The organism is Saccharopolyspora sp. NPDC045839 (assembly GCF_056431645.1).
This window is the reverse complement of the sequence record NZ_JBWKKH010000015.1, coordinates 161,284-203,343: the sequence shown is the minus strand read 5'-3', so window position 1 is coordinate 203,343 and position 42,060 is coordinate 161,284. Positions and strand designations below refer to the sequence as shown.

At 69.7% G+C, this 42,060-nt stretch carries 41 protein-coding genes; 22 read left to right on the top strand and 19 right to left on the bottom strand.

What is annotated here, in order from left to right; translation table 11 throughout:
• A partial coding sequence (locus AC07EQ_RS22210) for a hypothetical protein (protein ID WP_478389828.1) occupies positions 1-394 on the top strand: 394 nt, incomplete at its 5' end.
• Positions 395-678: 284 nt separating this feature from the next.
• Here the strand turns inward: AC07EQ_RS22210 and AC07EQ_RS22205 are convergent.
• The 3 genes from AC07EQ_RS22205 to AC07EQ_RS22195 form a co-directional block, all read right to left on the bottom strand.
• Positions 679-2,535: a dynamin family protein gene (locus AC07EQ_RS22205; RefSeq protein WP_478389827.1), complete on the bottom strand. Its 1,857-nt coding sequence runs from the start codon at positions 2,533-2,535 to the stop codon at positions 679-681.
• Positions 2,536-2,662: 127 nt separating this feature from the next.
• The gene (grpE, locus tag AC07EQ_RS22200; RefSeq protein ID WP_478389826.1) at positions 2,663-3,001 is read right to left on the bottom strand and encodes a nucleotide exchange factor GrpE; all 339 of its coding nucleotides are present in this window, start codon (positions 2,999-3,001) and stop codon (positions 2,663-2,665) included.
• A 125-nt stretch (positions 3,002-3,126) separates the two neighbouring features.
• Positions 3,127-4,683 (bottom strand): dynamin family protein, encoded by a 1,557-nt coding sequence (locus AC07EQ_RS22195; protein WP_478389825.1) that lies wholly within the window; start codon positions 4,681-4,683, stop codon positions 3,127-3,129.
• 217 nt (positions 4,684-4,900) lie between these two features.
• Between AC07EQ_RS22195 and AC07EQ_RS22190 the strand changes: the two genes are divergently transcribed.
• The 5 genes from AC07EQ_RS22190 to AC07EQ_RS22170 all read left to right on the top strand — a co-directional run bounded on the left by AC07EQ_RS22190 (position 4,901) and on the right by AC07EQ_RS22170 (position 9,508).
• A complete protein-coding gene (locus AC07EQ_RS22190) occupies positions 4,901-6,124 on the top strand; it encodes a sensor histidine kinase (RefSeq protein WP_478389824.1) in 1,224 nt (407 codons plus the stop codon).
• A 36-nt stretch (positions 6,125-6,160) separates the two neighbouring features.
• Positions 6,161-6,817, top strand: a complete 657-nt coding sequence (locus AC07EQ_RS22185) for a response regulator (protein ID WP_478389823.1) — start codon at positions 6,161-6,163, stop codon at positions 6,815-6,817.
• 52 nt (positions 6,818-6,869) lie between these two features.
• Complete coding sequence (locus tag AC07EQ_RS22180; protein WP_478389822.1) at positions 6,870-7,670, top strand: HAD hydrolase family protein; 801 nt, start codon at positions 6,870-6,872, stop codon at positions 7,668-7,670.
• Between the two features lie 168 nt (positions 7,671-7,838).
• Positions 7,839-8,786 carry an ABC transporter ATP-binding protein gene (locus AC07EQ_RS22175; RefSeq protein ID WP_478389821.1) on the top strand — a complete coding sequence of 316 codons (948 nt, stop codon included), beginning with the start codon at positions 7,839-7,841 and terminating at the stop codon, positions 8,784-8,786.
• Entirely contained in the window at positions 8,783-9,508 is a 726-nt protein-coding gene (locus AC07EQ_RS22170) for a hypothetical protein (RefSeq protein ID WP_478389820.1), read from the top strand. The genes AC07EQ_RS22175 and AC07EQ_RS22170 overlap by 4 nt, the downstream gene beginning before the upstream one ends.
• Positions 9,509-9,878: 370 nt before the next feature.
• On the opposite strand, the gene AC07EQ_RS22165 is transcribed toward AC07EQ_RS22170, so the two are convergent.
• Positions 9,879-10,346 carry a universal stress protein gene (locus AC07EQ_RS22165; RefSeq protein WP_235883813.1) on the bottom strand — a complete coding sequence of 156 codons (468 nt, stop codon included), beginning with the start codon at positions 10,344-10,346 and terminating at the stop codon, positions 9,879-9,881.
• A 233-nt stretch (positions 10,347-10,579) separates the two neighbouring features.
• Between AC07EQ_RS22165 and AC07EQ_RS22160 the strand changes: the two genes are divergently transcribed.
• From AC07EQ_RS22160 to AC07EQ_RS22150, 3 genes are all read left to right on the top strand, one after another.
• On the top strand, positions 10,580-11,152 hold the full coding sequence (locus tag AC07EQ_RS22160; RefSeq protein WP_478389819.1) for a hypothetical protein: 573 nt from the start codon (positions 10,580-10,582) through the stop codon (positions 11,150-11,152).
• A gap of 143 nt (positions 11,153-11,295) precedes the next feature.
• Entirely contained in the window at positions 11,296-11,940 is a 645-nt protein-coding gene (gene trmB / locus AC07EQ_RS22155) for a tRNA (guanosine(46)-N7)-methyltransferase TrmB (RefSeq protein ID WP_478389833.1), read from the top strand.
• Between the two features lie 115 nt (positions 11,941-12,055).
• Positions 12,056-12,409 carry a YybH family protein gene (locus tag AC07EQ_RS22150; RefSeq protein ID WP_478389818.1) on the top strand — a complete coding sequence of 118 codons (354 nt, stop codon included), beginning with the start codon at positions 12,056-12,058 and terminating at the stop codon, positions 12,407-12,409.
• Here AC07EQ_RS22150 and AC07EQ_RS22145 read toward each other — a convergent pair.
• Both AC07EQ_RS22145 and AC07EQ_RS22140 read right to left on the bottom strand, forming a co-directional pair.
• A complete protein-coding gene (locus AC07EQ_RS22145; protein ID WP_478389817.1) occupies positions 12,406-12,996 on the bottom strand; it encodes a GNAT family N-acetyltransferase in 591 nt (196 codons plus the stop codon). The two genes, AC07EQ_RS22150 and AC07EQ_RS22145, sit on opposite strands and share 4 nt — an antisense overlap.
• Positions 12,997-13,083: 87 nt before the next feature.
• Complete coding sequence (locus tag AC07EQ_RS22140; protein WP_478389832.1) at positions 13,084-13,515, bottom strand: nuclear transport factor 2 family protein; 432 nt, start codon at positions 13,513-13,515, stop codon at positions 13,084-13,086.
• Between the two features lie 250 nt (positions 13,516-13,765).
• Between AC07EQ_RS22140 and AC07EQ_RS22135 the strand changes: the two genes are divergently transcribed.
• Entirely contained in the window at positions 13,766-14,986 is a 1,221-nt protein-coding gene (locus AC07EQ_RS22135; RefSeq protein ID WP_478389816.1) for a nitric oxide synthase oxygenase, read from the top strand.
• A 291-nt stretch (positions 14,987-15,277) separates the two neighbouring features.
• Here AC07EQ_RS22135 and AC07EQ_RS22130 read toward each other — a convergent pair whose 3' ends face one another.
• Positions 15,278-17,503, bottom strand: a complete 2,226-nt coding sequence (locus AC07EQ_RS22130; RefSeq protein WP_478389815.1) for an FtsX-like permease family protein — start codon at positions 17,501-17,503, stop codon at positions 15,278-15,280.
• Positions 17,500-18,207 (bottom strand): ABC transporter ATP-binding protein, encoded by a 708-nt coding sequence (locus AC07EQ_RS22125; RefSeq protein WP_478389814.1) that lies wholly within the window; start codon positions 18,205-18,207, stop codon positions 17,500-17,502. Before AC07EQ_RS22125 ends, AC07EQ_RS22130 begins: the two co-directional genes overlap by 4 nt.
• A 273-nt stretch (positions 18,208-18,480) precedes the next feature.
• Here AC07EQ_RS22125 and AC07EQ_RS22120 point away from each other — a divergent pair, with 273 nt between their 5' ends.
• From AC07EQ_RS22120 to AC07EQ_RS22110, 3 genes are all read left to right on the top strand, one after another.
• Positions 18,481-20,280, top strand: a complete 1,800-nt coding sequence (locus tag AC07EQ_RS22120; RefSeq protein WP_478389813.1) for a sensor histidine kinase — start codon at positions 18,481-18,483, stop codon at positions 20,278-20,280.
• Positions 20,277-20,933: a response regulator transcription factor gene (locus tag AC07EQ_RS22115; RefSeq protein WP_478389812.1), complete on the top strand. Its 657-nt coding sequence runs from the start codon at positions 20,277-20,279 to the stop codon at positions 20,931-20,933. Before AC07EQ_RS22120 ends, AC07EQ_RS22115 begins: the two co-directional genes overlap by 4 nt.
• Positions 20,934-21,336: 403 nt before the next feature.
• On the top strand, positions 21,337-22,668 hold the full coding sequence (locus AC07EQ_RS22110) for an amidohydrolase family protein (protein ID WP_478389811.1): 1,332 nt from the start codon (positions 21,337-21,339) through the stop codon (positions 22,666-22,668).
• A gap of 251 nt (positions 22,669-22,919) precedes the next feature.
• Here the strand turns inward: AC07EQ_RS22110 and AC07EQ_RS22105 are convergent, their stop codons facing one another.
• The gene (locus AC07EQ_RS22105) at positions 22,920-23,603 is read right to left on the bottom strand and encodes an SDR family oxidoreductase (RefSeq protein ID WP_478389810.1); all 684 of its coding nucleotides are present in this window, start codon (positions 23,601-23,603) and stop codon (positions 22,920-22,922) included.
• Between the two features lie 170 nt (positions 23,604-23,773).
• Between AC07EQ_RS22105 and AC07EQ_RS22100 the strand changes: the two genes are divergently transcribed.
• Complete coding sequence (locus AC07EQ_RS22100; RefSeq protein WP_478389831.1) at positions 23,774-25,054, top strand: MFS transporter; 1,281 nt, start codon at positions 23,774-23,776, stop codon at positions 25,052-25,054.
• A 34-nt stretch (positions 25,055-25,088) separates the two neighbouring features.
• Here the strand turns inward: AC07EQ_RS22100 and AC07EQ_RS22095 are convergent, their stop codons facing one another.
• From AC07EQ_RS22095 to AC07EQ_RS22070, 6 genes are all read right to left on the bottom strand, one after another.
• Complete coding sequence (locus AC07EQ_RS22095) at positions 25,089-25,718, bottom strand: TetR/AcrR family transcriptional regulator (protein WP_478389809.1); 630 nt, start codon at positions 25,716-25,718, stop codon at positions 25,089-25,091.
• A 51-nt stretch (positions 25,719-25,769) separates the two neighbouring features.
• Positions 25,770-26,309: a cupin domain-containing protein gene (locus tag AC07EQ_RS22090; protein ID WP_478389808.1), complete on the bottom strand. Its 540-nt coding sequence runs from the start codon at positions 26,307-26,309 to the stop codon at positions 25,770-25,772.
• 401 nt (positions 26,310-26,710) lie between these two features.
• Positions 26,711-27,349, bottom strand: a complete 639-nt coding sequence (locus tag AC07EQ_RS22085) for a hypothetical protein (RefSeq protein WP_478389807.1) — start codon at positions 27,347-27,349, stop codon at positions 26,711-26,713.
• Positions 27,350-27,453: 104 nt separating this feature from the next.
• Positions 27,454-29,517 carry a PhoX family protein gene (locus AC07EQ_RS22080; protein WP_478389806.1) on the bottom strand — a complete coding sequence of 688 codons (2,064 nt, stop codon included), beginning with the start codon at positions 29,515-29,517 and terminating at the stop codon, positions 27,454-27,456.
• Positions 29,518-29,684: 167 nt separating this feature from the next.
• Positions 29,685-30,515 carry a M55 family metallopeptidase gene (locus AC07EQ_RS22075; protein ID WP_478389805.1) on the bottom strand — a complete coding sequence of 277 codons (831 nt, stop codon included), beginning with the start codon at positions 30,513-30,515 and terminating at the stop codon, positions 29,685-29,687.
• Positions 30,516-30,560: 45 nt separating this feature from the next.
• Complete coding sequence (locus AC07EQ_RS22070; RefSeq protein ID WP_478389804.1) at positions 30,561-31,511, bottom strand: redoxin family protein; 951 nt, start codon at positions 31,509-31,511, stop codon at positions 30,561-30,563.
• Between the two features lie 299 nt (positions 31,512-31,810).
• Here AC07EQ_RS22070 and erm point away from each other — a divergent pair, with 299 nt between their 5' ends.
• A complete protein-coding gene (gene erm / locus AC07EQ_RS22065; protein ID WP_478389803.1) occupies positions 31,811-32,548 on the top strand; it encodes a 23S ribosomal RNA methyltransferase Erm in 738 nt (245 codons plus the stop codon).
• A gap of 60 nt (positions 32,549-32,608) precedes the next feature.
• Here the strand turns inward: erm and AC07EQ_RS22060 are convergent, their stop codons facing one another.
• From AC07EQ_RS22060 to AC07EQ_RS22050, 3 genes are all read right to left on the bottom strand, one after another.
• Positions 32,609-32,851: an NmrA family NAD(P)-binding protein gene (locus tag AC07EQ_RS22060; RefSeq protein WP_478389802.1), complete on the bottom strand. Its 243-nt coding sequence runs from the start codon at positions 32,849-32,851 to the stop codon at positions 32,609-32,611.
• A 194-nt stretch (positions 32,852-33,045) separates the two neighbouring features.
• Entirely contained in the window at positions 33,046-33,264 is a 219-nt protein-coding gene (locus AC07EQ_RS22055; RefSeq protein WP_478389801.1) for a hypothetical protein, read from the bottom strand.
• 94 nt (positions 33,265-33,358) lie between these two features.
• Positions 33,359-33,592 (bottom strand): hypothetical protein, encoded by a 234-nt coding sequence (locus tag AC07EQ_RS22050; protein ID WP_478389800.1) that lies wholly within the window; start codon positions 33,590-33,592, stop codon positions 33,359-33,361.
• A 113-nt stretch (positions 33,593-33,705) separates the two neighbouring features.
• Here AC07EQ_RS22050 and AC07EQ_RS22045 point away from each other — a divergent pair, with 113 nt between their 5' ends.
• The 5 genes from AC07EQ_RS22045 (at position 33,706) to AC07EQ_RS22025 (ending at position 38,346) form a co-directional block, all read left to right on the top strand.
• Positions 33,706-34,554 carry a helix-turn-helix domain-containing protein gene (locus AC07EQ_RS22045; protein WP_478389799.1) on the top strand — a complete coding sequence of 283 codons (849 nt, stop codon included), beginning with the start codon at positions 33,706-33,708 and terminating at the stop codon, positions 34,552-34,554.
• Positions 34,551-34,745, top strand: coding sequence for a DUF397 domain-containing protein (locus AC07EQ_RS22040; RefSeq protein ID WP_478389798.1), 195 nt, complete (start codon positions 34,551-34,553; stop codon positions 34,743-34,745). Before AC07EQ_RS22045 ends, AC07EQ_RS22040 begins: the two co-directional genes overlap by 4 nt.
• Before the next feature lie 172 nt (positions 34,746-34,917).
• A complete protein-coding gene (locus tag AC07EQ_RS22035; RefSeq protein ID WP_478389797.1) occupies positions 34,918-35,688 on the top strand; it encodes a DUF6802 family protein in 771 nt (256 codons plus the stop codon).
• Positions 35,689-36,084: 396 nt separating this feature from the next.
• Entirely contained in the window at positions 36,085-37,899 is a 1,815-nt protein-coding gene (locus AC07EQ_RS22030; RefSeq protein ID WP_478389796.1) for a phosphoenolpyruvate carboxykinase (GTP), read from the top strand.
• Positions 37,900-38,181: 282 nt separating this feature from the next.
• Positions 38,182-38,346 carry a hypothetical protein gene (locus AC07EQ_RS22025; RefSeq protein ID WP_165968264.1) on the top strand — a complete coding sequence of 55 codons (165 nt, stop codon included), beginning with the start codon at positions 38,182-38,184 and terminating at the stop codon, positions 38,344-38,346.
• Positions 38,347-38,440: 94 nt separating this feature from the next.
• On the opposite strand, the gene AC07EQ_RS22020 is transcribed toward AC07EQ_RS22025, so the two are convergent.
• On the bottom strand, positions 38,441-40,069 hold the full coding sequence (locus AC07EQ_RS22020) for an alpha/beta hydrolase (RefSeq protein WP_478389795.1): 1,629 nt from the start codon (positions 40,067-40,069) through the stop codon (positions 38,441-38,443).
• A 251-nt stretch (positions 40,070-40,320) separates the two neighbouring features.
• On the opposite strand from AC07EQ_RS22020, the gene AC07EQ_RS22015 reads away from it, so the two are divergent.
• Complete coding sequence (locus AC07EQ_RS22015) at positions 40,321-40,956, top strand: RNA polymerase sigma factor (RefSeq protein WP_478389794.1); 636 nt, start codon at positions 40,321-40,323, stop codon at positions 40,954-40,956.
• Positions 40,953-41,924 carry a CU044_5270 family protein gene (locus tag AC07EQ_RS22010; protein WP_478389793.1) on the top strand — a complete coding sequence of 324 codons (972 nt, stop codon included), beginning with the start codon at positions 40,953-40,955 and terminating at the stop codon, positions 41,922-41,924. The genes AC07EQ_RS22015 and AC07EQ_RS22010 overlap by 4 nt, the downstream gene beginning before the upstream one ends.
• Positions 41,925-42,060: the final 136 nt, after the last annotated feature.

The following is a 42,060-nucleotide window of genomic DNA, read 5'->3' as shown; positions in this document are numbered from 1 at the left end:
GGTTGTAGGAAAAAACAGAACAGACACACACAACGACATCTTCCCCCCCCCCCAAAACACCCCCACCTTCCAAACCATGAAAGGAACCCAACCGATGTTCTGGATTCAGCTCAGCACATTCATTCTGTTCAACCTGCTGATCCTCGCCATGCTCACCACCCAGATCCCCGCACGCGCCATCGCCTTCGCGACAACGGGGCAGCACGCGGGAGGTGGGGAAGGTGCTTACACGGTGTGGCATCTCATCGCCGACATCGAAGCCGAAAGCCGAAAAGAAGAGCACAGGTGGGAACACGAACATCCCCGCATACCACCGGAATTCCCCAACACCGACCCCGACGACGAGCCCACCTCGGTCGACGAACCCACCGGGCGGCACCACCTGCGGGCCTAAAACGCTCGTGAGTGGTTTGGGCCGCTATGCAGTCCAAGCCACTTACGAGACCCGAGCAGGGCCGGTGCGGAGACCTCCCCCAACCCCCACCCGCACCGGCCCACCCCGGTGACCGGGCGCGATACCCCCGACCCCACGCGCCCGGTCACCGGCTCCCGGCAACGACGTTTCAGACTCGGAGATTCGTTCGTGGTTCTTGCCCGTCTCCGCAGGCCGCGCTACGGCCCGTGCGTACTTTTTGCTGCCATAGCGACAAGAAGTGCGCACGGGTGGTGAGCCCCGGCTCAGGACGCGGTGTCGCGGAGGTTCCGGATGCTGCCCAGGAGGTTCTCGGCTCGTTCCCGCCCGGCGGTCGCCTCGGTGAGGCGCCGGTTGACCGTCTGCAGCTGCCGGCTGCGCTCCGCGGCGTCCATCTTCAGCGCCTTGTCCACTTCCCGCAGCTCGCCCTCGATGGCCTCGATGCGCCTGGTCAGAGCGTCGTCCAGGGCCAGCGACAGCTGTTGCTCCGCCTCGATCAGCTGCTCCGCCACGAGCTGGTCCAGTGCCGAGCGGGCATCCGCGATGGCCTCGGTCAACCACTGCTTCAGGTGCTGCTTGTCCGCCGCGTGCTTGCGGGTCCGCGCCATCCACCAGCCGACCCCGAGCCCGAGCACGATCGTCACCGGCAGCACCACCGGGTTCAGCGCCGCGATGCCCAGGCCGCCCGCCAGCGGCATCGCGGCCGCCCGGCCGACGCCGAGCCCGCCGGAGACGCCCATGAACACCAGGAGCTTGTCCTCCGCGGTCGGCGGCCGCTTGTCCGGCGGCCGCAACGCGATCGGCGCCTGCGCTCCGCGCGCGAACTGCGAGCGGATCACGTCGAGCTCCTCGGCGGAGAACAGCTCCTTCAACGACTGCTCGGCGACCGCGGCCAGCCGCGCCGACAGCGTCGCCGCCACCCGGGTCGACGCCATCTGCAACGCCGCGTCGACGTGGCGGGGCAGCTCGGCCAGCTGGTTGCGGTCGGCGCTGTCGATGGCCCGGCGGAACCAGTTCTGCACCTCCCGCACCTGGCGGGCCACCTCGTGGCTGGTCTCGACGCGGGTCCGCTGGATCTCGCCGCGCAGCTTCACCTGCCAGCCGCGCGTCGACGACCGCCGCGCGGTGGACAGCTCGTCGCGCCGCGCGCGCAGCGACTCCGCCTCGTCCTCGCCGACGGTCAGCGCGCGCTTCTCCGCCGACAGCTTCGCGACCAGCTCACCGAGCACAGTGGACAGTGCCCGCATCGTGTTGGCCTCGCCGAGCATTGCGGCCCGCCCGCCGATCAGCCGCTCCAGCTCGGTGCGCAGCTCGACGATGCCGGACTTCTCGCGCAGCATGTCCGCGGCCTGCTCGCTGGGCGCCTTCTCGGCCAGCTCCTGCATCCGGGCGGACACCGGGAAGATCGGCATGTCGGCGAACCGCGGCGCGTGTTCCGCCAGCAGCTTCCGGTCCGCTTCCAAGACCTGCCGCCAGCCTCGGTGCTGATCGGTCTTGGCCAGCGCGAACACGACGGTCTCGACGCGCTCGGCGATCTTCTGCAGGAATTCCAGCTCGCCCCGGGTGAACGGGGCCGACGCGTCGACGACGAACAGCAGCGCCGTCGCCGAGGCCGCCGCCTCCATCGCGAGCTCGCCGTGCAGGGCGTCCAGCCCGCCGACTCCCGGCGTGTCCACCACGGTCACCCTGGCCAGCGCGTCGAGCGGCGCGGTGATCTGCACGTAGCGCGGCGGCAGCTGGCCTTCGGGCAGTTCGCGGCCCGCGCTGGCCCAGTTCGGCAGCTCCGCAAGGTCGAACGGCACCGGCTCCTGCTGACCGGGGTAGCAGGCGTGCGCCGCCCATTGCTCGCCGTGGGTGAACTCCAGGTACGTGGTGGTGGCCACCTGTGCGTCCACAGGGGACAGTCCCGGGTGCTCCAGCAGGGCGTTGACCAGCGAGCTCTTGCCGCGGTTGGTCTCCCCGACCACCACGACGCTGGGCGTCTTCTGGCGGCCGCGCCGAACCTGCTCGACCCACTCCGCGGTGGTCGGGTCGGCCTCCCGCAGGAACGCGTGCAGCTTCTCCCTGGCCTGCTTGACCTGCTGCGGCAGGCCCACGGTGACCGCGACGCCCGGTGCAGTCATGCGCCTCGCTCCTCTCGAACCCCGACGTGGTCGCCCTCGACCGGCCCGCCGTTTTCGCGCGAAACCGTCGGACTCCCCTCACGAGAGGCGCCGTTTTCGCGCGAAAACGGCGCGGTTCCCGCGGCGGTCACTGCTGCCGCAGCTGGTAGACGGTCACCACCGGGGCGCGCAGCACGCGGTCCCGATCGGCGAAGCCCAGCACCTCGGTCTCGGCGATCACGCCGTCCAGGGCCGGGTCGTCGGTGGGCGTGATGCCACCGGCCTCGTGGTGCGCCGGGTCGAAGCGGGTGCCGTCCGGCCGCAGCGCCGAAACGCCGATGCCCCTGAGCCCCTCGGACAGCCGCTCCACCACTCCCGCGCTGCGCGCCCGGTCCATCGCGTACATGCACAGCTGGATCAGCGTCGCCCGCTCGGTCAGCGCGCGATCCAGCTGATCAATGACGACATCGCTGGTCACGGCGGTCATGTCGGTTCCCACCTCTGCGTCGGCGTCCGGGGCAACTGCCGTGCCCTCGTCCGGATCGGACGCGTCGGGAACACCACCGGTTCCACTTTCAGGTGAATTCTTGCGCCGCCAGCCACGCATCGCCATCACCCGGACCGCAACTGCTGCCAGATCAGGAAGTACGCCCGGTGCACCACGTGCGCGATGCGGCTCTGCGCGGGCGTGGCGCCGAACGACGAGAACGAGCGCCACCAGTTCGCCCGCTCCAGCGCGTAGTCGGTCAGCTCGTTGCGGGGCCGACCGGGCAGGCCGAGCTGCTCGCCGACGTCGTTGCTGCTGCCGACCCGCATCACTTCCTCGGCCAGGTCCACAGGCATCGCCACCGCACCGGCCGCGACCAGCGTCAACGACTCCAGCACCCGGAGCTGGTGCGCCTCCGGCTTGGCCAGCAGCACCTCGATCGCGTCGTGCACCCGCTGCCGCTCGCCCTGGTCGCCGGAGGCGTGCGCGAGCGCGGTCACCGAGGCCAGCGCTGCCGCGGCCTTGATCCCGTCGGCCCGCGCCCGGAACACCGTGTCCAGCCGGTTCAGCACCGAAGCCAGCCCGGAGGAATCCAGCAACCGGCGCCGCAGCGCGCCCGCGGTGATCTCCGGGTCGGCGTCGATCGCCTCCAGCGCGCTCCGGATCCCGAAGAGGTCCATCCGCTCCAGCAACCGGTTGCGGGTGCCGGCCGGCACGTCGCACTCCCAGCTGGTGAACAGGTCCGCGGACAGCAGCAGCGTTTCGCGGGTCGCCTCGTCCAGCTTGGCGAGGCCGCGCAGCGCCTCCGCGTCGGCGGCGGTGAACTCGCCGGATTCGGCGGTCTCCGCGAGCAGGCCGATCACCGGCAGCACGTCGGCGACCTTGGGCTTGAGCAGCTCGGCCTGCTTCTCCGCGAGCAGCGACGCGGCCTTCCACACCTCGCCGCCCGAGTCCTCGACCGAGCTCGGCTCGATGGTGTCGGCCTTGTTCAGCACCGCGATCGCGTTGACCGGCCCGGCCTCGCGGCTGGCGGTGGCGGCGGTGAACGCGGCCAGGGCCTGCTCGTCGTCGGCCCGGACGCCCTGCGTCACGACGTAGAGGACTGCCTCGGCGCCCGCGACCGCGTTGCGCGACACCGGATCGAGATCGGAGTCGGCGTCGGCATCGTCGCCGTCCTCCTTGCGAGTGCCCAGCAGTTCTTCGGTGCGCGCCACGGACGCGGCGTCCAGCGAACCGAGACCGGGGGTGTCGATCACCGTCAGGTCGCGCAGCACCGCGTTGGTCAGGTAGGCCTCCAGGTGCGAGACCTCGTCGATGTCCACGCCCAGGTCGGCCGGGATGCCGCCGTCGGCGTCGAAGGGCACGGCCTGCTTGTTGCCGTCGTGGAAGACGACCTCGACGCGGTCCACGGTGCCGTACTGGAAGCGGGTGACCAACCGGGTGCACTCGCCCACGTCGGTGGGCGCGACCCGGCGCCCGATCAGCGCGTTGACCAGCGTGGACTTGCCGGACTTGATCCGGCCCGCGACGGCCACCTGCAGCGGCGCGGAGAGCCTGCGCAGCACCTCGGCGAAGCCGGCCGCGGTCCGCTCGGACACCTGCGGCTGCAACCCGGTGCACAGCCGGGCGACCGCCGCGGATAACGGGCCAGGCCAGTGCTGCTGCTCGGTTGCCGTACTCAAGTCCGACCTTCCCGATCGTGCGATCTCGCTGCGCGCTACATCCTGCCACGCACCCCCACCGAACCGGACCAAGTGCGCGCGATCACCGGGTCGCCCAGCAGGCCGCCGTCGGATCCCCGCCTACGACGAGGCACCTCCGCGCGTGCGACCTGAGGTTGACCCGGGTCGAGCCCGTGGGATGACGCCTGACCACGGATCCTGCGCCTAACCTCGCTAAGTGCGGAAACTGAGCCTCTGGTTGCGGGCGCGCCCGTTGGTCGGCGACAGCGGGATCGCCACCTTCATGCTGCTCGTGCACCTGGGAGAGCTCGACGGCGAGAGCAAGCCGACGATCGGCATGCCCGCCTGGCTGTACGTCGTGGCCGGCGTGCTGCTGACCGTGCCGCTGGCGGTGCGGCGCATCTGGCCGGTGCAGTCGGCGTACGTCGCGCTGCTCGGCATGGCGATCATGTCGGTGGTCAACACCGGCCCGGGCTCGACCGTGGCCCTCATCGCGCCGTGCATGATGATCTACACCCTGGTCGCCTGCGAGGGACGCCGGATCGCGGCCCTCTACACCGCGCTGACCGGCGCTTTCTACCTGGCGCGGCTGTTCACGGGCGGCCAGCGGGAAGGGAACCTGGCCGAGCTGATCTTCGTCCAGGTGCTCTTCTTCGTCATGCTTGCCGGCTTCTGCTGGGTGCTGGGCGAGTTCATCGGCGCCCGCCGCGCGTACCACGCCGAGGTGGAGAGACGGCTGCGCAACCTGGAGTTCGAACGCGATCAGCAGGCGCGCATCGCGGTCGCCGAGGAGCGCAACCGGATCGCCCGGGAAATCCACGACGTGCTGGCGCATTCGGTCAGCGTGATGGTGACGCAGGCCGACGGCGCCGGATACGCCCTGCGCAGCAACCCGGATCTCGCCGAGCGCGCGTTGCAGGCGATCGGCAGCACCGGCCGCGAGGCCCTCGGCGAACTGCGGAGCCTGCTCGGCGTGCTGCGCGACAGCGACGAGCAGGACCCCGGCCGCATCCCGCAGCCCACCGCCGCGGACCTCAGCGACCTGGTGAACCGGGTGCGCGGCCTCGGGCTCGCCGTGTCGATGGAGCTGACCGGCGACTTCGCCGGGCTGCCGACCAGGATCGGGCTCAGCGTCTACCGGATCGTGCAGGAGTCGCTGACCAACGTGGTCAAGCACGGCGGCACGGGCACCACTACCTCGGTCCGGGTGGACAACGACGGGCAGCGCATCGAGATCGAGGTGCTGGACGACGGCATCCGGAAGGAGCCGTCCGGGCTGGCCCCCGGCGGCAACGGGCTCATCGGCATGCGGGAACGCGCCGCGGTCTACGGCGGCACGCTGGAGGCCGGTCCGCGGCCCGAGGGCGGCTGGCGGGTGCACGCGGTGCTGCCGCTCGATCCGGGCGCGCAGCCTGGGGAATCGGCCGTGAAAGGTCGCTGAGAAATCCGAAACCCCAGCTCGGATAGGGTGTACGGCATGGTGCGGGTGCTGCTGGTGGACGACCAGGAACTGATGCGCATGGGCTTCCGGATGGTGCTCGACGCGCAGGATGATCTGGAGGTCGTCGGCGAGGCGGGCAACGGCGAGGAGGCGATCGGGCTCGCCGAGCGGCTGCGGCCGGACGTGGTGCTGATGGACGTCCGGATGCCGGTGCTCGACGGCGTCGAGGCGACCCGCCGGATCGTCGCGGCGGACAGCGCGAAGGTCCTGGTGATGACCACCTTCGACCTGGACGAGTACGCGCTTTCCGCGCTGCGCAACGGAGCCAGCGGATTCCTGCTCAAGGACGCCCCGCCGGAGAGCCTGGTCACAGCGGTGCGCTCGGTGGCCAGCGGCGACGCGGTGGTCGCGCCCAGCGTCACCAAGCGGCTGCTCGACCGGTTCCTCGGCGAGCGCGGCGGCCGGCTGCGGGACGCGTCGGTGCTCGACGTGCTGACCGAGCGGGAGCGCGAGGTGCTGGTGCTGGTCGCGAAAGGACTGTCGAACGCCGAGATCGCGGGCACGCTGTTCCTGTCCGAGGCCACCGTGAAGACCCACCTCGGCCGCATTCTGTCCAAATTGGACGTGCGGGACCGGGTGCAGGCCGTGGTGCTCGCCTACGAAACCGGTCTGGTCAAACCGGGTGAGGCGTGAATTGCGCCTCCAGCCACCCACGAACGCGCTGGTGGACGGCTAGCCTGCGGTGGTGAGCGACGCCGCGTGGAAACCCCGACTCATCGCCCTCGACATCGACGGAACCCTGCTCGACCCCGCCACCCAAGCGATTTCCGCCGAGGTCAAGGCCGCGGTGCGCCGCGTGGTCGAAGCGGGCACCCAGGTCGTGGTGTCGACCGGCCGGAGCACGCTCGGCACCCTGCCGATCCTGGACGTGCTGGAGCTGACCAGCGGATTCGCGTTGTGCTCCAACGGAGCGGTGCGGGTCGACGTGGCGGCGCGGGAACCCGTGTCGATCGAGACGTTCGAACCGGGGCCGGTGCTCGCCGAACTGACCAGGCGGCTGCCCGGGGCGATCTTCGCGAGCGAGGACATCGGCGCCGGCAGCCTGGTGACCAGCAAGTTCTCCGAGGACGAGCTGCACGGACCGCAGCAGCTGGCCACCTTGGACGAACTCGTCGACCACCCGGTGCCGCGGCTGATCGCGAACTGGGTGGATCACGAGCCCACCGAACTCATCGCGGCGATGGCCGGGGTCCGGCTGCCCAACTGCACCTACACCGTGGACCACTACGAGCCGTGGGTCACCGTGGTGCCGGAAGGCGTGACCAAGGGCTCGGCGCTGGAGAAGCTGCGCGCCGAACTGGGCATCGCGAGCGAAGACACCTTCGCCGCCGGTGACGGGGACAACGACATCGAGATGCTGCGCTGGGCGGCGCACGGCGTCGCGATGGGGCAGGCGGCGGAGATCGTGCGCGCCGCGGCCGACGAGGTCACCGGGCCGGTCGCCGAGGACGGGCTGGCAGCGGTCCTGGACCGCTGGTTCCGGTGAGATCTCCGGGACACCCCTGAGGCTGTCATCCCGCAGGACGGGGCCTACTACGACTCAGGTCTGACCCGAGGTCCAGACGCTGGGCCGATGCAGGCGCACGGGTCGGCCAGGCACCCTTTGTGGTGTGGCCCGGTTGGGCCGCGGCATTGTCGGCTTACAGGAGTGATCATGATCGAGGCGATCGGCCTCACCAAGCGCTACGGCCCGAAAGTCGCGGTGAACAACCTGTCGTTCACCGTGAAGCCCGGCCGGGTCACGGGTTTCCTCGGCCCCAACGGGGCAGGCAAGTCCACCACCATGCGCATAATGCTCGGCCTGGACCGGCCGACGTCCGGTGAGGTGCGCATCGACGGCAAGCCCTACCGCGAGCTGAAGAACCCGCTGCGCACCGTGGGCGCGCTGCTCGACGCGAAGTGGGTGCACCCCAACAGGTCGGCGCGCACCCACCTGCTGTGGATGGCGAAGTCCAACGGCCTGCCCGTGAAGCGCGTCGACGAGGTCCTCGGCATGGTCGGCCTGGAGGAGGTCGCGAACCGCAAGGCGGGCGGCTTCTCGCTGGGCATGTCGCAGCGGCTCGGGATCGCGACCGCCCTGCTCGGCGACCCGAAGATCCTGTTGTTCGACGAGCCGGTGAACGGGCTGGACCCGGAGGGCATCCACTGGATCCGGCGGTTCATGCAGGGCCTGGCCGCCGAGGGGCGCGCCGTGTTCGTCTCCAGCCACCTGCTTTCCGAAATGGCCCTGACGGCCGAGGAACTCGTGGTGATCGGCCGCGGCGAGCTGATCGCGCAGTGCAGCACCCAGCAGTTCGTGGACAACGCAGGCACCCAGGGCGTGCTGGTGCGCTCGCCGGGGGCAGCACAGCTGCAGCAGCTCATGAGCGCACAGGGACTGAGCGTGCGGTCGACGGCCCAGGACACGCTGGTCGTCGACGAGGCCGAGACCGAGCAGATCGGCGAACTCGCCGCACAGCACGGGATCGTCCTGCACGAGCTCACCGCGCAGCGGAGCTCGCTGGAGGAGGCCTTCATGCAGATGACCGGCAACGCCGTTGAATACCAGACCAATCTCGGCGCCGCCGCGTCCGCGCTGAACACCTCGGGGGTGGCCCGATGACCCTGCTCGCCGTCGAACGCATCAAGCTCTTCTCCACCCGGTCGCCGTGGTGGTGCGCCTTCCTCGCGCTGGCGTTGACCATCGGCTTCACCACGCTGTTCGCGTCCCAGCTCGAGAACGAGATGTCGCTGTCGATGACGCAGGCCGGCTACCAGTTCGGCCTGATGGTGATCCTCGTGCTCGCCGCGTTGTCGATCACCACCGAGTACCGGTTCGGCACGATCCGGGCGACCCTCCAGGCGGTGCCGAACCGGACCGCCGCGCTGCTGGCCAAGACCGTCGTCGTCGCGTTGGTGGCGCTGATCATCGGCGAGGCGGCCGCATTCGGCTCGTGGGGAGTCGCGAAGCTACTGGCACCGGGCGCGGATCTCGCCTTCGCCACGAGCGACGACTGGCGCCAGGTCGCCGGCGTCGGCCTGGTGTTCGCGATCGGCGCGGTGCTGGCGGTCGCGGTCGGCGCCATGCTGCGGCAGACGGCCGGCGCGGTCGCCCTGCTGCTGCTCTGGCCGCTGCTGGTGGAGAGCCTGGTCGGACTGATCCCGAAGATCGGCGCCGACGTGCAGAAGTGGATGCCGTTCAACGCCGCCGGCCACTTCATCTCGGGCACCGACGGGGTGGGCGACATGCCGTTCGGCCCGTGGGGCGCGCTGGCCTACTTCGCGGCCGTCGCGGTGGTCCTGTGGGTGATCGCTTTGATCATCGTTCGGCGGCGCGACGCCTGACCAGCGAGAACCGAAGCGGCTGCGGAACCTACCATGATCAACTATAGAAATGCCCAGTTGGGCGCGGGATAGCAAAACGTTACCCGGCCCGGCCGAGAGTCTGATCACGTCAACCGATAGGATCAGCGGCAAGATCGAGCCGCAGACGTCGCCTCCCGGTGCGTGCGGCACCGCAGGGTCCGCTGTGGACACCGCGCGAGGCTGACGACGGGGCCGACTGGCACAACCGAATTCGACCGACTGCAACAGCGCTCGGGGGCGCCGGCGGTCGGGACGGGGGAGGGCCCGGGCTGTCATTCGGGGGATGGCCCGGGCCCTGTGCTTTCCGGATGTCCGCAGCGGCTCCGACGACCTCGCGCGGCGTCCCGCATCAGACGCTGGGGCGGACCACCAGGACCGGGCAGGCCGCGTGCCGGACGCATTGCTCGGCGACCGAGCCCAGCATCAGGCCTGCGAACCCGCCGCGCCCGCGGTGGCCGACGACCAGCAGGTCCGCTCCCCGCGATGCCGACAGCAGCGCCTGCGGCGACGGCGAGTGGACGACGTGTATGTGGACCGGGAGATCGGGATGTTCGCCGAGCTTGTTGGCCACGATGCGTTCCGTGTCGGCCAAGACCGACTGCTGGAACTCGTCCATGCTCGGCACGACGTTCGGCGGGCAGTCCGCCGGTCGCGGTGCGGTCCGGAAACTCCAGGCCCGCACGACGTGCAAGGGGACGCTGCGGCGCCGGGCCTCCTCGGCCGCCACGATCAAGGCGCGCAGCGACGATGCGGAACTGTCCACGCCGACGACGACACCGCCGTCGATCTCCACCTGTTGGATCGTCTGGTCTGGCACCCCCCCACTCCAACCGCATCCGGGTGACTTGTCGAGTCGACCTGCGGGGGGTCGACCGAACACGTTGTAAACATGTGACTTTTGACACAAACGGTATGCTCGCGTCATTCTTTGCATTCGCTGTGGTAAGGCATTGAGTAAGGGATGTCCCGAACCAGCGTCGCTTGGGGGCATGCGCTGGCCGAGGGCGAGTTCGTGGCTCGCAACTTTCTCAACAGCAGAAGGGTGGGCCGATGGTGCAGTCGAAGGAAATCCCGGCAGTTCCGGCGCAGCAGGACGGTGCGCGAGTTCGTTCGACGGACGACGTCCAGCTGGAGCCGGTGCCGAGGCTCGAATGGTCGCTGGCCACCGAAGCACATCCACCCGCGCTGGAGGCGGCGACACCAGCATCGCTGCGGCGGAGCTGGATCCACACCGCGCCCGAACACCAGGTGCTCGAGCTGTTCCGCAAGCTGCACGGCGCCAAGCGCCGGCTGCCCGCCCCGTGGTGGCTGCGGGCGCTGGATCGCGGCGAGATCGAATCGCGGAAAGCGGCGTTCGAAATCGAGGACGAGGCGCACGCGGTGCTCGGTGCGCGACCGGGCTGGGTCTTCGTGCCCTGGGCCGGCATCGGCGAGGCCGGGTACTGGGAGTTCGCGCCCTCGGACCGGGCTCCGATGCGGATGCCGACCACCGTGGTGCTGACCGACGAGCACCGGGGCTGGCTGAACGTGGTGCCGGCGCACGGCGAGACCGAGCCGGTTCCGGTGCCGGTCAAGCGGTCCACCGGCCTGGTATCGATGCTGGGGCAGATCGAATCCTGGTGATCCACCGGCCCCGCCTCCCGGACGAGTGGGTTCGGTCGTCGGGGCCCATCACCGGTTTGCGATACTGAGTCCCCGTGAATGCCTCTGACCAGCAGGTTCCGTTTCGTCGTACCGTCGTCAGCTACGTCCAGCGCGGCGAGCGGATGACGGTGGGCCAGCAGCGCGCCTGGGATCGCCACTGGTCCGAGCTGGGTTCCGAGGTGACCGCGCTGCCCGAGGGCCCGCTGGACCTCGCGGCCTGGTTCGGCCGCTCCGCGCCGGCGGTGCTGGAGATCGGCTCCGGCATGGGCGAAACGACCGCGCAGCTCGTCGCCGCCCAGCCCGACGCCAACTACGTGGCGGTCGAGGTCTACAAGCCGGGGCTGGCCCAGCTGATGCTGCGGGCCGAAAAGCTGGAGATCACCAACCTCCGGTTGCTGCGCGGCGATGCGATCGTGCTGCTTCGCGACCACATCGAGCCCGCGTCGCTGGCCGAGGTGCGCATCTACTTCCCCGACCCGTGGCCGAAGAAGCGCCACCACAAGCGCCGTCTCGTGCAGCCCGACTCGGTTCGGCTGATCGCATCCCGGCTCGCGCCCGGCGGCGTGCTGCACCTCGCGACCGACTGGGAGAACTACGCCGAGCAGATGCTGGAGGTCTGCCAGGCGGAACCGCAGCTGCGCAACCGGTACGCCGACGAGCCGGGCGGTTGGGCGCCGCGGCCGGAGTGGCGACCGGTCACGAAGTTCGAGAACCGGGCGCACGAAGAAGGCCGCGAAATCCACGACCTGATCTTCGAGCGCATCTAGCCGGTTCCGCGGCAGACCTCGGTGAGCTGCTGCCGCCCGGGATCGGTTGTCGTGTCGGGCCTTTCTGCCATCGTGTGCTCGGAACGAGTTCTCTGAGCAGAAGGGGACGAGCGCGATGACCAGCGCCCGCCAGCGCGCAGCGCAGCCGGAGGACCTCAACCGGTTCGTGTTGGAACGGCTCAACGCCGGCGACGTCGACGGACTGGTGGCGCTGTACGAGCCCGACGCCGTGCTGATCGTCCCGACCGGGCGAGTTGTCGGGCACCGGGAGATCCGCGCGGCGTACGAGCAGCTCGTGGCGGCCAAGCCCGAGTTCGCGCCCGGCGCGACGCAGCCCGCGATCCGGAACGGCGACCTGGCGCTCACCTCCGTGCGGCTGGCAGACGGCGGCGTCACCGTCGAGGTGGCCCGCCGTCAGCCCGACGGCACCTGGCTCTGGGTGATCGACCAGCCCAACCTGCTCGGCTAGGCCTCGTCGCGCCGGTCGCCGGAAGGCGCTCCGCCGAGACCGTGCCGCACCGCGAACTCCGGGGCCGTCACGCCCATGACCACCAGGTCGTGGTGACGACCGGCGAAGAATTCGTGTTCGCGCAGCAGGCCTTCCTCGATGAAACCGAGCGTGCGGTGCAGCGCGAGCGACGCCTCGTTGTCGGCGTAGATCTGCGCCTCGCATTTGTGGTACCGGCGCTCGCCGAACATGAAGCGCAGCAGGAGCACGACCGCTTCGGCCGCATAGCCACGCCGTTGGTACTGGTCGTCGATCGCCACGCCGTGGGAGAACCGGCCGGTGCGCGGATCCGCGTCATGGGTCGAGACGGACCCGACCAGCGCACCGCTGTCCAGCGCCTCGATCACCAAGCGGAGCGAGTCGCCGACCGGTTGCGCGGCGGACTGCTCGGCCGTCCACGCGCGGTATCCGTCGGCCGAGCGCGGCGGGTAGAGCGTGTCCGCCGATCGCTGGTGCTCGGAGTGCGAGTCCATCCGCATGAACGCTCGCCAGTCCTCGGGCTCGATGCCGCGCAGCCGAACGAGCCGGCCCGTCCAGAAGGAGCTCATCCGGCTATCCCAGCAAGCGTTTCGCCCTCGCGTCCAAGGCTTTTCCGCTCTCTGCGCGCAATGTCAACCGGCTCGGACGAGCGCTGGTCACGCGTTCGTGCAGGCTTCCGCGATCTCTGCGGTGTCCCAGTAGAACGGGCGGATGTCGATGATCTGCCCGTCCTGGATCTCGATCGTTTGCAGGATGGGGAATTCGAGCCGGCGGCCGGTCGCCCGGGAGCGCGCTCGGACCTGGGTGAGCACCACCAGCGGCCCGGTCGTGTCGCTCGGCGTCAGGAAGTCCTGCGCCAGCATCTCGAACGATTCCCAGGTTCGGCTCATCTCGAGGAAGAACCGCTCCATGCCCTGGTGGCCCCGCCAGCTTCCGCCGTAAGGCAGCGCCTCGGCCTGGTGCAGGACGACCTGGGGCGAGAAGAACTCGGCGAGCGGTTCGAAGCTCGCTTCGCCGGGCCCGCCGGCCGCCAGGTACTCGGCCTCCGCCGCGTACATGCCCTCCAGCACCTGCATCTTCGTCTTCATCGCCGTCACGCGTCCAGCTTTGCCGCGCGGGAGGCCGGATGCTGGCGGTGATCAGACACCGCACTTGGCCTGGCTGTCCACGACAAACAGCAGGATGTTCACTCAATTGGGCGATCAAGCGTCGTGACCTGCGCGTCGATGGAAGTCACGATGAGTGGGTTGTCGCGCGATCGTGGTGTTGTGAATTCACCGAAAAGAAGAATGCTCATGCAGTGACGCGTGAGCGGCGATCGCGACTACGTTCCGGCCCGTGACGGATATCCGTGATGAAGTCATCCCGACCCAGCAGCGCCCGCCGGACACCGGTGGCGAATACGCCACCAGCACGAGCCGACTCATCGCCGATCGGTCCGAACCGACCACGGATATCTCGGCGGCCGAGCAGTTCCTGCGGGCCTTCCACGACGCTCATCCCGAGGCAGGCTCCCTGTCCCAGCGCCTGGCCGAGATACGCCAGGAGTTCGCCGACACCGGTACCTACCGCCACACCAGCGAGGAACTCGCCTACGGCGCACGCGTCGCGCTGCGCGACAGCGGGTGGTGCACGAGCGGTGTGCCGTGGCGCCGGCTGAAGGTCCGCGATCTTCGCGGCCTGCGCAACGCCTCAGCGATCGCCAGCGAATGCTTCGAGCATCTCCGGCTGGCCACCAACGCGGGCCGGATCCAGCCTCTGATCACGGTTTTCGCCCCGGACTCGCCGGATGGTCCCGGCCCGTGCATCTGGAACGAACAGGTCGTCCGGTACGCGGGCTACGCGTTGTCCGACGGCGGCGTGCTCGGCGACGCCCGGTACAGCGGATTCACCGCCGAAGCCCAGCGCCTCGGTTGGAAACCGCCGACCCAGCGCGGGCGCTTCGACCACCTGCCGCTGGTGGTGGAAACCGCCCACGAAGGCCCCAAGCCGGTGACCGTTCCGCGGGACGTCGTGCAGGAAGTCCCGTTGGAGCACCCGGAGCTCCCATGGTTCGTCGAGCTGGGCCTCCGTTGGCACACGGTGCCCCTGATCAGCAACATGCAGCTGCTCATCGGCGGCATCCGGTACCCGGCCGCGCCGTTCAACACCTGGTTCGTGGGAACCGAGATCGGCACCCGCGGGCTGGCCGACGAGAACGCGTACGGCGTCACCCGGCACGTGGCCGAACGGCTGGGCATGGACACCTCCACCGAACGAACCCTGTGGCGGGACCGGGCGATCGTCGAGATCAACCGGGCCGTGCTGTTCTCGTTCGACTCCGCGCGCGTCACGATCACCGACCACCACAGCGAGGCACTGCACCGGCTGGCCTGGTTGCGTTCCGCGCCCCGGACCGATGCCTCCCGGCCGATGTTCACCGTCACCAAGGAAGCGACCCGGCGTGCCCGGCAGGGAGCACCGAGTGGCTTCCAGTCCCCCGAACCGAGCCGGCCACGGTACGACGTGCTGGCCCGGATGAACCGGCGTTGCCTGGGAACCGGCCTGCCCGAGGACTGACCCCCGCACCGGCCTTCGACGCACCTCGCCGGGCCGCGACGCGGTCCATGATCTCGGGGAGAACCGAGCTGAGCGACATGAGCAGCAGCACCGCGAGGGCGATGAAAGCTCCGATTCCAGAAACGATGTTGGCGAGCATCTCTGACCTCCCTGGTCTTTCCTTCCGACTCTTCAAGCATCACGTTCGGGACAGGTTCGGCGGATCGGTCATGTGGTCGGCCCCGGATGGCCATCCGGCCAGTCCCGCGCGGGCGGAACTGGCCGGATGGTTGCTGACAGGGCACTCGCCCATCACTCGTCGGCGATGGGCTCGCTGCTGATGCGGCGCAGCATCGGGCCGCTGGTGGAGGCGGCGAGGACCGCGACGGCCACACCGATCACGACCGGCGCGAAGATCCAGCTGCTGATCACCACCGGGGTGTCATCCCCGAACAGGGTCAGCATCGAGGCCCCGATCGCGATGCCGCCCGCACCTGCGGTCAGCGTCGCGACCAGCGCGGGCAGCGCTGCCTCGGTCCGCAGAGCGCGCCCCAGCATGCGCACGGGGGTCCCCGCGGCGATCAGCGCGCCGAAGGTGCGCCGGCGATCGACCACCGACGACGCGGCGGTGATCGCGGCGCTGCTGCCCGCGATCAGGGACGCCAGCCCCAGGCCGATGGCGGTCACGCGCTTGAGATCGCCCAGCATCGTCTGCTGGTCCTCCAGCCGCAGCTCACGGCTCAGAAAGGTCTCGGCGGGCATTGCCGCGGCCAGCGCGGTCCGCACCTTCTCCCGGTCGGCGTCGGTCGCCGGGTTCACCACCAGCGTCGACTCGCCGACGTTCGCCACCTCCGGCACCAGCTCGGGGTCGATCAGCACCGAACCGCTCAGCTCGGGGTCCTGGCCGCCGAACGGCCGGGTCACGACGTTGGCGGGCAGGTCGAACGTCTTCGGCTCCTCGTTGGAGCCCGGGGCCGGGTAGGCCCGGAGGCGCAGCCCAGAGGTCTGCATCCGAGTGGCCGGATCAGCGCGGATCGCCGGCGGGCCCGCGCACACGCCGACGGCCATCCGGGTCACGGCCGCGGCATCCGGGCAGCTGATCACCAGGCCGGAGTACGCCCCGCCTTCGGAGGTCTCGAGGGTGACCTGGTTCGCGCTCACGACCGTGGCGTTCGCACCGCGGCGCTCCAGCTCGCCGACGATGCGCTTCTCCTGGTCGGCCGCGGTCGCGGACGGAACGTCCACGTACAGCACGGAGTCCTTGAAGGAACGGCCGCCGCCCGCGAAGGTCTCGAAGCTGGGCAGCAGCGTCAGCGCCATCGACCCGACGAACACCGCGAGGACGATGCCGGACACGGATCGGTAGGCGGCCTTCGGATCGCTGCGCAGCCGCCGACCCGCGAGCAGCATCGCAGGCCGTCGCCACGTGGTGGCGAACAGCTTGCCGAGCGCGCCGGTCAACCACGGCCCGACGACCGAGGCGGACACCAGAACCGCCGCGAGCGCCGCGAGCATTAACGTCAGGCCACCGGTCTTCTCGGCGGTGGCGAGCCCGAACGCGAAGAACGCCGCTGCCGCGGGCAGCGCGAGCAGCCGCCACGCCTTGGGCGCCTTCCGCGACTGGTTCATCGCCGCGCCGACCGGGGCCTGCACGACCCGGCGCAGGCCCAGCACCGCAGCCAGCACGACCAGCAGCGGAATGACGACCGCCACCACGACGACCGTCGTCACCGACGGGGTGAAGTCGCTCGGCAACCAGGTGCCGCCGCCCCACGGGACCTGCGCTCCCACGAACCGCAGCGGCCAGCTCAGCAGGAGACCGACGACGGTTCCCGCCGCCGCGGAGATGGTGGTCTCGGCGGCAACGGCACCGACCACCTGTCCCGGCGTCGCACCGGCCAGCCGCAGGGCCGCGAGCCGCCGCTCCCGGCGAGCGGCGGTCAGCCTGGCCGCCGACGCGACGAGCACCAGGCTGGGTATCGCGAGCAGCACGATCCCCACCCCGGACAGGAACTTCAGCAGGAAGTCGTCGGTACCGGCCGCGATCCAGCCCGAGTTCTCGGCCTCGGCGGCGTCCAGCGTGCCCGGTTGGTGCCCGACCACCGCGACGAGCTGCTCCGGGAACTTCAACGAGGCCTCGTCCAGGACGCCGACGACGTTGCCGTCGAAGCGGTTGGCGAGCTCTTCGCGCGGATGCTGCTTCGCCAGCTCCGCCAACCGCGGCGACAGCAGTACCTCGCCGGGGGCGGGAAGGGCCGGCGCGCCCCCCTCCGCGGGCCGGTCTCCCGACACGTCGAGCCGGATGATCTTCTCGTTCTGGAAGAAGTCCAGGCTCGCTAGCGAAACCGCGCCGGCGGGATCGGCGGCGCCGCGCTGCCACGCCGCCCGGTCCATTCGGGCGTCGGTCGCGTTCGGCAGGGTCGCCAGGAACAGGACCAGCGCGGTGGCGACCGCGACCCCGGCCGCGGTGAGCAGCGCCGACAGGCGGCTGCGCGAGTCCACGCGCAACACCCGCAGCGCCAGCTGCACGGGATTCATCCGACCATCACCCCGCCGGCGATCAGGCCGTCGCGGATCTCCACGATCCGGCCGGTCTTGCCGGCCAGCTCGCGGTCGTGCGTCACGATCACCACGGCCGCCTGGGTCGCCGCAGCGGCGGCGAACAGCGCCTGCGTGGTCTCCGCACCGGTGCGGGTGTCCAGGGCACCGGTCGGCTCGTCAGCGAAGATCACCTTGGGGCTGTGCGCGAGGGCCCGCGCGATCGCCACCCGCTGCGCCTGACCGCCGGAGAGCTCGCCGGGCAGCCGCTTCTCCAGCCCGCCGAGGCCGAGCCGGCCCAGCCAGTCCCGCGCGCCCGCCAACGCCTGGTTCCGGTTCGCACCGGCCAGCAGCAGCGGCAGCGCCGTGTTCTCCTCCGCCGTCAGCTCGCCGACCAGCATGCCCTGCTGGAAGACGAACCCGAACTCGTGGCGCCGCAGCGCGCTGCGCTTCGCCTCGCCGAGCTGGTCGATGCGGTGCCCGTCGAGGAGCACCTCGCCGCCGTCCGGGCGCAGGATCCCGGCCAGGACGTGCAGCAGCGTCGTCTTGCCGGAGCCCGACGGCCCGACGATCGCCATCACCTCGCCCGTGCGGATCGCGAGGTCCACCCCGGCCAGCGCCCGGTAGGAGCCGTAGTTCTTGACCAATCCGCGCCCCACCAGGAACGGCTCCCCGGGCCGCCGGTCGACGATTGAAGCCGACATCTTCCTTCCTCCTGCTCGTTTCGCGCCGCTAACGCCGTTCGTCGCCGTGCTGGCCCGTGCTCGCCGTGCCTGCGGTTGCTCGTGTTCGGGCTGCGGTCCGGATCTCGGGGCCCCACCGGTGCGGGACCTGCTGGATTCGAGATTGGCGGTCGGCGGCCGATTCCGGATCGGCCTCGGGGCCGCTGATCGACACGCGAGGGTCGGCCGATCGGTCAGGGCATTCGAACCATTCGGCCAAGGTGTTCGAATCGGGCCACCGGCTACGGTCGAGCCGTGAGCAACTTCGCGACGAGCCCCGGACCCGGGCCGACCGCCCCGTGGTGGCGTCGGCTCGGTGATCTCCTGCGGGAGCAGTGGATCTTCGCCGGGCTACTCGGGTTGATCTGGCTGGGGAACACGCTGGGGTTGTTCGAAGACGACATCGTGCTGATCCCGGGGATCACCGCGATGGCGGTGCTGGCGATCCTCGGTCGCCGCGCGCCGGTCTGGTGCGGGCTCGCGGCGACGGCCGTGCTGTGCGGCAACACGGTGGTCGGCCAGCTGAACGGCGCGTACTTCCACTCCCTGGGGCTGGAGAAGATCACCCCGACCGAGAACCTGGCGGGCCTGCTGCTGGTGCTCTACCTGTTCCGGTTCCGCCCGCTGCGCAAGGCCATTCCCGTCGCCGCGGCGCTGGTGGTGGCCTGCGTCGCATCGGTGCTGGTGCGCCTCGACTCGTCGTGGGCCTACCCGGGGATGGTGTTCGGCCAGACGATGAGCTTCGGCTTCCTCCAGCTGATGCTCACCGCGGGCACCGGCATCTACCTGCGCAGCCGGCGGTCCGCGCCGGAAGAGTCCCGGGACACCCCGTTGCGTGCGCTGGTGCGCCGGCAGTGGCCGGTGATCGCGGTGCTGAGCGCACTGGTCTTCCTGGAATTCACGAAGACCGGGTACGACTCGCTGGTCAGCGGCGTGGTCTTGCTGCTGTGCGGTGTCGTGATGTCGGTGTTGGCCGTCGTCGGGCCGGTCCGGCCGTTCGAAGCGGCGGTGCTCGGCGCCACGGCGCTGGTGCTGACCGCGTTGATGATGCGCTTCTGGGGGCTCCCGGCCGACGTCAGCATGATCGGCGGAATCCCGTTCGCCTCCACCGGGGCGGGAATGCTGCTGATGACCTACGCCACCAGGCACGCGGAGCCGCAGCGCGCGCTGCTGGCGGGTGTCTCGCTGGTCGGTTCGGCGCTGTTCGCCCTGTTCGTGATACCGGTCGACTCGTCGTCGCTCAACAAATTCAACGACTACCTGCAACCGGTCTTCATGGGCGGGTTGTTGCTGGTCATCTCCGTCGGCACCGGGCTGTACTTCCGCGCGCGGGACACGGAGCGCGCGAAGACCGTGCGCAGCGCGGTGTCGGACGCGCAGCAGGCCGAGCGGATGGCCTTGGCGCGGGAGTTGCACGACGTGGTGGCGCACCACGTCACCGGCATCGTGGTGCAGGCCCAAGCAGCCCAGATGGTCGCGGAGAAGAACCCGAAGGCGGCGACCGACGCGTTGGCCCGCATCGCCGACAGCGGCACCGAGGCGCTGACCGCGATGCGCCGGCTGGTCGCGAGCATGCGCGGCGCGGAACCGGCCGGCGCGTCGACAGCCACCGAGCAGGCCACCACCGACCTCGAAGCGGACCTCGAAGCCCTCGTGAACGCCACTCGGCGGGTTCCGGTCGGCGACCACCGGCCGACCACTGTGGACCTGCGCGTCGACCTCGGCAGGGAGATCCCGCCGGAGGTCGCCCGCTCCACCCTCCGCGTGGTGCAGGAATCCTTGACCAACGCCGAAAAGCACGCGCTCGACGCGAGTTACGTGCAGATCGACGTCCACGCCGACCCGGTGAACATCTACACGCGGATCACCGACGACGGCACGGCGGTACGCCAACAACCGGTCGGCGGCTCGGGCGGATACGGTTTGGTGGGGATGCGGGAGCGGATCGAGCTGCTGGGCGGCCGGTTCCGGGCCGGTCCCGGAGACCACATCGGTTGGTGCGTCGAAGCAGTTCTGCCGTTGGCGGAGCAGAGCGGGGGAGTGGGACAGCGATGATCCGGGTGTTGATCGCCGACGACCAGGAGCTGGTGCGCGCCGGTTTCCGGATGATCCTGGAATCCCAGGACGACATCGAAGTGGTGGCGGACGTAGCGAACGGCGTGGACGCGGTCCGGGTCGCGCGGGAGAAGCGGCCGGACGTGTGCCTGATGGACATCCGGATGCCCGGCATCGACGGGTTGGAGGCCACCAAGCAGCTGGCCGGCCCCGATGTCACCGACCCGATCAAGGTGGTCGTCGTGACCACCTTCGATCTCGACGAATACGTCGACAGCGCATTGCGGAACGGAGCGAGCGGCTTCCTGCTCAAGGACGCCGGCCCGACGCTGCTGCTGGAGGCGATCCGGGCCGCGGAGCGCGGCGATGCGCTGGTCTCGCCGCAGATCACGGTGCGCCTGCTCAAGCACTTCTCGCAGCCCCAGGTGCAACGCCGCGCGGTGCAGGCGCCGACCGTGGACCTGACCGAACGCGAGCTCGACGTCGTGCGGGCGACCGCGCGCGGCCTGACCAACGGCGAGATCGGCCAGGAGCTGTTCATGTCGCTGTCGACGGTGAAGACGCACCTCGCCTCCGCGCAGGGCAAGATCAAGGCCCGCAACCGGGTGGAGACCGCGGCTTGGGCCTGGCGCAGCGGACTCATGGACGAATGATCTCCGCCGTGGCGCGCGTTGGCGCGGCTTAGCCGGCCGATTCCTGGCGGCTCGTGCGCCGCCTTTGTGTGCCACGCCGTTGGTTTCTTGCGGTGTACCAGCATGGCCCGGCGAGCAGCGGCGCTGTTCCGCCGGCGCTGCTGCACGGCCGGACCCGCCTGCTGCGCCTACCCGTTCGGGGTCGGTCGAACGGTCGGCTGGGATTGGCCGATCGAACGAGGTCGACGGGCCGATCAGCCGAGGTCCAGGGGCCGGAATCCGGCGATTCTGGAGTCATGACGAGGCGCACGCAAGACATCTTTTTCATGGCGGTGCTAGGCGGTATCGCGGGACTGGCGGGGGTGATCATGGTGCTTGTCATGAGCACGGCGGGCGGCGGATAAGCGTCGGGCAGAATGCGGGCATGTCGATCGCACTGCGCCTGCACGCACCGATGGTTCTGCCCTGCGATCCCGGCTGCTCCGTGATCCGGGACGCCGTGGTGGACGTCGACGCCGAGGGCCGCATCGTGTACTGCGGGCCGCGGGTCGGGGCGCCGGAACGCCCGAACGACGCGACCGTCCGGGAATGCGGCGGAATCCTGCTGCCGGGCCTGATCAACGCGCACGCGCACAGCCCGATGACTCTGCTGCGGGGGATGGGTGGAGACCTGCCGCTGCTGCGTTGGCTGCACGAGGTGATCTGGCCCGCCGAGGCTCGGCTGCGCCCGGCGGACGTCCGCGCCGGGATGGAGCTCGGGTGCGTCGAGATGCTGCGGGCCGGCGTCACGACGAGCGCCGAGATGTACTTCATGGGCGAGTCGGTGGTGGAGGCCACCCTGGCGGTCGGCTCGCGCGTGGTGTTCGCATCGGCGGTGATCTCCACGCCAGCGCTGGAGAAGCTCGGCGGCTGGCAGGGCATGGTCGACGGGATCAACCGGTGGATCGACGCCGACGGCCTCCGGTTCGGCCCCGGTGACCGGGTGGAGTTGGCGTACGGACCGCATTCGGCCTACACGCTGCCGCCGGAGGCGCTGCAGACCATCGGCGAGTCCGCGCAACAGCGTGCCGCCCTGGTCCACACGCACGTGGCGGAGAGCGCCGCCGAAGACGCCGAGCAGCGCAAGCAGTTCGGTTCGGTGCCCGCGTTGTTGGAGAAGCTCGGCGTGCTCGACGGCCGGGTGCTCGCCGCGCACGGCGTGCACCTGTCGGACGACGACATCGAGTTGTTCGCGCGTCGCGGGGTGGGCGTGGCGCACTGTCCGGGATCCAACGCGAAGCTCGCGTCGGGGACCGCACGGCTGGTCGACATGCTGGCCGCCGGCATTCCGGTGGGACTGGGCACCGACGGGCCATCCAGCAACGACGATCTGGATCTGTGGGAGGAGGTGCAGTTGGCAGGACTGTTCGCACGGACGGTCACGGGCGATGCGACGGCGCTGAGCTCGCGGGCGGCGCTGCTCGCGGCGACGCGAGGCGGGGCCGAGGCGCTGCACCGCGACGACATCGGTGCGCTGGAACCCGGGCGCTGGGCCGACATCGTGCACCTCGACATCGACAACCCGGCGTTCGCCACGGGCCTGGACGCGCCGGACGATCAGGTGTTGGCCAACGTGGTGTGGGCCGCCGGTTCCCGGTGCGTCCGGGACGTCTGGGTCGCGGGTGAAGAAGTGCTGTACGAGCGGGAGCCCACGCGCGTGGACCGGCGCACCGTGCAGGCCACGGCACGCAAATCCGCGCAGCACATCCGGGGCTGAACCGGGACCACCTGTCCGGACCGGATGCTTCGAACCGGTTCCGGGGCAGGGCGCGCTTCGCGAGGCGGCATCAGCCGGCATGCGGTGCTGCTCGGACTGCGGTGAGGTCGTCCGGCTGGACGGCTCCGGCGTAGCGACCAGGGCTTTCGCCACGCCGGAGCGGCCACAGCGAGACTGCGGCTCCCGCAGAGGGCCCTAGGTACCCGCAGCGCAGTGTCGGCTCATGCGGGTCGGCCCTTGCGGAGCGGGCCTCAGGACGGCCGGATGACGATCTCGGTGAGGTGTGCGTCGCCGGTGGCCCGCACCGCGGACACGATCGGCGCGGCGACCGACTCGGGGCGCAGGTAGTGGTCCGGCTCGAACGCCCCGCCCTCCTGATCGCGGACGGTGCGCTGCATGTCGGTGGCGGTGCGCCCCGGGAACACCGAGGTGACCCGCACGCCGTACCCGGCTTCCTCGGCGCGGAGCACGTCGGCGAAGGCGCGCAGCGCGAACTTGCTCGCGGCGTACGAACCCCAGTTCGGCTTCGCGGACAGGCCGGCGCCGGAGTTGACCAGCACCACGTGGCCCTTCGCGGCGCGCAGCGCGGGCAGCAGCAGGCGCGTCAGCTCGGTGACGGCGAAGAGGTTCAGCTCGAAGGTGCGCCGCCAGGAGTCGCTGGAGGCTTCGGCGACCGAGGCCAGCTCGACCAGGCCGGCGCTGTGCACCACCACGTCGAGCCGTTCGATGTCGGCGACCGCAGTGGCCACGGCGTCGTGGTCGGTGAGTTCCACGGGCCACGATTCGGCGCCGGGGAGCTCGTCGACGAGCTCCTGCAGCGCGTTGGCGTCGCGCCCGCCCAACAGCAGGTCGTGCGTGTCGGAAAGCGAGCGGGCGACGGCGGCACCGATGCCTCGCGAGGCGCCGGTGACCAGGGCAATTGGGCGTTCGGGCATGTCCTAACGGTATCGCCGTACGGTTTCGGCCCGGCGACCGGCCGTCCCAATCAGCGGACTACCCCTTGACCCATTGGGGGTATGAGGCTTAGGTCACCCGAGTGAGCAGTGTCGACACCGCCCCTGCCGGTGCCCAGAACCGGATCCTGCGCAAGGTCGCGGTGCGGTTGATGCCGTTCCTGATCTTGCTCTACTTCGTGAACTACCTGGACCGGGTCAACATCGGCTTCGCCGGCCCGAACGGCATGAACGACGAGCTGGGGCTGACCGCGACCGCGTTCGGTTTCGCGTCGGGCATCTTCTTCATCGGCTACCTGGTGCTGGAGGTGCCGAGCAACCTCGCCCTGCACCGCTTCGGGGCGCGGAAGTGGCTCGCGCGCATCATGATCACCTGGGGCGTGGTCGCGACGGTGATGGCGTTCGTGCCGAGCCCCACCGCGCTGATCGTGCTGCGGTTCCTGCTCGGCGTGGCCGAGGCCGGGTTCTTCCCGGGCATCATCCTGTACCTGACCTACTGGTTCCCGGCGGTGCAGCGGGCGAAGGCGGTCGCGCTGTTCATGACCGCGGTCCCGGTGTCCAGCGCGATCGGCGCCACCGTGTCGAGCGCGCTGATCAGCACCGGGCACGGGGTCTTCGGCCTGTCCGGCTGGCGGTTCATGTTCCTCGTCGAGGGCATCCCGGCGATGCTGCTGGCGGTGGTGACCTGGTTCTACCTGACCGACCGGCCGTCCCAGGCGAAGTGGCTGTCGCCGCAGGAGCGGGCGTGGCTGACCGAGCAGCTGGAGGCCGAGCGCGCGCAGACCGAGACGGCGCACGGCTGGCCGCTGCGGAAGGCGCTTACCCACCCGCGGATCCTGGCGCTGGCGTTCGTGTACTTCGGCATCGCGTACGGGCTGTACGCGCTGGGCTTCTTCCTGCCCACCATCATCAAGGGCTTCGAGCAGCAGTACGGCACCGACCTGTCGACGATGGAAACGGGGTTGATCACGGCGGTGCCGTACGTGATCGGCGCGGTGGCCATGGTGCTCTGGGCCGCGCACGGCGACCGGACGCGGGAGCGCGTGTGGCACGTCGCGCTGCCGATGCTGCTCGGCGGCATCTCCATCCCGATCGCGCTGTACCTGGGCAATCCGTTCAGCGCGATGGTCGCCGTGACGATCTGCGCCGTCGGTGTCTGCGCGGCGCTGCCCACCTTCTGGGCGTTGCCGAGCAACTTCCTGGCGGGCGCGGCAGCGGCGGGCGGTATCGCGCTGATCAACTCGCTGGGCAACATCAGCGGTTTCGCGGCGCCCTACATCACGGGTGCGCTCAAGGACGCGACCGGCTCGCAGAAGTCCGGCCTGTGGGTGGTGGGCATCGTGATGGTCGCGGCGGCGATCACGGTGGTCGCCCTCCGCGCGGCGCCACGCGGGGAGCAGCGGGATTCGACCGGCGGCCGATCCGAAAGCTGACGCGCGGCATCCAAAGTGGACGCCACAGCGCCCGTCAGGAGCGAGCAGCGGCGTACAGCCGCAAGAACGCCCGCACACCGCTCACGATGAGCTCGTCGGCCTCGGCCTGCGGAATCGGCATCGAGCCGTAGAACGTCCGCTGGAGCACGGCGGTGATGGTGAGCAGGTTGAGGTGCAAGGCGGCCTGCTCTGCGTCGTCGAACTCGAGCAGGCCGTTGTCGGCGATCTTCCGGAGGTACGGCGCGAGCCGCTCGTGCGCCGACTGCGGGCCCGCGGCCAGCCACTTCTCCAGCACCGCCGGGGGAATCCGGGTCACCTCCGCTTCCAGCGTCCGGACGAGCGCGAAGTGGTCCGGGAACTCCGCCACCGCAGCGACCCGGTCCCGGCAGAAGGCGACGAGGTCTTCTTCGAGGTCGACGATCTTGCGCAGGTGCAGCTCCATCAGCCGCGCGATGGCGTCGGTGACCTCGTGCGCCCCGTCCAGCGCGACCGACAGGAAGAGCTGTTCCTTGTCGGCGAAGTGGTTGTAGATGGTGCGCTTGGACACCTGCGCTTCTGCGGCGATCGCGTCCACGCTGGCCCGCGTGTAGCCCTCGCGGCCGAACACCTTGCGCGCCGCCTGCTCGATGGCGCGGCGCTTCTCCGGTCGGCCGGTCGGTGGCACCGGAGCCCCCTTCCAACGATCTGCACTACTCCGTGCAGTCTACGTCGGGCCTCACCGGGAGTTGCCGCTCTTGGGGCCGGACCGCAGGTCGGTGAAGTAACTGTCGTGCTCCACGAAGAACCGCTCTCGCTCGGCGTCGCCCAGCGCCGCGATGTGCCCGACGCCTTCGAAGTACTCCTCGCGCGGGGCGCCCGGCGCGAACAGCATCAGGAACGACACCGGCTCGTCGGACTCGTTGTAGAAGGAGTGCAGTCCGCCCGGGGGCACGTAGAGGAAGTCGCCCTTGGTCGCTTCGCGCCACGTCGCCCCGTCGTAGACCTGCAGCGATCCGTCGGTGACGAAGAACGATTCGGACATCGCCTTGTGGAAGTGGGTGCCGGTTCCGGCGCCGGGAGCCAGGTCGACCACGTGGTAGAGCCCGAATTCGCCGTCGGTGGCGATGTCGTGGGTCCGGCCGGTCGGTTTCCCGGTGGCCAGGTAGTACGTCCTGGTGCCGGACGGGTTGGCCAGCTCCGGATCGGCGTTCGCTGGGCGGAAGGAAGCGCTGATCTCGCCGACGTCGCCCCGGTACCGGTCTGGTGGGTAGGACATGGTGATCCTCCTCTGGGTCTCACCGCGAAATTACACTCATCAGTGCATCATCTCAACTGAACCGTGTAGTTTACTGACGGACAACCGGACCGGCGCACGATGACCGCTGGTGCGAGCCGCGTGCCTGCCCAACACGGCTCAGAAATAGCGATAGCTCAGGGCGGTGTCGGCCCAGGCGACGCGAGAGTCGATCAGCCGGGTGAGCGTGTAGCGCGGGCACGAAGCCGCGGCCGCGCCAGAAGGCGTCGCTGACCGGATTCGCCGACGACCACTCCGTGCCACAGCTGCGGAAGCCTCGGCGGGACGCCCAGCCGAGGACGCCGGACACCAGCGCCGTGCCCACTCCCCCGGATCGCGCGTCGGCGGTCACCGAACGGCACGATCTCCAGATCCATTCGGCCTCACCCCGTCGACAGCCGAAGGTCGTTGCGGTACCTGCGAAGCAGCGCATGGATGCCCGAAGCGAGCTCGTGCAGTCGCGGTTCCCGAGCCGCGGCCGCATCGACGAGCGCGGCGATGCGCTGTGCCCATCCACCGGCCGGATCCGGCTCACCGATGCGGCGAAAACCCCGCGACAGCAAGCCTTCCGCCGTCTCGGGTCGCCCGCGCAGCACTGCTTTGCACGCCCCGAGCGCGTTCATCGCCGCGCTTTCCGGCAGCGACCAGTCGGTGCCGCTCGCCCGCGGAACGTCGGCGTCGAAGGCGTGCGATGCGGCCCAGATCTGCAGGTCGAGCCGCCAGAACAACGGCACGCCGCGAAACCGCGCGAAGACCAACCGGTGCAACGCGGATCGCTGGAATTCCGGATCCGACCGCACGGACGCGACCTCGGCGACCGCACCGAGCGCCGCGCCCAGCCGATCGGCTGCCCTCGACACCGCGCCGTCCGGCACCACCCACGCGAGGTCGATATCGCTGTACTCGTCGTCGGTTCCGGCCCCCAGCGAGCCGATCAACGACACCCGCGAGCCCGGCATCGCATCGGCGAGCGCGCGGCTGATCGCCGCAGCGAACGCGCGCTGGTCCGAAAACACCGCCACAGCACGAGGTTAACCGTACTGATGACCCTGCAACCGGGCGAAATCCCGCACAACGCAACGAGGGCCTCCGGACCTGCCGGAGACCCCCGCGCTCGCAAGGTGGATCAGCGTCGGCCGATCTCACCGCCGTCCTTGCGCCAGACCGCCACGACCGACGGACGCGGCTGCGAGTCGCCGCCGTCCGGCCAGTGCGACGCCGGCTTGTCCGCGCTCGCCCCGTCGAGCTCGCCCGGGTGCTGCACGCACACGGTCACCACGGTGTCCCGGACCACCGGGCCGCAGGTCTCCGCGCCGTGCGGCACCGTCAGGAACTGCTTGACCCGACCGCGCTCCGGGCCGTCGACCGGCACGGCGAACAGGCCGTCGTTGCTCTTCAGCGCGTTGCCGTCGGTGGAGATCCACAGGTTGCCGTGCCGGTCGAACGCCACGTTGTCCGGGCACGAGATCGGGCTGACCTGCGACTTGTCGAACCCGCCGAAGTAGGTGCCCGCGTCGTTCGGGTCGCCGCACACCAGCAGCAGGTCCCAGCGGAACTTGGTGCCCGTCGCGTCGTCGTCGACCTCCAGCACGTGGCCGTGCTTGTTGCCGACCCGCGGGTTGGCCTCGTCCGGCGCCGCGTTGCCGGTCGAGCCGCGGTTGGAGTTGTTGGTCAGCGCGCAGTAGATGCGGCCGTTGACCGGGTTCGGCTGGATGTCCTCCGGCCGGTCCATCTTCGTCGCGCCGACCTTGTCGGCGGCGAGCCGGGTGAAGATGTAGACCTCTTCGGCGGTGAAGCCGGGCACGAACGACTTCTTGCCGCTGGCCAGCGGAATCCACTCGCCGGTGCCGTCGAAGGCGCCGTCCGACGGCAGCTTGCCGGTGCCGTCGATCTCGCTCGCCGGGCTGTTGCCGGCGAACCGCGCGACGTACAGGGTGCCGTCGTCGAGCAGCGTCATGTTGTGCCGGCGGGCGTGGGCGCTGTTGCCCCGCTTCACCTTGCCGTTCGACACGAACTTGTAGATGTAGTCGAAGCGCTCGTCGTCGCCGGAGTAGGCGACCACCCGGCCGTCGTCGGCGATCTTGACCGCCGCGCCCTCGTGCTTGAACCGGCCGAGCGCGGTGTGCTTGACCGGCGTGGAGTCCGGGTCGTGCGGGTCGATCTCGACGATCCAGCCGAAGCGGTTGGCCTCGTTGGGCTCCTGCGCGAGGTCCCAGCGCTTGTCGAACTTCTCCCACTTGCGGGTGCTCGCGGTGCCCTTGATGCCGTAGCGGGCGTAGCGCGCCTTGGTCGCCGGGTCGGTGACCGAGTCGGCGTTGGCGAAGTACTGGTTGAAGTTCTCCTCGCCGGAGAGGATCGTGCCCCACGGCGTCAGGCTGCCCGCGCAGTTGTTCTGCGTGCCGAAGACCTTGGTGCCGGTCGGGTCGGCCGACGTCTTGAGGTGGTCGCTGCCCGCGGCCGGGCCGCGCAGCTCGAACGGCGTGTTCAGGGTGATGCGCCGGTTGTACCGGCTCGGCTTCGGCTTGAGCCCGCCGCGCCGCTCCCGCTCCACGTACACCACCGAAAGGCCGTGCGCGGCCCAGGCGATGCGCACCTGCTCCTCGGTCGGGTTGTTCTCGTCGTAGCCGGCGAACATGTGCGTTTCGGTGGTGTACTCGTGGTTGACCACCAGCAGGTTCCGCTTGCCGCTGCCGTCCAGCGGGACCAGTTCGGCGAAGTCGTTGTTGTAGCCGAACTGCTTTTCCTGCGCCGCCGCGGTCTGGTTGCCGAAGTCGAACTCGGGCGCGCCCGCCACCACCGGGTCGCCCCAGCGGATCACGATGCCCTGGTCGTAGCCCTCGGCGGTGACCACGAGGTCTTCGGTGTTCGGGGCGACCGGGGCGAAATCGGTGCCCGGGACGTTCCCGCGGCCGGGGCGGGCCGGCGACGCCGGGGAGGCGGTCGCGGTTCCGGTGAGAGCCGCTGCGCCGCCGACGGCCAGCGCGATCACGCCGCTTGCCTTCAACGCGGACCGGCGGCTGAGCACGCTCTCGACGATGTCGCCGAAGTAGGCGTTGGCCGAGGTGTTCGGGGCCTCGTGCGCGCACGCGTTGCCGCAGCGGTACTTGCAGGTGACCGAGGCGCGGTTCGCGGAGTGGTGGGAAAGCAGGGGGAGCGGGATTACCCGCCCGCTGTCCGGTCGGGAAGGCAAGCGGACCTCCAGGTGCTCGTCGGGGAACATCTGGAAGTTAGGTCGATCAGGCGATGGTTCCTGGACGCGAAGGTGAACAAGGCCTGAACAAGCGACGCAGAGTTATCAAAACGGTGCCGGGGCAACCGAAAAGGCCCAACGCACCGTATCCGGACGGACACGGATCATCAGCAGTAGGGCCGCTGGTCGGTGAGCGAAGCGGCCACGTTCAGCCACACCCGGAACTGCCGGTAGACCTCCGGAACGGGGCCGCTGATCGCGACGGTGCGGTCGTCGCGGCGGGTGACGCCGGGGAGGTTCAGCAGCGTGTCGGCCACCGAAGCCGACTGCCAGCGCACCGCGAGCGTCGTGGTTTCCGGCGCGGGCTGCGGTGCCGGGAGCTCGCCGGTCAGGGCGGCGGTGGTCGCGGTTTCGATGGCATCGCGAGCCTCGGCGACCGGCAGCAGTTCGGCGGCGAAGCGACCGCGCGCGTACTTCACCGCCGCGGTCCGCACGCCGGAATCCCATTCGGCCATCTCCGCGCACGCGGTGTCGTCGCCGGAGAGCAGCACCACCGGGACACCGAGCGCGGCGGCGGTGGCGTGGGTGAGGCCGATCTCGCCGGTGGGGCGGTCGTCGAGCCACATGTCCTCGATCTCGTGGCCCATGAAGCTGTGGCTCAGCACGCCCGACGTGCCCGCTCGCGAGTGGTAGCCGATGCAGAGCGCGGCGTCGAAGGTGTCGTCGAGCCCTTCGAGCATGCCCATGCTCTTGGGTTTGCCGCGGATCAGCCGGGCCGACGGGTGCAGCATGTCGGAGCGCAGGTTCCGCATCGGTCCGTGCGCGTCGTTGACGGTGATCTCGGTTGCCCCCGCGGCGATCGCGCCCCGGATCGCCGCGTTGACGTCCTCGGCCATCATCTGCCGACCGTGCTCGTAGTCCCGCCCGGCGGGCTGGACGTCTTGGGCGTCGACGAGGCCGGTGACGCCTTCCATGTCGACGCTCAGGTAGATCCGCATCCGCCACCTCCGAAGATCACCGCATCGTTTCACGCGACCGGGTGCTCAGCGAAGAGGATTGCCCCGCAGCCAGGTCAGGACGTGCTCGGCGTGCTCGTTGGGCGGGAAGATCGGGTAGTGGACGTGCTCGATCACGCCGTCGCGGATGATCATCGTCAGCCGCTTGTAGAGCGTCATCCCGCCGGCCTCGAACGTGGGCAGGCCGAGCTCGTCGGCCAGACTCAGCGCGGGGTCGGAGAGCATCTGGAACGGCAGGTGGAGCCGCTCGACGACCTCGCGCTGGTAGTCGGTGGACTGGCTGGACAGGCCGAACACGCGGGTCGCGCCGGCGTTGTGCAGGTCCTCGTGGTGGTCGCGGAAGCTGCACGCCTCGGGGGTGCAGCCACGCGCCCCGGGGATCGAGTCCCAGCCTGCCGGGAGGTCGGTGCCGGGACGACCGGTGAGCGGGTAGATGTAGAGCACCGCGCGGCCCGGACCGAGCGCGTCGACGCGGACCGTCTCGCCTGCTGTGCTCGGGAGTTCCAGGTGCGGCATCCGCATCCCGGGCAGATGGTCCGCCGCGCCGTCGTCCTCGGGCACGGGCAGGTCTGCGGGCAGGTTCAGGTAGTCGTTCATCGGGTCCTCTCCGCTGGTCGCGCAGCTGTTGCGGTGGGCGGCTTCTTGCAGGTGCGCGATCAGCACCGCGCGACGGGAGGTGAGCGCCTCGATCCGCTCGGTGAGCTCGTCGATCGCCTCCCGGTACCCGGCGAGCGAGGCCGGGCAGTCGTCCGCGTGCTGCCGCCCGGCCGCGAGGCAGTCGAGGAACGGCCGGGTGCGCTCCACGGGGATGCCCAGATTGCTGAGGGCCTTCACCTCCCGAACGAGTCGTACGTCGGTCTCGTCGTAGTCCCGGTAGCCGTTGGGCAGCCGTTCGGATGCGATCAACCCCAGCGATTCGTAGTAGCGCACCGCTTTGGTCGTCACACCTGCCCGCCGGGCCAGATCGCTGATCCGCATTCCTGTCACCTCGACGAACGCTAAACCCCGCCCCTGGGGGCAAGGTCAACCCGAGCGGGAAAATTCGGTGTCGCCGGCGGCACGTGCGTTGCTACGTTCTCCCGCATGGCTTGTCCTGCTGCTTGTGCTTTCTTCATCCGGCTGCGTTCCGCTTAGGCGGCGCCGGATCTCTTTTCGCGCCGCCGTCCGCGTCCGGGCTCTCGTTTCCCGACGCGCGGTTCGTCGTGCGGTGATTCCACGCTGACCTGCGCTCGCGAGGGCCCGGTTCCAACCGGTCCGCGAACGCAGGAGCAGCCAATATGTCTTCCCGCCGGAATTCGGCGCGCGATCGTGCGCGCCGCGAACTCGGCCAGAACTTCTTGATCGACCGCGGCATCGCCCGCCGCATGGCCGATCTGCTCGATCCGTCGCCGGTTCCCGTGGTGGAGCTCGGCCCGGGACGCGGGGCCCTCACCCGCGAACTGGCCCGCACCGGACGGCCGATCACGGCCGTGGAGCTCGACCCGCACTGGGCCGACGAGCTCCGCGGCAAGTGGCCTCGGGTGCACGTCATCACGGGCGACATGCTCGAATTCCGCTTCCCCGACGCGCCGCACGTGGTGGTCGGCAACCTCCCGTTCGGCATCACGACCGCGGTGACGCGACGGCTGCTGGGCGCGCGGTGCTGGTCGGAGGCGGTGCTGCTGGTGCAGTGGGACGTCGCCCGCAAGCGCGCCGCGGGCGGCAACCAGCTGACCGCGCAGTGGTCGCCCTGGTACGAATTCCGGCTCTGCGGCAAGGTTTCCGCGCGTTCGTTCCGGCCGGTGCCGGCGGTCGACGGCGGCGTGCTGAGGATCCTTCGCCGCGCGGGGCCGCTGGTGCCCTTCGGCGAACTCGGGCGCTACCAGCGGTTCGTGGAGGCGGTGTTCACCGGCCGCGGGCGGGGCCTGGGCGAGATCGTCCGCAACGTCACGGGATGCCGGGTCCGCGACCTGCCCGCGCTGCCCCGGGATCTCACGGCCGAAGGCTGGGCCCGCCTCTACACCGAAACCGCCTGACCGCAGCCCGGTTCGGAGTGAACGGACCGTTCGTCCCGATAAACGAGGCGAACAGGCCGTTCACTCCATCCACCCGACACCCACGCACACGACCGGTGTTGGAGTGAACGGCCCCTTCGTCTCAATAGACGAGGTGAACAGGCCGTTCACTTCAACGCTCGTCGCTCGGGCGCGTTGGGTCAGGACTGGCGGATCGCGCACCAGCGCGCGCACCCTCCAGCCGCGTGCCAGCAGGTGGCGGGCGGTCGCGCCGCCCTGGTTTCCGGTGGCACCGGTGACGAGAGCGGTCCGGCCGTCGGTCATGAGAACTCCTCTGTCGTGGCCCCGAGATCACCTCAACTCTCGAACTTCGACTTGACTCGAGCTCAATTCGGTGTGACGCAGTCCACAACATGTGATCGCCAAGGGGTGGCCGGGCGCCGGGTCGGGGGCGAAAGCGCCCGGCCACCATGCGGCCCGGCGAGGGGAGGGAGTTTCGCCGGACCAGGTCGTGTGGGTCAGATGCGCAGCCGCGCCAGGGTTTCGGTGTTCAAGCAATGCCGACCGGTGGACTCCACTTCCCGTTGTCGCTCGGCCTCGATCTCTTCGATCAACTGCCACACGTTCAACGCGCCATCGCCCGCACCGGCGTGCTGCGCGCGCGGAGCGCGGACCAGCAACATGCTCGCGATCAGCACGTTCACCAGCACCAAAGTGCTCACCTGAAGCCAGAACATCGATGTCTCCCTACCGTTGAAGTTGACGTTTCCGCTGGCCAGAGCCCGTGTGTACTTTGTGTCGCCATAGAGTCGCCATAGCAGCAAAAAGTGCTCACGGGCCTGTGGCCCACCGGGCGCTGATGCGCCGCCAGCAGTCCATGCAGGTCGCCTCGTCGATCCACTCCAGCTCTCGCGGCAGTCGCTGCACTTGCCACGCTTCGACCTCCACGCCGCAGAAGGAAGTCACCGCCGCATGCGGCCCGGCCCGCTTCGCGGCCACGCCGAACGCATGACGACCGACGCCCACTGGGCGCCAAAACCAGTCCACACCAGCACTTTCGAACATCCCCGCCTCCTATTCCTTGGGGATATGATCGTCCGGGATAATCCCCAGGGGATAGATCTCGATAGTGTGAAGCGGCTGGAATGCGGGTGCTTCCACCCGTAAGACTGACGGCCATGGAGCCCTCACCCGTGGTTCGGCGACGACGTCTCGCGCAAGATCTACGCGGCCTGCGCTCGGCCGCCGGTCTCACCACTCAACAAGTCGCCGACTTCGTCGGGCGAGCCCAATCGCTCGTTTCTCGTTGGGAAGCAGGGAAAAGAACACCAGCTCACGGTGATGTCATCGCACTCGCCGAGCTTTACGGCATCTCCCGCAATGAGCGTGACCGGCTGACCGGCTTGGCGAGGGATGCGCGCCGCAAAGGCTGGTGGGAGACCTATGTGGACGTTCTTCCCGAATGGCACGAGCGTTACCTCGGCTTGGAGGCAGAAGCGAGCGAGGTCAACACTTACGAACCCGACGTCATCCCCGGTTTGCTCCAAACCCAGGCATATGCACGAGCCCTCACCAAGGCAACGCTGTTGAGATCCTCACCCGAGGAAGTCGATCGGCGCGTTGAGCTGCGGCTTCAACGGCAGCAACGTCTCGGGGGCCAGAAGCCGCTCAAGCTCTGGGCGATCGCGGGCGAAGCAGCCCTGTACAAGAAGGTAGGCGGCCCAGACGTCCTGAAGGAACAGCTTGAACACCTGGTGAAAGTGGCTGAATCGCCGAACATCACTTTCCAGGTCATGCCGCTGGAAGCAGGCGCGCAGCCCGCAACCGGCGGCCAGGTGACCATTCTCCGCTACGTCGATGCCGACGACGCTGACGTCGTCTACCTGGAGAGCCAGCACGGCGGCGTGTACGTCGAAGACCTTGAAGCCGTATCCGACTATGCGTTGATGATGGATCATCTACGAGCGCACGCTGCCGATCCGGCAGCGTCGCTGGAGCTGATCTACCAGCGCATAGGAGCAATATGAGCCAGCAATTCACCAACTGGCGGAAGTCCACGCGCTCGCAAGGGCAAGGTACGTGCGTCGAAGTCGGCCGCAGTGTCGATGCCGTCGGGGTTCGGGACACGAAGGATCCTGACGGTGGGCACTTAGCCGTGCCGGTGCGCAGTTGGCACCGGTTCATCGGCGCGGTCAAGGGCGGCACCTTCGACCGATAGCGGGGGTGGCGAGGGACACCTTTGACCCGGAGCCCGCCTCGGTGCGCTGCGGGCCGGGCACCGAGCGTCGCGATCCGGGCTCGGGAAGACCAGGTCCTTCATCTACGGAACCCACGCCCTCTACCCTGCGTCATAGGCTTTGCAGTTGATCGGCGGCTGAGAGGTTGCGGACGTGTACATCGAGGAGACCGGCGCGGGAGACGGTGACATCAAGGTCACCGTCGAGGGCGAGGAGTACACCGCCGAGGCCAACTACGACCTCGACGGCGATGGCATCGACGAGACAGTCGCCGTGATGACCGACGACGGCTACGTCGCGTACATCGACGAGAACGGCGACGGCCAGGCCGACGTCATGCAGTCGATCAACGGCGATGGCATGGTCGTCGAGCAGGCCCGCTTCGACGCGGAGACCGGCGGGTGGGCCGGCGAGGCGCCCCAGCAGCACCCGGGCGGCGCCGACCCGGAGGACCAGCAGCACGGCCGGGCGATGGTCATCGACACGCCGCAGGGCGACATGCAGGTCGGCCCGGCCACCGAGGACACCAACCAGGACGGCATCGCCGACACCGCGGTCGTGGAGACCGAGGCCGGCGGCACCATGCTGGTCACCGACGTCGACGGCGACGGGTCCGCCGACCAGGTCGTGGAGATCAGCCAGACCGGCGACGTGACGATCTCGCACCACACCGGCGACGGCCAGTGGACCGTGGTCGAGCAGGGCAAGATGACCGACGACGGCCACTACGCCCCGAACCAGGCGACCGGCGCGACCGACGATGCGGCCTGGACCTTCGATGACGCGGCCCAGCCGCACGCGGCCAACGTCGACACGCACAGCGGCGGAGCGGGCGGCGGCGCCGGCGGTGGTGCAGGCGGCACGGGCGGCGGACAGCACGGCGGAGCGGGCGGCAAGGCCGACTCCGACGAGGTCTGGGGCTGACCTCTCGACTCGATTCCCACCCCGCCCGATGCGCATCGGGCGGGGTTTTTCACGTCCGCGGCGGGGAGCAACCGCCATTCGGTCGATGCCTGCGCGTAACCCGGTGTTCGCGAACACGTCCGGTTCGCCGGAAATTCTGGATCCAAGCGATCCCGGCACGGCGAGATTTTCGTCCAGACCACTACTCAGATCGCTTCTGAATCGATTCCCTTATCGTTCTTGTGAGAGAACGAACATGGCTGATCTCCATTGCGCGCCCGATCCGCCGTTAGCCTCGGTGCATCCCTTTTTCACTTCGCCCGGTCTTCGGGGCGGGCGAAGCTTTCCCTGTAAAGGCCGACGGGAGACCCCGTCGGCGAATCCGGGCTGTGGCGCCCAGTCAGGAGACGCGGAGCGATGACCGCATTGACCATCCCAGGTCTCGACCAGGCACCGACCACGCACGAGCGCCTGTTGTCGTGGGTGCGTGAGGTCGCCGAGCTGACCACACCCGACCAGGTGGTGTGGTGCGACGGTTCGCAGCAGGAATGGCAGCGGATGACCGACCGCCTCGTCGAGGCGGGCACCTTCACCCGCCTGGCGAACAAGCCGAACTCGTTCTACGCGGCTTCGGACCCCTCGGACGTGGCGCGCGTCGAAGAGCGCACCTACATCTGTTCGGTCGACGAGAAGGACGCCGGGGTCACCAACAACTGGATGGACCCCAACCAGATGAAGGCGACCATGACGGAGCTCTACCGGGGCTGCATGCGTGGTCGCACCATGTACGTGATCCCGTTCTGCATGGGCCCGCTGGACGCCGAGCCGCCGAAGCTGGGCGTGGAGATCACCGACTCCGAGTACGTCGTGGTGTCGATGCAGATCATGACCCGGATGGGCGCGAAGGTCCTGGAGCGGCTCGGCGAGGACGGCGACTTCGTACCCGCGCTGCACTCCGTGGGCGCGCCGCTGGAGCCGGGGCAGCAGGACGTTCCGTGGCCGTGCAACGACACCAAGTACATCACCCACTTCCCCGAAGAGCGGATGATCTGGAGCTTCGGCTCCGGCTACGGCGGAAACGCGCTGCTGGGCAAGAAGTGCTACTCGCTGCGCATCGCCTCGGCGATGGCCCGCGACGAGGGCTGGCTGGCCGAGCACATGCTGATCCTGAAGCTGATCTCGCCGGAGGAGAAGGTCTACTACGTCGCGGCCGCGTTCCCGTCGGCCTGCGGCAAGACCAACCTGGCGATGCTGCAGCCCACCATCCCGGGCTGGCGGGTCGAGACCCTCGGTGACGACATCGCGTGGATGCGCTTCGGCGAGGACGGCCGCCTCTACGCGGTGAACCCGGAGGCCGGCTTCTTCGGCGTCGCGCCGGGCACCAACTGGAAGACCAACCCGAACGCGATGCGCACCATCGAGCAGGGCAACTCGCTGTTCACCAACGTGGCCCTCACCGACGACGGCGACGTCTGGTGGGAGGACCACGAGGGCGACCCGCAGCACCTCACCGACTGGAAGGGCCGCGACTGGACCCCGGACAACGGGGAGAACGCCGCGCACCCGAACTCGCGGTACTGCACGCCGATGTCGCAGTGCCCGATCCTGGCGCCGGAGTGGGACGACCCGAACGGCGTGCCGATCTCGGCGATCCTCTTCGGCGGGCGCCGCAAGACCACGATCCCGCTGGTGAACGAGGCGTTCGACTGGCAGCACGGCGTGTTCATGGGCGCCACCCTGTCCTCGGAGAAGACCGCCGCGGCGGCCGGCAAGGTCGGCGACGTGCGGCGCGACCCGATGGCGATGCTGCCGTTCATCGGCTACAACGTCGGCGACTACTTCCAGCACTGGGTGAACGTCGGCAAGTCCGCCGACGCCACCAAGCTGCCGCGGATCTTCTACGTGAACTGGTTCCGCCGCGGTGACGACAAGCGCTTCCTGTGGCCCGGGTTCGGCGAGAACTCGCGCGTGCTCAAGTGGATCGTGGACCGGCTGGAGGGCAACGCCGCCGCCGCCGACACCGCGATCGGCCGGGTGCCGTCGGCCGAGGAGCTCGACCTGACCGGGCTGGACACGCCGACGTCCGACGTCGACGAGGCGCTGAAGGTCGACGTCGAGGAGTGGAAGGCGGAGCTGCCGCTCATCGAGGAGTGGTTCGACACCGTCGGCGACTCGCTGCCGAGCTCGATGCGCGACGAGCTGGAGGCCCTGAAACAGCGTCTCGGTCACTGACCGAGCGACCCCCGGACGGGTGGATCTGCGAAGCGACGTGGGAAGCTTCGCGTCCACCCGTCCGGCGCGGAACTCCGGCGCAGTGTGCGCATTCGTGCGGCGTTTCCCCAAGAGAGCTGAAGCTCTTTCGGGGAAACGCCGTTTTCGTTTTCGCCGACGGGTGGATCTACGCAGACGGGGGGAGCAGATCCGGGGATTCCAAACGATCAGCAACCCGGCGGACACTGTGTGCGTCCCAGTGATTACCGCCGAAAACGGCGCGCCGATACGAGGGGGTGTGTCATGGCTGATCTGGCCATGTTGGCGTTGTCCCTGATCGCGGTCGCTGCGGTGTTCGTTTCGCTGCGCAGGGAGGACGCCGAAGTCGACGAGCAGTCGGAGGCCGGTGAGATCGACCGGCTGCACCGGGACACCATTCCGATCCGGAGGAGGCCACAACTGCGATGAGCGCAAGGCATCTCAACGGCCCGCGGGCGGCGAGCGGATCGAATCCACTCCCCGCCCGCGAGCTTTTTGCGCGACGCCAAGGCCTTTTCCGAGATCAGCCGAGCAGGCCCGACAGCCGATCCAGCTCGTCCAGCAGGCTCCGGCCGCCGGACTCGAGGCTGCGCGTCCCCGCCGGCTCCGGCGCCTGCGTGCCCTGACAGGTCAGGTCGCGCCCGGGCACCGCGCCGTCGAGCAGGTACGCCGTGGTCGCGTCGTCCACGCAGGTGTTGCCGATGCCGAAGACCCCGTGGTCGCCTTCGCCGCGGACGGTGATCATCCGCGAGCCCTGGAACTTCCGGTGCGCGACCTCCGCGCCTTCCCACGCGGTCGCCGGGTCGTTCTCCGACTGGAGCATCAGCACCGGCGGCAGGCCCTTGCCCGTGATCTTCGGCAGGTTCACGTCCGGACGCTCCCAGAACACGCACGGCTGCACGATCGAGTAGTAGCCCGTGGTCGGGAACAGCCGCCCCTCGACACCGGACCGCGCCACCACCGACTCGGGGGAGCCCCGGAACCGCGTGTCGTTGCAGCGGATCGAGTACAACGTCGCCGCCATGCTGTCGTTCGGATCGGCCTGCATCGGCATGGTGCGGGCCCGCGCCTGCGCGAGCACCGGGGCGGCCTCGCCCGCGCCGTCCCGCAGCGCCGCGAGCGTGCCGCCCAGCTGCGGGAACGCGAACTTCGAGTACATGCTCTGCGCCACCAGGTTGTCGAGCGCGTTGTGGTCGACCGGCGGGCCGTCCGGCGACGGCAGCGGATTCGCCTTCAGCGCCGCGCGCAATTCGTCCACAGTGGCCTGAACCTGCTGCGGATCGGTGCCCAGGTGGTAGGTCGCGTCGTGCGCGGCCAGCCAGGGCAGCACGTCCTCGCGCCAGCGGCGCTCGAAGGCCATCGGCTGCCAGCCGAAGACGTCCTGCCAGCTGCCGGTGAACTCGGCGTTCGAATCGAGCACCACCTTGTCCACCGACTGCGGGAAGTAGGTGGCCAGGTAGGCGCCGAGCCAGGTGCCGCCCGAGACGCCGTACCAGTTGATCTTCTCGCGCTGCTCGACCTGGCGGAGCAGGTCGAAGTCGGCCACCGTCTGCTCGGTGGTGACGTAGCGGCCGAGCTCGCCGCTGTGCTCCTGGCAGTCGGCGGCCAGCTGCCGGGTCATGTCCATCAGCCGCTCGATGCTCTCCGGGCTGCGGTCCTTGACGTCCATCCCGGGCACCGCATCCTGCGGTCCACATGAGACGGTGCTGCTATTGCCGGTGCCGCGCACGTCGATGCCGTAGACGTCGAAGGCGTTCATCACCTCGGGGATGCCCATGTTGAGCATCGCCAACGGCATCTCGAGACCCGCGCCGCCGGGGCCGCCTGGGTTGGTGAACAGCGCGCGGTCGCTGGGGCCGTCGGCGGGCGACAGCCTGGTGACCGCGATGCTGATTTCCTTGCCGTTGTCCGGGTTGTGCCAGTCCATCGGCGCGGTCATGGCGCCGCACTGGATGCGCTCGGATCCCGGCGGCAGGCCCGGCGGGAGTTCGGACGGGAAGCACGGTGCCCACTGGATCCGCTGTTCCGCGAATTTCGCCGGCACCTCGAACGGCGGCGGGGGTGGCGCCTGCTGGGCGAGGGCGGGCTGGGCGGCGACCAGCAGCACCCCCAGGGCTGCGGTAACCCCTAACGCGCGCAAGGATTTTCGCATCGAGTCCCCTCTCACGTTGCGTTCACTCAAAGCTGCAAGATCATTCGATCAGGTGAACACAAGAGCGAGGTACTGCCGCTTGTCGAAACTATCCGTGACAAATGTCAGGAGCGTCCGGCCGCAGGAACGCAATTTCTCGAGAAATGTACGTTCACCCCGATGAACGTCGACTTCTCGGGAAATCGCACCCCGACTTCGAAAGGTGATCCAGGTCACCTGGAACTCGGGGTTCGCCGCGGACAGGACTGGACGTGGGAGAGACATTGCGCAGCCGGGTGCGGGCCGGGGATCCGGCCGCATTCGCGCGGCTATTCGACGAACACGCCCGAGCCGTCTTCCGCCACGCCGCCCGGCTCACCGACCACGCCACCGCCGAGGACATCACCCAGCTGACGTTCCTGGAGGCCTGGCGGATCCGGGACCGGGTGCACGCCGACGGCGAATCGCTGCTGCCGTGGCTGCTCGGCATCGCCACCAACGTCCAGCGCAACGTCTCCCGCGCGGCGCGGCGGCACCAGGCCGCGCTGGCCCGGACCCGGCCGCAGGACGCCGTCCCGGACTTCGCCGACGACGTGGCGGGCCGGATGGACGACGCCGAACGCGTCGCGGCCGCGCACCGCGCGCTGGCCAAGCTCCGCCGCGGCGAACGCGAGGTCTTCACGTTGTGCGTCTGGTCCGGCCTGGACTACGCGGCCGCCGCGGAAGCCCTCGGCGTCCCGGTCGGGACGGTGCGCTCCCGGCTGTCGCGCGCCCGCGCGCGGCTGCAGAAGCTCGCCGACGCCGAAATGCAGAACCTGCGCGTGGCGGCGGAACCCGCGACCGCAGCCGGACAGGAAGGGGGTGGACGCCCGATGGCGTCCCGTTCGCCGCAAGGGAGGAACCGATGAAGGCCATGCGACGCGGGTCGCGCGAAGAGGTCGACCGCGCCGAACTCGCTCACCTGCTGCCGTCCCCGGCCGAGCCCGAGCTGTCCGGCGAGCGGCTCACCGTCCTCAGGGAGAACCTCATGCAGGAGATCCACCAGCAGCCCCGGACCCACGCCCGCCCGGCGCGGAGCAGGCGGTGGGCCCTGGCCGCCGTTCCGCTGACGATCGCCGCCATCACCGCCGGCGTGTTCGTGCTGCAGTCCGGCCCGAACGCCGGGCAGGCCGCAGCGGCCGAGCAACTGGGCCGGATCTCGGCGGCGGCCGCCGCGAAGCCCGAGCCCCAGGTCCGGCCCGACCAGTACGTCTACATCAGGAGCGTCGGCGCGGACTCCACCGCCGACGGCGACACCGGCGGGCCGTTCGTGCTGGGACCGGTGCAGGAGCGGGAGATCTGGTTCGCGCAGCGGCAGGTCGCTCCGGGCACTCCTGTCGGCGCGATCCGCGAGGGCTCCGAGCCGATGTTCGAGCTGATCAAGCACGCTGATCAGACGCCCACCTACGAAGAGCTCCAGAAGCTGCCGACCGATCCCGACGCGCTGCTGGCCTGGGCGCGCGAGAACTCCGGCAGCGGCGGCAACAAGGACCGGCGGACGTTCGACAAGCTCGGCGACCTGATCCAGGAAGCCCTGCTGCCGCCGGACCTGGCCGCGGCGGTGTACCAGGCGGCGGCGAAGATCCCCGGCGTGGAGCTGGGCGGCCAGGCGCGGGACGCCGAGGGGCGCACCGGCCTGGTGGTGAGCTACCTCGACGAGGACGCCGGCATGCGCAAGCAGTGGATCTTCGACCCGCAGACCCTGGATTACCTGGGGAAGCGGACCGTGCTCGCCGAGGACAGCAGCTTGGGCGCGGCCGGGTCGCTCGTGGAGACGAAGGCCGTGCTGGAGCGCGGCGTGGTCGACGGGACCGGCCAGGTCCCGGGCGGGCGGTAGGCGCGCCGGGTGGCGGGGGGGGGGGGGGGGGGGAGGGGAGAACAGCCCCCCACAGAGACACGGTTCTGTACGAGAACGAGAACGGCGGGGGGGCGGGGGTGGGGGGAGGGGGGAGGGGGGGGGGGAGAAGAAAAGA

Excerpts from the sequence above, each read along its gene's own strand:
- AC07EQ_RS22055 (WP_478389801.1), bottom strand. The coding sequence starts at position 33,264 with ATGTTCTGGCTTCAGGTGAGCACTTTGGTGCTGGTGAACGTGCTGATC.
- AC07EQ_RS22105 (WP_478389810.1), bottom strand. The coding sequence starts at position 23,603 with ATGCCCGAACGCCCAATTGCCCTGGTCACCGGCGCCTCGCGAGGCATC.
- AC07EQ_RS22040 (WP_478389798.1), top strand. The coding sequence starts at position 34,551 with ATGAGCCAGCAATTCACCAACTGGCGGAAGTCCACGCGCTCGCAAGGG.
- AC07EQ_RS22060 (WP_478389802.1), bottom strand. The coding sequence starts at position 32,851 with ATGACCGACGGCCGGACCGCTCTCGTCACCGGTGCCACCGGAAACCAG.
- AC07EQ_RS22030 (WP_478389796.1), top strand. The coding sequence starts at position 36,085 with ATGACCGCATTGACCATCCCAGGTCTCGACCAGGCACCGACCACGCAC.
- AC07EQ_RS22150 (WP_478389818.1), top strand. The coding sequence starts at position 12,056 with ATGACCAGCGCCCGCCAGCGCGCAGCGCAGCCGGAGGACCTCAACCGG.
- AC07EQ_RS22110 (WP_478389811.1), top strand. The coding sequence starts at position 21,337 with ATGTCGATCGCACTGCGCCTGCACGCACCGATGGTTCTGCCCTGCGAT.
- AC07EQ_RS22050 (WP_478389800.1), bottom strand. The coding sequence starts at position 33,592 with ATGTTCGAAAGTGCTGGTGTGGACTGGTTTTGGCGCCCAGTGGGCGTC.
- AC07EQ_RS22175 (WP_478389821.1), top strand. The coding sequence starts at position 7,839 with ATGATCGAGGCGATCGGCCTCACCAAGCGCTACGGCCCGAAAGTCGCG.
- AC07EQ_RS22020 (WP_478389795.1), bottom strand. The coding sequence starts at position 40,069 with ATGCGAAAATCCTTGCGCGCGTTAGGGGTTACCGCAGCCCTGGGGGTG.
- AC07EQ_RS22185 (WP_478389823.1), top strand. The coding sequence starts at position 6,161 with ATGGTGCGGGTGCTGCTGGTGGACGACCAGGAACTGATGCGCATGGGC.
- AC07EQ_RS22140 (WP_478389832.1), bottom strand. The coding sequence starts at position 13,515 with ATGAAGACGAAGATGCAGGTGCTGGAGGGCATGTACGCGGCGGAGGCC.
- AC07EQ_RS22170 (WP_478389820.1), top strand. The coding sequence starts at position 8,783 with ATGACCCTGCTCGCCGTCGAACGCATCAAGCTCTTCTCCACCCGGTCG.
- AC07EQ_RS22145 (WP_478389817.1), bottom strand. The coding sequence starts at position 12,996 with ATGAGCTCCTTCTGGACGGGCCGGCTCGTTCGGCTGCGCGGCATCGAG.
- AC07EQ_RS22075 (WP_478389805.1), bottom strand. The coding sequence starts at position 30,515 with ATGCGGATCTACCTGAGCGTCGACATGGAAGGCGTCACCGGCCTCGTC.
- AC07EQ_RS22045 (WP_478389799.1), top strand. The coding sequence starts at position 33,706 with ATGGAGCCCTCACCCGTGGTTCGGCGACGACGTCTCGCGCAAGATCTA.
- AC07EQ_RS22125 (WP_478389814.1), bottom strand. The coding sequence starts at position 18,207 with ATGTCGGCTTCAATCGTCGACCGGCGGCCCGGGGAGCCGTTCCTGGTG.
- AC07EQ_RS22205 (WP_478389827.1), bottom strand. The coding sequence starts at position 2,535 with ATGACTGCACCGGGCGTCGCGGTCACCGTGGGCCTGCCGCAGCAGGTC.
- erm (WP_478389803.1), top strand. The coding sequence starts at position 31,811 with ATGTCTTCCCGCCGGAATTCGGCGCGCGATCGTGCGCGCCGCGAACTC.
- AC07EQ_RS22070 (WP_478389804.1), bottom strand. The coding sequence starts at position 31,511 with ATGCGGATCAGCGATCTGGCCCGGCGGGCAGGTGTGACGACCAAAGCG.
- grpE (WP_478389826.1), bottom strand. The coding sequence starts at position 3,001 with ATGACCGCCGTGACCAGCGATGTCGTCATTGATCAGCTGGATCGCGCG.
- AC07EQ_RS22025 (WP_165968264.1), top strand. The coding sequence starts at position 38,182 with ATGGCTGATCTGGCCATGTTGGCGTTGTCCCTGATCGCGGTCGCTGCG.
- AC07EQ_RS22010 (WP_478389793.1), top strand. The coding sequence starts at position 40,953 with ATGAAGGCCATGCGACGCGGGTCGCGCGAAGAGGTCGACCGCGCCGAA.
- AC07EQ_RS22100 (WP_478389831.1), top strand. The coding sequence starts at position 23,774 with ATGCCGTTCCTGATCTTGCTCTACTTCGTGAACTACCTGGACCGGGTC.
- AC07EQ_RS22130 (WP_478389815.1), bottom strand. The coding sequence starts at position 17,503 with ATGAATCCCGTGCAGCTGGCGCTGCGGGTGTTGCGCGTGGACTCGCGC.
- AC07EQ_RS22160 (WP_478389819.1), top strand. The coding sequence starts at position 10,580 with ATGGTGCAGTCGAAGGAAATCCCGGCAGTTCCGGCGCAGCAGGACGGT.
- trmB (WP_478389833.1), top strand. The coding sequence starts at position 11,296 with ATGACGGTGGGCCAGCAGCGCGCCTGGGATCGCCACTGGTCCGAGCTG.
- AC07EQ_RS22090 (WP_478389808.1), bottom strand. The coding sequence starts at position 26,309 with ATGTCCTACCCACCAGACCGGTACCGGGGCGACGTCGGCGAGATCAGC.
- AC07EQ_RS22115 (WP_478389812.1), top strand. The coding sequence starts at position 20,277 with ATGATCCGGGTGTTGATCGCCGACGACCAGGAGCTGGTGCGCGCCGGT.